The organism is Mesorhizobium sp. WSM2240, from assembly GCF_040438645.1.
GTDB lineage: Bacteria > Pseudomonadota > Alphaproteobacteria > Rhizobiales > Rhizobiaceae > Allomesorhizobium.
Genome location: NZ_CP159256.1, coordinates 1 through 55,096, shown reverse-complemented (window position 1 = coordinate 55,096; position 55,096 = coordinate 1). Strand labels below are relative to the sequence as shown.

Below are 55,096 nucleotides of genomic sequence, written 5' to 3'. Positions count from 1 at the left end.
TGTCCGGATTCTGGTTCTACGCCGGATCAACCCAGTTAGAATCGGATCCTGTATTGCTCACGCGGGATCTCGGCGTCGGCCTGCGAAGAACCGTTGTATTTCCATTTCCCCGCCGTTCGCCATTCCTCTGAGGGCAGCCCCATTTGGTACTGAATAGGGGCCGATTGCTGACTGTCGGGTTCTGGCGAACGCTAGGCGGTAAGCTGCCATTATGAAGCTGACGCATCAGGCAGAGTTTGCCAAACTATTCATCACCCCAACGCAGTCGTTGCAGTCCACTCAAAGCTCCCTCAGCCGATGACCTGTGCCTGGGGCCGGTCGCCAGTGCGAGAGAGTTCTGCGTGCCAGTGGCCAGTCGCGTCCTCCCAGACGATGCCCGTGGTCTCGCCCGGCCGCAACTGTTTGCAGGCCGCCCGCCGTGCCGCGCCGAAGGCCGCATCATGGCTTGGAAACGTTTCGGAATAGGTTCCATCGACCCGATAGGCCCAGCCGCCGTCATGTTCGACTATCCGATATTTCACATCATTCATTTCATCGCTCCTGGCGTTGGAAGGGTCCTACGAATTGCTCCCGCTCCGGAGGTCGCTGGAAAGGAAGATTTGCCGAGCGTGCGTGACCGGGGCCATCTTCCCATCACCGACGCAGCACGTCCTGCCATTCGGGATGGCGGCCGATCTGCGCCTTTGCGAACGGGCATAGCGGAATGATCTCGACGCGATCGCGCCGCGCATCGTCGATTGCCTGACGCACCAGCCGTTCGCCGACCTTGCGACCGCGCAGGGCCGCGGGCACCTCCGTGTGGTCGATGATGATCAGGCCATCGCTGGCGCGACTGTAGGTCATCTCGGCTTCAACGCCATCGACGACGAGACGGTAGCGCCCCTTGGATGGGCCATCTTCCCGCTCGACAGTCTCGTCGCCCACCGAAGGCGCGCTTGTTGTCAGCGCAGCGTCCGGCCTGCGCACCTGTCGCGGCTGTCCATGCGCGCATTCAAGCAGGGTGCGGTCCCACTCGCCCAGATCGGCCGCCGCCTCGTAGGTGGAGACGAGGAAACCCAACAGGGCTTCGTCGGGATCGGCCGCGGACTGGACGGCCTCGTAGGGGAGGACGAACTCCGACAGGCCCTCGTGCCAGAAGGCGGCATCAGGTTGCACGGACGCGGCGCGGTAGCCGCCGGGCGAGGGATAGGCGTAGGCGTAGAAGGCCGGATAGTCGATGTCGCCGCCGCCCGGCCAGAAACCTGCCGACGAGACCTCGCGGTCATAGGCCTCCTGCGCCACATCGTTGGGCAAGGACGGTACGCCGCCCGGGTGCAGCGGTGCCCGTCGTCCGGAAAAGCGCGTGAGGGCGAGGTCGAAGCTGCCCCAGAACAGATGAACGGGGCTGGACTTGCCGAGGAAGGAGGTGCGAAACCGGTTGAAGACCTTGTCGACCGCGATCAGGCCCTGATGGAAGCGCTGAACGGCTTCGCGGTCATAGGGACGGTCGCGATCATCCTCGGCGAACGGAACCGGGAACGGCACCTCATTCGGTTTGCCGTTGAAGGTCGGCGTGCCGCCGAGGTCCGAAATCAGTTGCACGAAGCTCGCGTGGAATGTCGCGACGGTCATCGGCCCGAGATCGAAAGTTTTCCTGTGACCATTGCCGCAGGTGCCCACGACCTTGTGTTCGCGCAGATCAAACAGGATCTCGATGCCCGGGCCGTCCGGGATGGGCGAGGACGCCAGGCCCTGGGGCGTGACATAGAAGGTCGCGTTCCACGAATGGTTGAGCCATGGCGTGTGCGCCAGCCGGTACTTGCCGGCAATCTGCAGATAGAGATGCAGCGCAGAGCACGTTTCACGCCAACTGAGGTAGTCGAGTTGGGGCCACTTGTTCATTGGACTTTCTCCACACTGGTTCCGGTCAATCCGGAAGGGGAATGTGTTCGTTGCGGTCATTGATGGGCAGGTCGAAGCGTCCCTGGCCCCAGTTCGCGGCGCGCCATTCGGCCTTGGCTAGTTCGATCCGCTCCTGCGACGAGGCGACGAAGTTCCACCAGACGTAGCGCGGTCCGTTGAAGGTGGCGCCGCCGAGAATCATCAGTCGCGCTCCGCGCTCGCCAGCGGCCACCGTTATCCGGTCGCCCGGCCTGAACACCATCATCTGCCCCGCCTCGAACTCCTGTCCGGTCACCGATATCGAACCTTCGACGATGTAGATGCCGCGGTCTTCGTGATCATCCGGCAGCGGCAACCGATTGCCCGGCTCAAGCTTCACGTCGGCATAGAACGCCTCGGAGAGCATTTTCGCGGGCGCAACCTGTCCGTAGGCGTTTCCGAGAATAAGCCGAATGGAGACCCCGCGGTCCTCTATGACGGGCAACGCCGCCTTGCCGTGATGCTCGAAGCTCGCGGCAACATCTTCATGGCTGTCAGGCAGGGCCAGCCAGGTCTGGATTCCGAACAGACTGTTCGGGCCGCTCCGTGCGGTCGCTGAGGTGCGTTCCGAATGGGTGACGCCGCGTCCGGCGACCATCCAGTTCAGCGCGCCGGGGTGGATGACCTGGTCGGCGCCGGTGCTGTCGCGGTGATGGAAATCACCTTGAAACAGGTAGGTCACCGTGCCGAGGCCGATATGCGGATGCGGACGTACATCGACGCCCTGACCTGTCAGGAACTCCGCGGGTCCGGCCTGATCGAAGAAGATGAACGGGCCGACCATCTGCCGCTTCGGCGCCGGCAACGCCCGCCGGACCTCAAAATCGCCCAGGTCGCGGGAGCGCGGCACGATAAGAGTTTCGATCGCGTCAGGACCGACCTCGTCGGGACAGCCCGGTTCAAGTGATGGATTCCAGCTCATGCATGCTATCCCTTCGCGATCGTGTCTGGTTCGACCTAAGCGTTGGCCGTACTTGCAGCTAGACCCGTGATCCGCCGAGCTGTGTAGCAGAAAGTGGAACGCCAACGCCGCCTCGCAAAAACCATCACCAGCGCTCGACGGCGGCGAGGCGTGGGTCTTTCTGAAGGCACTCGATCATCAACTCGGTCAGAACCCGCACCTTTCGCGACGGATGCTGCCCCGGCGGCCGGACGACATAGACACCCGCCGAAGGCAGTGGGTAGCGTGTCATGATAGGGACAAGTGCGCCCGAGGCGACATAGGCGTCGGTGACGCAATCGGGCAGCCATGCGACGCCCAGCCCTGCGGCAGCCGCTGCGGCGAGCGCTATGCCGTTGTCGGCCTTATAGCGTCCCTGCGGGTTGACCGTAATGACCTTGTCCCCATCCATGAACTGCCAGGCTTCGGTGCCCTGCATCAGGGCCTGGTGAAGGGTGATCTCCTCCGGCGCCTCCGGTGCACCATGCGCCTTTATGTAGTCGGGGCTGGCGAGGAATTTTCCATGGATTGCCCCGACGCGCCTTACGACAAGGTTTGAGTCCTGCAGATGGCCGACCCGGATCGCACAATCGAATCCCTCTCCGATGAGATCCACGAAGCGGTCGCTGTAGGACGAATGGATGTGAAGTCTCGGGTGGCGGCGCGCCAGTTGCGCCAGCACCGGCGCCAGATGCGTCGGGCCGAAGGTCAGCGGCATCGCGACACGTAGGCGGCCGGTCAGGTCACCGGTCGGCTGGATGGTTTCCCGCGCCGCATCGATTTCGGCGCCCACTCTTGCTGCATGGTCTCGGAACAAAGCCCCGGCTTCCGTCAAAGCCGCGCCTCGGGTGGTGCGGGCGAGAAGCTGGACACCAAGCTCTGCTTCAAGCCTGAAAAGTCGGCGGCTGACGATCGACTTGGACACGCCGAGCCGACGAGCGGCAGCAGAAACGCCCCCCGCATCGGCTACTTCCACAAATGTCCGCAGGTCGTCGATATCCATTCGGTGTTCCCCGTTTCGCGACACAGCGTGGCAGGAATGAGCTCTACTGTCTCGCCGAAAGAGATGTCACTTATCGTATGCGGACAGTTTGACGTCACGCATTCGCTTCAGTCGCACCGTCTCCAAGAACCCGAACCAACTCAAGTCCGGGCAGCGCGAAGGGGCAAAATGGAAGCAAGAACGGCACCGGGCGGGCAGATACTGCACCGCGGCGCGGTGGAGCGTCGATTAATTCTTTGTCGGACAGTCGTTCCGATCGCGTCTAGACCGGAGCGGCCTGGCCGCGCGCGCCAATCTATCGCGGTCCGCAAGGATCGACGAACATTCTGCGAGAACCCATCATGGAAATAGGCATCGACAGTTTCGCGGCAATCCTTCCCGACCCGGCGACTGGACGGCATCCCTCGGCGACCGATCGCATGGCCGACCTGCTTGATGAGGTTGAAACCGCTGACCGCGTCGGGCTCGACGTCTTCGGCATCGGCGAGCACCATCGCGCAGAATTCCTCGACTCCGCGCCAGCTATCATTCTTGCCGCCGCGGCGGCCCGGACCAGCAACATTCGCCTGACGAGCGCGGTGATGGTGTTGAGCGTCGCCGACCCGGTGCGGGTTTTCCAGGAATTCGCGACGCTCGATCTGATCTCCAATGGGCGCGCCGAGATCGTCGTCGGGCGAGGCTCTTTCGGAGAGGCCTTTCCGCTGTTTGGCCTGGATACCCGCGCCTATGACGACCTTTTCGCCGAAAAGCTCGACCTGTTCCTGAAACTCGGCGAAGAGACCAACATCTCCTGGTATGGGCGCTATCGTCCGCCACTTCACGGCGAAGGCGTCTACCCGCGTCCCCACCAGCCGCGACTACCGCTGTGGGTGGGCGTCGGCGGCACGCCGCGATCCTTTGAGCGCGCGGGCGAGCTCGGTCTTCCGCTGATGGTCGCCATCATCGGTGGCACGTTCGAGCGTTTCCGCCCGCTCGTCGATCTCTATCGGGAGGCCGGCACGCGAGCCGGTCACAGCCCGGAGAAACTGACCGTGGGCGTGCACGCGATGGCTTTCGTCGGCGAGACCGACACCGAGGCCAAGGATGCGTTCTTTCCCGGCTGGGCACATCTCACCGGAACAATCGGACGCGAGCGCGGGTGGTCGGCCCCGACGCGCCAGCAGTTCGAGGCAATGGCCAGCCCGGAAGGAGCGTTCCTGATCGGTGCACCGGCGACGGTAGCAGCCAAGATGCTGAAGGCCAGCGAGACGCTCGGCGGTATCTCGCGCATCACCTTCCAGATGAGCACAGCCTCGCTTGAAACGGCTGCCATGAAGCGCTCCATTGAGCTTCTTGGCACGGAAGTCGCACCAATTGTCCGGGCGGTTCACGAGACGCCGCGCCCGAACGTTACGAAATCGTGATCGGCTGGAACGGCGCGGCCCCGTTTGCGTAACTCCAAGACGATGGTGGCAGTTGCGCTCGGCCATGTATGCTCAACGCGCGTCCTGTCGAAACGATGAAACTGGGAGTTTGGGCCATGCCGAAAGGATCGGACCTTTTTGTCGCCGCGCTGGAGAACGAAGGCGTCGATCGCATCTTCGGCGTGCCAGGCGAGGAAAACCTCGACCTTCTGGAATCGCTGCGGACCTCCAGCATCAAGCTGATCCTGACCCGTCATGAGCAGGCCGCGGCCTTCATGGCGGCGACGCACGGTCGACTTACCGGCAAGCCCGGTGTCTGCCTGGCGACGCTCGGACCCGGGGCGCTCAATTTCTCGACCGGCGCGGCCTACGCCCATCTCGGCGCCATGCCGATGATCCTCATCACTGGCCAGAAGCCGGTGATGAGCGCCAAGCAGGCTCGTTTCCAGATCGTCGATATCGTCGCCTCGATGAAGCCGCTGACCAAGATGACGCGCCAGATCGTCAGTGCCGCCGCGATACCCTCCATGGTGCGCGACGCCTTTCGCGTCGCGATGGAGGAGCGACCTGGGCCGGTCCACCTGGAACTGCCGGAGGATGTTGCGGGGAAGGAGGTCGCCAACATCCCTGTCATTGCGCGCCATGCGGTGGACCGCCCCGTGGCGAGTGGCGCAGCACTCGACAGTGCAGCCGAGATGATCCGCGCTGCAAAGCGGCCGCTTGTGATGATCGGCGCGGCCGGTAACCGGCCGTCCTTGGTCGACCTGCTCTCGGCTTTCGTTTCACGGAGCCGCCTGCCATTTTGCAATACGCAGATGGGTAAAGGCGCGGTCACCGGAGGCTCGAACCTCTACATGGGGACCGCCGCACTCTCGGAGGGCGACTATGTGCACGAGGCTGTCGAGCGCGCCGACTTGATTATCGCCATCGGCCACGACACGATCGAAAAGCCGCCCTTCCTGATGAAGAGCGCGGGCGGACCAAAGGTTATTCATGTCGGCTACCAGTCCGCCACGGTCGAACAGGTCTACCATCCGGATTTCGAGTTGATCGGCGATATTGGAGCCGCGGTCGAGGGGCTTGCCGAGCGCCTCGAAGGAAAGCTGATGCTCGACGAGGGGATGCTCGAACTGCGTCAGCGAATCCTTGCTCGCATCAACGACCGCGCCGAGGAAGACCGCTTCCCGCCCACACCGCAGCGCATCGTCCATGATGTTCGCAAGGTGATGCCGGAAGACGGCATCGTCTGCCTCGACAACGGCATGTACAAGATCTGGTTCGCCCGCAACTACCGCACCCATGTCGCCAACACGCTGCTGCTCGACAATGCGCTTGCCACAATGGGCGCCGGCCTGCCCTCGGCGATGATGGCGGCGATGCTTCATCCGAACCGCCGCGTCTTGGCCGTCTGCGGCGACGGCGGCTTCATGATGAATTCGCAGGAGATGGAAACGGCGGTGCGGCTCGGGCTGAACCTCGTGGTGGTCATCCTGAACGACAGCGCCTACGGCATGATCCGCTGGAAGCAGGCGGTGGACGGCTTCCAGGATTTCGGCATGAGTTTCGGCAATCCCGATTTCGTGCGCTACGCTGAGGCTTATAGTGCCAAGGGCTCGCGGGTCAGTGCGGTCGAGGATCTGGTGCCCACGCTCGAAGCCGCCTTTGCGGGCGGCGGCGTTCATCTGGTCGACGTCCCGATCGACTATTCCGAGAACACCCGTGTCCTCGTCGACGAGTTGCGCAATCGCAGGCCCGACGTGGAACTCGCGTAATCCAACGAAGGGAGATCGGTAATGCTCACAATCATGCAGGCATTCGATCGCGCACCGATCGAGGAGATCGAGACAGACGATGCCGCCGCGCTGGAGCGCAAACTGCAGGCGGCGGAGCAGGTCTTCAGGGATCGCGACGGCTGGCTGATGCCGCATGAGCGCGTTGCCATTCTGCGCAGGTTGGCCAGGCTGATGGAAGGCAGGCGCGATCATCTCGCCATGCAGATCGCACGCGAGGGCGGCAAGCCCTTGCCTGATGCCATCGTCGAGACCAACCGCGCAATTGATGGCGTCCACAACGCCGCCGACGAATTGCGCAACTTTGCCGGACGTGAAATCCCGATGGGGCTGTCGGCGGCGGCTGAAAACCGCTGGGCCTTCACGACAAAGGAGCCCATCGGGATCGTCGCGGCGATTTCCGCCTTCAACCATCCGCTGAACCTGATCGTCCATCAGGTGGCACCCGCCATCGCAGTGGGCTGCCCTGTCATCGTCAAGCCGGCCGCCACGACGCCGCTGTCCTGTCTCGATTTCGGGGCGCTGGTCCACGATGCGGGCCTGCCCGAGCCGTGGTGCCAGACCTTTCTTACGGAAGACAACAGTCTCGCCGAAAAGCTGGCGACCGACGGCCGGATCGCCTTCCTCAGCTTCATCGGCTCGGCAAAGGTGGGCTGGTCATTGCATGGCAAGCTCGCCCCCGGCACGCGCTCGGCGCTGGAGCATGGCGGGGCGGCACCCGCCATTGTCGATCGTAGCGCGGATCTCGGCAAGGTGATCGAGCCGATCGTCAAGGGCGGCTACTATCATGCCGGACAGGTCTGCGTGTCGACACAGCGCATCTTCGTTCATGCCGACATCGCCGAAGACTTCACGCAAAGGCTGGTCGCCCGCGTCGAAAGACTGCGCACCGCCGACCCCACCCTGAACGACACCGAGGTCGGGCCTCTGATCCTGCCGCGCGAGGCGGATCGGGTCGGACAATGGATCGAAGAAGCGACCGAGGGTGGCGCCACGCTGGCAACCGGCGGCAAGCGCCTGTCCGAGACGACCTTGCAGCCGACTGTCCTGCTCGACCCGGCTGCGGATGCGAAGGTTTCAACGCTGGAGGTCTTCGGTCCCCTGGTCGCGGTCTATCGCTACCGCGATCTCGACGACGCGATCCGTCAGGCCAATGCGCTGCCGACTGCCTTTCAGGCCAGCGTTTTTGCGCAGGACATCGACATCGCGCTGCGCGCGGCCAATCGACTCGATGCCTCGGCCGTGATGATCAACGATCCCACCGCCTTCCGTACCGACTGGATGCCCTTCGCCGGCCGCAGGGAATCCGGATACGGAACCGGCGGTATCCCGTACACCATGCGCGACATGACGCAGGAGAAGATGATCCTGATGCGGAGGAATTGACGACGGAGGCAAGTGCGACCACCTGGTTTAGCGGCGTCCCGACAGCAAGCCTATTCAGACGATCATGCGTTCCGGTTGGTCGTTGACTGCTGCGACACCTTGGTCGGAACAAATAGGGTCTGCAACTCCGACACGGGCTTTCCCTCGATCGACCCGAGCAACGCCTTGGCCAAGCCTCGGCCCGTTTCCCGCACGTCCTCGTGAACTACGTAGAACTCGTCGCCGAATACGGGAAGATTTGCAAAGAGCTGCTTGGTGACTATATCGACATCGCGGCCGACGACAGCGCCAACATCTTTCAGGCCGGCCTGAATAGCCAGTATCGCGCCGCCCGTACCGCTTACCCCGCCCGAGCTGTTGATTAGCCCGTCCGGCGCGGGGCTTTGCAGCATCAGGTTTCTGACGGCAATCCTGATCTGCTCGATCGAGCTGTCGTTCGAGATGCCCGGGAACTGCACCTCCTCCAGCTTTTGCTCGGCCATCGCCGCCTCGAAACCTTGCCTCATGTGGTCGCGGAAGCTCAGGCCTGCGGGCGGGGCGAGCAGCGCCAGTCGCTTGCGCCCCAGGCTGGCGAGGCGTTCAACCGCGATCTTGGCGAAGGCATGGTTGTCGAAATCGACGAAAGGATGTTCGGCACCCATTTGCGTCCTGCCGTGAGTGGCGAAGGGCATCGCGTGCTCGACCATGAACTTTACCCGCATGTCCTCGGGCTCGATGCGCGAAATGATGATGCCGTCGACGGCCTCGGGACCGTGGGCGTCACGCGGCCTTCACGCCCACGGCCTGGTAGTGGGGGAGTTCAAAGTCGAGATCGGATGACGAGGGCGAGATCTAAGCACATCGTGCTCGGACCGACGCCGGCGATGAATACCTCGGCACCTCTGTCGAGTGCTGCTTTCGCGACGCCGAGGCCGATGCCCCGGCTACCGCCGAAAATAAGAACCTTCTTGCCCTTGAGCGACGTCATGACACTTCTCCGATCTATTGATCCTATTGTAGTTGAGGGATGAGCGACATCAGCCGCACGTCGCGTAGGCCGCCTCGAGATCGGCGATGACGATCTTCTTCATCTTGTACATCGCCTGCATCACACGATCGGCCTTCTCGCGGTCCGGATCCGAGAGCATCCTGAGCAGGGCAGTTGGCGTGACCTGCCAGTAGACGCCGTATTTGTCGGTGAGCCACCCGCAGGGCTGCTCTTTGCCGCCATCGGCGATCAGCGCATTCCAGTAGTAATCGGTCTCGGCCTGGTCCTCGGTCTCGACGAGGAAGGAGAAGGCCGCGCTGTAGCGCGCGGGCGAGTTGGCGTTGAGCGCGACGATCGGCAGCTTGGCCAGTTCGAAGCGGACGACGGAGATCTCGGGATCGGGAAGGTTCGTCGTTTTCAGGACCTTCGAGTCCTTGAATACGGACGTGTAAAATTCCATCGCCTCTTCGGCCTGGTTCTGGAACCAGAGGTGGGGGAAGATCTTTGGCATGGATCTGATCCTTGATGCTTGTTGAGGGAGGACTGGCTCTTCGAGGTGCGAGGCGCGGTTGAGCTACTGGCCGTCGACGATCCGGATGATCGTTCCATTCCAGTCGCGCTCGAAACCGAGATCGTGAAGGCGGCGGTCGCAAAAGCGGTCCAGGGTGCGCATCGTCCCGCGGTGCTGGATGCTGGCGCTCAGGTGGACGGCAAAGACGGTCGCGGCGTTGCGCAGGGTGTTGAATGCTTCCAGCGGCGAGCGGACGCGGGCCATTTCGGCGGGGTTGCAGGTGCTTCCCATTGCATGAAGAGTGCTCACAGTTCGTTCCTTTCACAGGTTTCGCCGGTGTTGGCAGCGGGTTGGAATGGCGGCAATCTGGGCAATTCTGTGCTGGACGACAAACGACTAATCGTCCATGATTTGTGATCAACGTTCACAAATGGCATGCCGCGAAAGCTCCCGCCTCTGACCACTCTCCCGGCCTTCGACGCCGCCGCTCGCCATCTCAGCTTCACCAATGCCGCGGCTGAGCTGAACCTGACGCATGGCGCGATTAGCCGTGCGATCCGCAACATGGAGGACAGGCTCGGCGTCCAGCTGTTCGAGCGGGGAACGCGGTCGGTGAAGCTCACACCCGCGGGCGCGATCTACGCTGCCGAAATCGGCGCGGCCCTCGACCGGATCGGCGCGGCGACGCTCGTCGCAACGGCGGCGCGCTCGGCAAATGTGCTGACGGTGAGCACGTCAGACGGGTTCGCTGGCCGCTGGCTGGTGCCGCGGCTCTATCGGTTCCACCGCGACAACCGCACCATCGACGTGCGGCTCGCCACGTCCGGCGTGCTTGCGGATTTCATCCGGGACGGCATCGACATCGCAATCCGCTACGGCCCGGGCGGCTATGAAGGCGTGGTGTCGGAACTGCTCGCAGAGGAAGACGTCTCGCCCGTCTGCAGCCCGGAGCTGATAAAGGGCGAGCATCCGCTGCGCTCGCTGAGCGACCTGAGACACCACACACTCATCCACGATAATTTTCGCATCGACTGGGCGACATGGCTGCAGCATGCGGGCGTCGACGGCATCAATCCGAGCAGCGGCGTGAAGTTCGATTCCGCTACCTACGCGGTCGAGGCGGCGGTTCATGGCGAAGGCGTGCTGCTGGGCCGGAGCGCGCTCGTCTCCGCCGACCTGGCGGCCGGGCGGCTGATGCGGCCCTTCGACCTCTCACTGAAATCGCCGTCGAAATATTACGTCGTCTATCCGGAAGGCGCGCTGCGGCAGAAGAAGGTTAAGGCATTCCGTGACTGGATCTTTGCCGAGATGCGGGCTGATCAGCCTGATGCACACAGGCGTTCTCCTGTGCCTGGTCGCCCCCCTCGTCCACGCGATCGCGGTTAATGTCATGCCGCATGTTACGCGAGCCTCGGTGTTGGTGCTGAACAGCCGTTAGTCTCGCTAATCGCAAAGCGTTCCGTCGGCACGTCAGCTTTCAGGTAGTGGGAGAGTTGAGCTAAGGGTCTGACATCGCGCGCGTTGCCGTCGAAGTGCGGCGGCTACCTGAACGGCCGCTATCCCAGCTTCGCCGCCCAGAAGCCGTCAGGCAGCAAACCACCCGATCGAGACCTATACGAATCCTTTGACCGTCCATCCCGGGAAGGATTCATTCTGGCAGGTCAGGGGCCGCCAGCGGACTGGCAGCTCCGGGCCGCAGATCCTTAATTGCGGACATTTAGGTCGGCGTGGGCATCGTCGTGACCTGACCCTAGGCAGACGCCTTGCCGCCGGCCGGCCAACGTCCGCTCTGGACGTGGAGGCTGACGTCGCCATGCGCCCCTGAGACATGAGGCGGGAGACCGCAACTTATTGCATCAAGCCGGCAGCGACTCGTGGAAACGGCACCAGCCATTTGGGCTGATTGCACCGGCAACAACCTCGCACCCGTTCGGCTTTTCGAAGTGAGTACATCCGGCGCAGCGTTCGCCGCGATTTGGGGTGCCCTGGTAAAGCGCCAGCGCCTTGGTTGTCTTTCCGGCTGCCATCGGTCGAGACATACAGGCTGCAAGGCCGCCGGCGCTGGCAATCGCCGCACCGGTCACGGAGACTTTTAGGAAATTGCGGCGAGACAGCACTCGGGATGGGGCTGCCGATCCGTGGTTCACATCAGCATCTTTGTTCATGGTCCTTCTCCGAGAGCAGCCGATATGAGGCTGCTCGGTTCCGGCGGCCAAATCGTCACTCGTCGCAACTGGCTCAGGTGCTTTTGAGCGTGCCGTTCATCCCTTCCGGATAGAAGCCGCCCTTGCTCACTCCGTCCTTGTCGGTGAGATAGACGATCCGGAGCACCTCCTGCGGTGTTCTGGTGAAGGCGATTGCGTCCGGCGTTGAAGGAACGATGTTGGCTTTTCCGTCCACCTGGATCCCCTGGTCCTTATCATCCGATCCGTCGATTTTGTCTCGGGCATCGGAGACGGCGTTGGCCGCCTTCCAGGCTTCCTCTCCCTTCCGGTAAAGCGTCGATCGCGCCATTCCCATGTGGTAGGCCTCGACCGCCAGGATGCCTGCGGCGGCTGCGAGAAAGTCTTTGTTTTTCAGAACTGTCGCAGCACCGGCATAGGCAGTGACGCCGACGTCCTCGAATAGCATCCCGCCGAGAACAAAGTTCGTTTCGTTGCCGAAGGGGTCGAAATCCGGCCCGAGGCCCGCTGCTTCCGCGACGGCTTTGAAGCCCGCATCGAAATCAATGGCCGGCCGGTCAACGGCGTCCGTTCCAAGCGTCTTGCGGTAGAAGCGGACGTGCGCGAGTTCGTTTTCCGCGACTTCCTGCATGAATTCGCCGATGGCCGGCGTCTCGAACGAGACTTGCTTTCCACCAACGACGTCGCCGGGTTTTGACCCGGCATCGGCTGCGTCGATGCCCATTCCGGTGGTGCCGCGGAGGTAGTATTCAGCCTCCATTTATTCGAGGTTGAGCGCAAAGCGGAAAATGTCCTCGTCCGATATGTCCTGTGCCAATACCGGAGAAGGCCGCGCGATTCCGCCGAGTGCCGCACCGGCACCGAGTACGACAAGTCCCTGAAGCGACTGACGCCGGGATAGGGGAATTAGGCGCTGCATGGCGGTCTCCTGTTTGTTGATTCAACACCGCTGTCAGCACCGCGGCGCCGAATGCATTTGCCTGACGATTAGATGGTCCGGGCCGCCAAAATATTCCCGCGTCCCGCTACAAGAGCCCCGCCGAAAGGAGCCGGCGCAATCTCGGCGTGGACGGTCTACGTGCGCTCAGTCGCCGCGTTCAATTGATGAGTATCAGGCGGATTGCGAGCCGATCGAGAACTGATTGCGCGAGGCGGTCACAACGGGCGCCAGCGAAGAGAAATGTATCCGTAAACACGGTGGCGAGCTTGTCCCGCAGCGCCTCGCGGAGCAGCCGGCGTGCGCGATAAAGACGGGTGCTCACTGTCTGAGGTCGCAATGCCAAAAGAAATGCCGTTTCCTCAATGCTCATTTCCTCGACGTCCCGCATGACAAAGACGATGCGAAATGGCTCTGGCAAGCTACCGACGGCCCGCTCCAGGAGGCTGCGGATTTCGGTGAGAGCGGCCGCCTCTTCGGGATCAGGCTTGTGGGCGCTGAACGGAGCGACCATGCCTTCGATGGCTTTCATGTCGACGGTGGGCCGCCTTTTCCGGCGGCGTCCCAGTGCCTCGTTCAGCGCGATCCGGGTGAGCCAGGTCGACAGCCGCGCCTCCGCGCGGAATTCGGCCAGATGGGTGAAGGCGTGTATATAGGTCTCCTGAAGTACGTCCTCCGCCTCAGTGTCGTCATTCAGGACGGCGCGGGCGACCCGGTGAAGCCGCTGATTGTGACGCTTGATGATTAACCAGAACGCGGCGGGATCGCGCTGTCGCGCGTGTTCAACCAGCCCCGCGTCGTCAAGATCTTCGATCCTCACTGCCCCGGTGGATCCGGTTGGCTTCATCATAGGCGCTCCAGATGCATCAGCTTACTACGGGATAAGCGTTTTCCGTGGTTTTCGGTCTGCAGCCCGGCGGAGACTTGGGACTCTAGCTGACCAGAGGTCTGCTCACCAAATAAATCGGACCTTGTTGCGGAGCAGTTCCATCTTCCGGTTTTGCCGCAACCACGACCTTCAGCGTGGTCGCTTGGGATGTCGGCTTTCGGGAAAGCGGCAGCGCTGAACTTACGGCCGAGATGGGGGCGCGTTGCTGCCCGGCAGCCTCGAGGGCCGTTTGGAGACTGGCAACTTCCGGGTTCACAACGGCGATTGCAGACGTTCAACCTGTTGGGGTTGAGGTCGCGAACGAGCCCATTTCAGACCGATCGAAGTGCCTCAGATTTGGTCTGCAATCGCTGCCTTGTCGATTATCGACCAGACCCTTGCAATCCTTCCATTGGCAAACTCGTAGAACACATTCTCGCAGAACTGGACGCGCTTACCGTTGACGGGCACACCGAACAAGATGCCCGTCGGAGTGCAGTCGAAATGCAGACGGCTGGCGATGCGCGGTGGGTCAGAAAGCAAAAGCTCAATGTTGAAGTAAAGATCAGGGATAGCCCGAAAATCGCCTTCCAACATCTCCCGATAACCCGCCAGCCCCACCCTCTTTTCGTTATGGTAAACTTCATCGTCGATGAACTGTCCGAGGTTCACCCAGTCTTGGTGGTTCAGGCAGTCGACATAGTCACGATAGACATCGGACAGTTGGTAGACCATCTGCATATCTCCAGAGCGGGTTTACCCCGCTACTGTAAACAAAAATAGTGCAACGCGGAATCACGGAGGTCAGTTTTCACTCCCGTGACGCCGTCTGTTCGTTCGCGCGGGACTTCCGCAAGCCTATTTTTCGATTGCACCAACTTGGGGCCGAAACCCGCCCGACGTTGTTGGGAACGAAGTTGCCAAAAGCAGCCGTTCCGTTGACGACCTCGTAGCGCCCAAAGGACGTGCCGCGCCGCCGGCGCCCAGACATCCGGTTGCATTCTTATATCGGCTTGGGCGGGAATCAGCCCTGCGACGGCCTCCAGTCAGCCGATGGAATGACGTTGACCATCCACGGGACGCCGAACCTGTCGATCAGAGAGCCGAAGCCGGGCGACCAGAAGGTCTCGCTGAACGGCATGACAGCCTTGCCGCCGTCGGACAGTCGATCGAACCAGCGTTGGCCTTCGGCCTTGTCCTCGGTATGGAGGGTAACGTCGAAGCCGTTCTTGGGCTTGCCGATATTGGGCGCCCATCCCGCGTCCATGTCGGCGCCCATCAGCGCCTGGTCGCCGACCTCGAGCCAGCAGTGCATCAGCCAGGTCTTGTACTTCTCATCGGTGATCGGCATGCCGGGGGGCGCATCGCCATAGGGCATGGCGGCGGTGATCTTTCCGCCCAGGACCTTGGCGTAGAACTCGAATGCCTCGCGGCACTGGCCCTGGAAACTCAGGCTGGTCACGATCTTCATGGTCGTCTCCCTTTTGATGGGTGCTTCGGCGCGCGTCACGGGTGATTGAGCTGCCAGGACTGCACTCCGCCTGCACGCGCCCTTCTGCCAGCACGTGACATCGACAACCTCGCCGTCGTCGAACAGCGAGACATGGAAGTTCATCGCCCTTCGGCATGGCCGCCCTGGAATGAGGAATGGCTGCACCGCGGGCATGGTCCGCTTCCTCCTGCGTTAGATCCTTGGGAAGCAGCCGTCGATTGCCTTCCCTCATTTATGTTGATATCAACGTAAGAAGTTCATGTATGTCAACCTTTCAGATGCACGCTCCTGCCAACCTTGCCTTCGAAACCACCCTCCTGGTACGTGACACCTGCCTGTGCCTGCATACGCAGAGGGCAGCGCGTGCGCTGGCACGTCGTTTCGATGTCGCATTAAAGCCCGCCGGCATAACCAGCGGGCAGTTCTCTCTCCTCATGTCGCTCAATCGACCGAAACCACCGAACCTCGGCAGCGTGGCGGCGCTGCTGGCGATGGACAGGACGACCTTGACTGCCAATCTCAAGCCGCTGGAGCGTAGTGGCGTCGTCGAGACGGCGCCCGATCCGACGGACAGGCGAGCCCGACTGCTGCGGCTGACGCCGGCCGGCTCGGCGGTTCTGGCCGAGGCGGTGCCGATCTGGCGCCATCTCCATGCGGCGATCGAAACGGCGCTGTCCGACCCGGATCATCTGCGCTCCGAATTGAACCTCCTTTCGAGATCTGACAGTCAGGATGGTGTCGCCGGGTAACGCCAGGAAGGGGCCGTTTGTTGCGCGTCCGGTTCTGGCCGAAAACCTGAGTAAGCCGCCGTTCGGCTGACGACCTCTCAGCAGACCTTCGCGGCTCGCCGGCAGTGGAGATAGGATGAAGGTCAGAGACTGCTAGTTCGCTGGCAGGCTGACTCCGCGGCCGCAGGCGACGAACTCTACTCGGTCATGTCGTCCTTCAGTCTCGGCGCCCGCCTCTTCACCATCCCCCGCCGCGGTGGCACAATGCCGCCGCGTTCGTTCCTTACGCCGGCTTCGCGGCCAGCCGTCTCAACGCCGCCAACCCGAGCACCGGCCCGGGCACCAGCAGCAGGAAAACATACTGCGGTCCGGCGGTTTCGATCAGCCAGGCAAGCAGCGCGATCGACACGATCGTGATCGAGAAGCCGATGCAATTGGCGATCGTCAGCGCCGAGCCGACGAGCCTCGGCGGGGCGAAACGGGCGTTGAGCGTGGAGAATTGCGGCGAGTCGCCGGCAACGACCACGCCCCAGAACAACAGGAAGGCGAGGAACACCGGCAAGGGCGCCAGGAACACCAGCGGCGAGACGAGGCAGCACAGGCCGGACGCCGACAACTGCATATAGGCAACGCGTGCGCTGCCGATCCCCCGCGAAAGGTAGCCGCCGGCCATGCAGCCGAGAAAGCCGGTGGCGATCGCCGCGAAGCTCCACATCGAAACCGTCGCGCCGTCGCTGCCGAGGCGCGCCGCCAGCAGCACCGGCAGGAACGCGTAGAACGCGTAGAGCTCCCACATATGGCCGAAATAGCCGAAGGCCGACGCCCGGAATTCGGCCGAGCGGAAGATCGTCGCGAATGCGGCCGGGTCGAATTTCGCGCCCGCTCTGAGATGCGGCCCGTCCGGCACGAGAAAGAGCATCGCCAGACCGCCGGCGATCGATACCGCTGAGACCGACAGGATCACGCCCTGCCAGGGCAGATCGCCGCCCATGCCGCGGATGAGATGGGGAAGTGCCGTTCCGAGCACCAGCGCCCCGACCAGCCAGCCGAGCGCGAGCCCGAGGTCGCGGTCGTACCAGCCCGACGCGATCTTCATGCCGACGGGATACATGCCGGCGAGAAAGAAGCCGGTTGCGAACCGCGCTGCCAGCAGGGGCAGCAACTCGCCGCCGCCCGCCAGCGTTGCGGCATTGGCCGCCGAGCCGGCGAGCGTGGAAAGGAAGAAGATGATGCGCGGCGAGTAGCGGTCGGCGATCGCCAGCCAGGCGAAGACCAGCGTGCCGGCGATGAAGCCGAGCTGCACGGCGATCGTGATGTCGCCGACGGCGGACGCCGGCAGGCCGGCGCTGCGCTGCAGGTCGGGCATCACCGCATTGCCGGCGAACCACAGCGATGTCGCGGCGAACTGCGAGATGACGATCGTCGGCAGGATGCGGGCAGGAACGGTGGGCAAGGCGCAATCCTCGTCATGATGTTTTGAATGGTTCCTAACACGCTTCGCTGCGCGGCAGCAGTGACAGGTCGCCGGCGGCTTGCCGGCCAGCCCTCCGCGACAGACAGCTCCCCGACTTGAACGCATGCGCATCGGCGACCGTAGCCACGAATGCACTCGCCAGCAGCGGGCCGACGCCTCCATCAACCTCCGGCCAAGATCAGTCTCTCGCGCACTCGCCCGGACCCGGCGATCGTTCTCGAGAATTTGCTCCTTCACGACCTTGAGCTGCGCCGCGAGCATGCGCAGGCATAGCCGTGCGTCAGCGGGTATCCTGGCGTCGTTCTCGTCATTGATGACCACGAGCAGTTGCTCAATTCCATTACGGCCGATCGGCGCCACGACCCCGAACTCGGAAAGGTGGGACCGCAACGCGTTCGATGCCTGAGTGCGCTGGCGGTTGAGCATCAACCGGACCCGGTGCAGCATCATCACGCTTTGCTGCTCGGGCGACTTCACCGGCACGAAGCGCATGGTCGGTCGGGTCACGGCCTCGCAGATCGCCTCTGCGTCTACAGCATCATTCTTCAGCCGCTTCAGATAGGGCTTCACATACTGTGCCGGCAGCAGCCGCACATCATGGCCACGTGCGATAAGCTCGCGAGCCCAATAATGCGACGAGCTGCACGCCTCGTTTGCGAAATCGAGTCGGGATAGTCGAAGGCCATGTCGAGTGCATCCTCGCCGGCGAGAACCGCTTGCGGGATCACGAAGGAGACTTTTTGAGGCGCGTCGCCGAAAAGCACGCACTCATGCACGCGAGCGCCGTTCACTGATATGAGCACCCTCTGAGTAATCTGCGGCGGGCGAACCATTGGGGTCATTTCCAGCGTGGCGGCCAGGTCGCCGGCGACTGCCGGGATTTTCACGCGGAGCCGCGAGGTCTCGCCCAGGGAATGCGTGCCGTCTCCGGTCGGCCCCGGTCCAGCCGCACACCTTCATGCCGTCAGCGCGCTTCATCCTGTCCCTCTGTTTTCCCAGATGCAGGAATGAAATCGTTTCGCCAAGGCTGTAGCTGCCTATGCGGTCGCGATTGAGGCACGTGGTCGTCTCGTCGATATAAAAGGCGCGGTAATCCGGATGGACCCGCGGATTGAGAGCAAGCCCGAGGATGACGACCTCGGTGCCGGCCAGCAGCGCCGCCAGCGCATAGAAGCCGAGAAAAACCGCGCGCTGCGGCGGCATCGGAAAGCTAGACCAAGGCAAGGTAGCCTCTCATCCAAGCGATCATGGTGAAATAGCAGGTGGCGGGCAGCAGGACCAAGGCCGCGTAGAAGATCGGCCTGGATGCCGCCAGAAGGGTCATGGCCAACAGGACCAGCGGCGCCAGCCCCACGACATACCTCACCATCGACGCCAGGTTCGTCAGCAGCGGCAGCACGATGCCCAGCGTGCAGAAAAGGGCCGCGCCATACTGCCTGCGAAACGCCAGCACCGCCGAGAGCGCCAGGCCGGCGACGCAGGCGAACGCGCTCCACTGCGGCGAGGTTGGCAGCCACCCTGTCGCCGGCGTGGCCGAGAACGCGTCCCACAGGAACTGGAGCGGATTGCCCGTCACCCTCCCGAAGGCACGCTGCACATGGACGAAGGCGAAGCCGTCCCCGACGGTGAGATGGAGGTACAGCATGTAGGCAAAGAGGCCGGCGGGCGAGATGAGGATAGCGACGATGAGATCCGGCCGCGAAAGTACAAGGCGCGGGAAGGACAGGACCGATCCGCCATGCCCGCGATGCTCCTGGCACATCCGGATCACTGTTGCGAACACGACGAAGACCCCAACGAGACGCGTGGCCGACAACAGCGCGGAAAAAACGCCTGCCGCCAGGTAGCGGGAGCGTTTTAGCGCCAGAAAGACGCATGACGTCAGGAGCACAAATAGAGGCTCCGAGAGGAAAGTGGTGAAATAGAAGGAGAACGGACCGCTGAGCAGGAAGGCGCAATAAAGTATGTAGGCGCGCATGTTCCTGTCGAGCAACTGCCACGATACTAGGCAAGAGGCGTAGCTCAGTGCGATGGACGTGGCGATTGCGACGATGGCGGTGGGAAACGGGAAAACAGCCCTGAGCCCCGCAATCAGCATCGGATAGAGCGGGAAAAAGCCCCAACGCCCGACATTGCTCTCGCCGGGGATCGGAAAGCCTTCGTAGCCTTTCTCGGAAATGCCCACATACCAGGAGCAATCCCACCTGCAGAGCGATTGAATGTAAGGCTGCAGGCTATGGTCCGGCCAGACCTCGGTGAATGCGGCGTAGCGGATGACAATTCCGCTGATGACGAAGAAAAGCGGGACCACCGCTATGGCCAGCGCCGTGAAGCGGCCGGTGTTCTCGCGCGCGACGTCGTCCAGCACCAAGTCAGCCTCTGCCCATTTTCGAGTTGCCGGCGCCGTTCATCGCCAGAATCAACAAGTTACGCTGGTGAGTTCAAAACGTTCCTTTTTCATCGCAAATTGCGCGCGCGGGCCAGCGACAGACCTCTGTCAGCCAACCGGTGACTCGGCGCGCCAACTCCACCTAAACCTAATTCAGGTCAGGGAGGCGTCGACCGCTGGGGAACCGCACCACCCGTCCGAAAGGGATGTCCGCTCCGAAGAACGACCCTGAATGTCGGGAAAGAGCAACCGCGACCTCCAGCGGCGTGTCGGCAATGTCTGTTTCCAGGAAGTGGCAAGGCTGGTCTCTACGGCTGACATGGGGCGCAATCTCGACATTCACACGCAGGGCCGCGCAGCCGTAGTAGGAAATGATTTCCCAACCAGCACATCTGACCCGTTCCAGACCTTCGCGAGCGGTGTCGCAAAGGGCTCGAACCGAGCTATTCGCGACATTCCCAGGGTTGAGCAACCTGACTTTTGACCTGTGTCAGCGCAATCCTCTCAGGCCGCCTCCCGGTTCAATCGGTGTAGAATGCTTTCATTCTCCGCACCAATGAGGCGGCAGGGTTCCGTCCCGAGCGGAATCCAATCTCACTCCTCAGCTTGCTAGCCTGCATGACATTGATGCCGTCGGATAACACATCCGGGCTTCGCCCCGCGCCCGCTCGGTGCTAATCTGCCTCGGACTACACGGAGAGTGTCGTGGACATTGCCGGGTGGCGCTCGAGCCTTGGGCTGGGCAAATATAGCAAGACCTTCGCCAGGAACGAGATCACGCCCAAAGTGCTCCCGCATCTCTCGGATGCGGACCTCAAGACGCTGGGGCTGCCGATGGGCCCAAGGAAGCTCGTGTTGGCCGCGATCGCGGAGCTTGGCAGGCGCAGTCTAGGGGATCCCACCCCAGCGAAATCCGTGTTATTGCGGATCTCGTCGATCGCGGTGTCGATCGAGTCCGCGGGAAACGGTATGAAGCCTTTGAGGTTCTTGCCGAAGATCGTCAGCGATTTCCCATTGAGGAAAATTTCGGCATCGGAGACCGCCTTTGCGTGTGGCGTAGAGCTGGTCGGGACGTTGAACCATCAGCTCGCCGAAACCGCTGAACTGCAGCTTCAGCGAGCCAAAGGTGACGACGTCGATATCCACGGCATAGTCAACGCTGAAGCTCCCAAGCTGGCCGAGATAGTCCGACAGGGTGGCAAGCACCTTGGCGGCGTCGGGCTCCACCTTCCCGTCCGAGCGAGCGGGCGCTTCCCCGTCGACTTCGGTCGAGGAGCCCAACGAAGCGGCAACTTCGCCGGGAACGTCGTGATCAATAGTTCCCGCTGTAGAAGCGCTCATCACAAGGGCAGTGCAAATCCTGCCATCTGCCGCCCGGTAGCGACAGGGCTGCTCGCCTCGACGCTGCGGCGTCGTCGCCGTTCCTACAGCCGCGCCGAGAAGCGCACCGCCAGCAGCACCTACGAGCGTGCTCTTCGTGTTGCAACCAATAGCCTGACGGCCTCCAGCAATGCTCCTGTGCCTGCACGTTGCTCCTGTTCGGTCGCAGCACAACCGGTGAGCGCCATGGTTGCGAGGACTGAGTCAACGGTCTTCCGAAGTTCCACGTTCGTCTCCTCCGTTGTGCGCCCCCAACTCCCAATCGGGCAGAAAAGCCACCGCGCTCCGCGTTTAATGTCAAACGTCAGGCGCGGCTCAAGCTGCCTCTCCACCTGAAGTCCTTGCGGCTTTCTCGCGGGCGAGCGAAATGGCGGAAGCAGCGGCGGCGGCGGCCGCCTGCCTCTCGTCTCCGCCCACTTGGACCGACGGCTTAGCAAACGCGACGCCGTTTTCCATGAACGCCTGCTGGATCATGGTGTAGGCCCGCCGCCTGACAACGGACTGCTGGCCGGGCTTCGTCATCACGGCGAAGCTCAACTCCATGCCAAACTCGTCGAACTGCTCCACGCCTTTCAACTTCACCGTTTCGATGATGTGAGGCGCCAATTCCGGATCGGCGAGCATCTCCGCTCCGATCCCTTTCAACAGCTTCTTGACCTTCTTGACATCGGTGTCGAACGCGACGCGGATCCTAAATTTATCGATCACCCAGTCGCGGCTCATATTCTGCACCGCGCCGAGTGCGCCGAAAGGAACCGTGAACACCGGGCCCCGGTGATGCCTGAGCCGCACCGAGCGGAGGCTGAAGGATTCGACGGTTCCCTTGTAGCTGCCGCTCTGGATGTATTCGCCAACCCGGAATGCGTCGTCCAGCATGAAAAAGACGCCGCTGAGCACGTCCTTGACCAACGTTTGCGAACCGAACCCTATGGCGACTCCGAATATGCCCGCGCCGGCGATCAAGGGTCCGATTTGCACTCCAAGTCCCGACAACGCCATGAGAACAGCTACAGTAGCAACCAGAACGGCAAACATGTTGCGGAAGATCGGAAGTAATGTCCGTAGCCGACTCCTGCGCGCCGCCTCAGCGGGGCTGACGGTGTCGTCGAGCGCAGCCATCTCGAGTTTCCGGTTGATGTAGGCCTTTGCAAGATGCCAGAGCAGATCGGCAACAAGCAGAATTATGATGCCCTGCAGTACGCCGCGCACGATCTGGTTTGCGGCGCTGTCATGCCCCAACAGTGTGAATGGGCTTACGCGCCATACCGTGACCAGCCAAAACGCAGCGAGCGCGAATACCAGTGCTCGCGCGCCACGAACAACAATTACGGTGCGGGCGGTAGGCGCCGAGATTGCATTCTCCGGCCCCGCAGTTAGTGCTTGCGCGGCCTGACCGGCGATGGTCAACGCCTTCGGCAGCAACAGGGCATAGATACCGAGCCACAGGACGCCGTTGAGGCCAGCGACCCAGAACCCCCAGAGAATGACCAGGTAAATGGTGAGGAGCCATTCCTTCGTTCGGATGCGCTGGGTCGCCGGCGTGCTGCCGGGGCGATGCCAGACCATTTCGATGGCGAGCATCAGAAGGCCGATCCCCAGGAGATAGGCGACCAAGCGCCTTCCGTCAGGCGAAAAGCCCAACGCCGGAAGGAGGCTGACCGTCGCCCAGCCGGCCATCAGGTAGGCGGTGAAGACGGCCACTCGCCGATACCAGAAGTTCGCTTCGGCATCGCTTGCCGAAATGAGCCTGAGCGACTTCTCCTGTTCCGCCGGAAGAGTGCCGCCATCCGGTGCAAGCAGAATCCTGCCGACGGCCATCACCAGCCGTACGACGATGAAGGCAGCCAGATATGTCAGGATGACGAAGTTCAACAATCTGGGCCATTCGAACGCCAGAAAAACGCCTGCGCTGACGAGGGAGAACACGACAGGTGGCGTCAACTCCGAAAGGAGCTTGGCGGCGCGGCTGCGTTCAGGCGAGCGCTCTGCGGTCGCCCGCCTGAATAGCCATTCCGCACCGAAGCCAAGCGCCAGCAAGGCCGCGAAGATGACAAGGATGGTGGCGAACCCGCGGTTGTTGATCTCCGCCTTCACGATCCGGACGGCGTTTGCGGCCTCTCCCGGAATGCGTGGAAACGCGTTGCCCAGAGCCACGAGATGGTTGCGGATCATGCTGTTCCAGGCTGCCATCTTGGAAGCGGCCGGCGCGCTTGCCGTATCCGCCGGCGGCACTGGTCTGCTTTCCAGCCATGCACGGACCTCCGGATCATCAAGCAGCTCGATGAATTCCTGGACTTTCTCGTTTGCGGAAGGTGTGGCTGTCTGCGCCAGGGAGGCGCTGCCCGTTATCACCAACCACGCGGATGACAATGCCGTGATCACGCATATCGCGAATAGTTGCGATTTCAGCCGGGAAATTCTGAGTGCTGTCACGTGGCCCCCATGCGAAAATTCAGTTCCTCAAGCCACATTCCAATCATGCTTTTCCACCAGCTTCCATTCAGACAGTTACGGGTCGCCGGGCCGCTGAAGATCTGTCGAAATTGGCGAAGCACGCTTCATGGGGCGGGCGGAAAAGGCTAAGAGTTCCTCCTAGCTAGGCGGGGCCGTTCAATGCCCCGTCAAGACCAAGGTCTGCACTGGAAGCAGCAGCGCCTGCATTCGTAGGATCGCGGCGTGTACGATTCCGACCGCGTCTACCATGTGCAGAAACAGCCATCGCGACGTGGTCAGGCTGTCCGATTCGAGTTCGTTATGGCTGTCGGTGTAGGCGTTGGCGATGCAACTGCCGCCCGGCGGAACGCCCTCGAGCCCACCCGCGTAGAGGGGCTCCAGGAATGCGGTGATGGTTCCGGGCCGTGCCGTCTGTGTCACGTCGATCAGTTGGTCGGTAGGCCGGAACTGGCCGGAAGCGATCGCGTCCTGGACCTGGGTCACCACCATCGGGATGATGACGAAGGGTTTGCCGATGCATGTGACCTCGGCAATCATGCCGGTCTTGATCACTTGAGCTTCGATCTGCCCGAAACCGGCGGCGAGGGCCTGCCGGCCCGCCTCGGCGGGGACCAGGATGCCGGCGGGCCGGAGCATCGGGTTGACCACATCGCCCGGCCGGAGCGTAAACTGCTGAACCGTTCCGGTAACGCCGGCGCGAACAAGTGTTTTGTCGATCTCGACTTGCGCCTGGGCAAGCGCCCCCTCGGCGCTCGCTTTCTGCGCCGGCAACAGTGAAGCGATCTTGGTCTGCAGTGCCTGCTTGTTCGCCAGTGCGGCTTCAGCCGCGCCCTGCTGACCTTCCGCTGCGTCCCGCAGCCGCTCGAGTTCCCGCAAGGGAACGGTATTCGGGTTGCGGCGGCGGAGTTCGGTCTTGGTCTCGAGTTCCGCGAGCGCATCACGATGGGCGCTCTTGGCCTGCCGGATCTGCCCGTCCGCCACCGCCAGCTCGCTCCGCGCCACCTCGGTTGCGGCGTCGACCTCGGCAATGGTTCGGCGGGCCGACTCGAGGACCGCCTCTTGCTGCGAGTTGTCGAGGCGGAACAGCGGCTGGCCGGCGTCGACCTTGTCGTTGATGCCCACATAGACCTCGGCGACCCGGCCGCCAGTCTCGGGGAGAATGGTGAGCGTCCGGAACACGGCCGTGACAGCCTTCGTGGCAGGATGGAAGTAGAAGATAAGGGTGATGAGGGAGACGGTGAGGATCAGGCAGGCGGTGATGCCCCACCTCAGCTCAAACCACACCGAGTAGAAGGTGATCTCCCGGCCGATCCGCTTGTCCTGGACGTAACGGCGGAAAAGATAGTCCGGGAAGATGGTGAGCAGGGAGCAAAGCAGCAATTCGAACATCGCTCAGCCTCGCGCTTCCAACTTGTCGGTCAAGGGTGTCGCCTCTGGGACCGCCTCTGGCTCCTCACGGGGGCGATCCTCGCCGTTGAGGGGCTTTACTAGAGACTGAGTCATTAGGACCGGGACCACTTTTACCTCCTCCTCACGGCGGCGGTCGTCGCCGCGGGCGAGCCTTTCGAGAGACTTGGCCATTGAAGCAATCGGGGTCGAGAAATCGGGCAACTGAACGAAGGCGAGAAGAAGGGCCGCGATCCAATACAAGTGATTGTGGGTAAAGAGTGCGAGCAGCGCCAGGATCGCAACAATCTCCAACTGCACTTTGTGGGTCCGGTGCGCCACGTGCTCGGGAAGCGCGTGGAGGCGCAGGTAAAGGTTGCCGATGATGAGGACTGCGCCGATGAGGAAGACGACCATCACGACGAACAGAACGTCAGTCTGACCGGGACCCGTAATGAACGGCGGCAAATGCCCCACCGCGCCTGGATGCGTCTCTTCCATCGCCCAGACCCTCCGCGCCGAATTACGGCGCTATAGTCAATCTAAACCTTTGGATCGATACTGTCACTCCCATTCAATTTCAGCTCACCTTTTTGACGGGCGGTATGGTCCACGTTCCGTTGATGATCGAGGGATCGCTCTCATTGGGCCAATAGAGCCGCATCATCAGCACGAACTTGCCCTTAGGCGCCGGCAGCCAATTGGATTCCTTGTCGGCGCCTGGGGATTCGTGCTGGATCAGGAGATCGATGGATCCGTCGGCATTGGCCTTGAGCGGCTGGCGGGCACTGATCGAATAACGATTGAGAGGATTATCCACGAAGAAGTAGCCCGCGTCGTACATCGTCAGCGACCAGAAGCCGGATACCGGGGGGGTCAGACCCTTCTTGAAGGTCAGAACGTACTTTTCCGAACCGTTGTAGGCTCTTTTGATCAGGCCGCCGTCAGCCTTCATGGAGGTCGGATAGATAGCGTCCTGCGGGCGGTTGGCACCAAGGCCGATGGCGGTGACCAGGGCGCGCTGGATATAGTTGGTGCCGTAGAGACCCGTCTTGGTCGTGAAGCCCCAGCCGTTTATGTCCTGCACGTCGCCATCACTGAACTTGAAGTGCAGCATGATGCGGGCGAAGGCGATCTCCGGAACGCGCTTGGCGAAAGCGGGATCGAACTTCGTCTTGTCGAAATCCTGACCCGGCACGATGCCGATTTCAGCAAGCTTCTCCACCATCGGCGCATCGGCCTCGGACGGCGGATTGGTCTTCAGAAGTTCGGCAAGCAGCGTAAAATACTCGACCGCGTCCATCTTGTTGACCTGCTCGCGAACCGCCGTCTTCATGTCGATCGAGGGGTCGACCTTGCCGGCAGGCGGCGTCCAGTCCTTGCCGTGAGCGCTGAGCGGATAGAGCTTCACCTCGTCCTGCAGCTTGTGCACTTCCGCATAATCCTCGGGCGTGCCCGTGCAGTAGATCCGGCCAAGCAGCCAGACGATGCTGGTCGGCGATTTATACTGCTTGACGCCCTCCGGCAGCGTGCCTTCCCAGCCCGGGCCGGTGACGGCAAAGGTCTGTGCGCCGGTGCCGGTGGTGCGCTTTCCCGGAACGTCGAAAACCGTCGTCCAGCCGTCGAGCATCGGGAAAAGGGCATAGCGGTCATTCAAATCCGGTAGGCTGACGACCCAAGGCTCCTTGCCGACATCGAGAAAAGCCGTTGTATAAAGCGTGTCCGCATTCGGCGCGGTCACGTCCCGGAACGCCGCATTCGGATATTCACGCAACTTGATCAGGTGGCCCATCGGACCTTTCGTCCCCTTGGGCTCGACGACATTCGTGATGACACGGCGGGTCATCTCCATGGTGACGAGAGGATAGCCATAGGTGTAGGCCTCGACGGCGAGGCCTAATTCGTCCGAACCTTCCATCAGGTCCGAAACAATGCCGTCGACGGCGCCTGCCGGTGAATTCATTGAAGTGGCGGCTAGCAGACCCAGCCCACCGATAGATACTGCACGACGCGAAATGTTCATGGGTTTGCCTCCCTGTAGGCGGGCTCGATGCGAAAACTGTTGGTCGTTTGGGATCACCGACCCGGGCGCGGTTTCACGACAACGTCCTTTTCCAGCAGCGCGGCTTCGACTTCCGCGACCAGCCGATCTATCAACTCCTGCCATTCGACCCTCCTTGCCTCACGCAGTGCCGGCGCAATCTTGTCGACATTCGACAGCGCCACCTCGACTTCCACGAGTTCCTCGCACATGTCGCGAAAGGCCTCGCTTCGGGCCATAAGCCTGCGGATCGCCAGTTCGAACTGCGGAAATCGGCGAAGTGCTGCCGAAAACGCTTCTCGCTTACCCGTTGGTCCGCTTTGCGGTGCCATTGCACGATCCGTTGATTTGATCAGAGTAGGCCGAGACTATTGCTGGCGCGAGTAGCAGTATGTAAGTTACGTGGGGCGACCATGTAATTTACATGGAAGAAGGCCAGACAAAGGGCCGCTTACTTAAGAACTTACTAAAGAACAATTGGGGGGTTCGGTGGTCCAGGCGGAAGCATCCGCAGGAAGGGAGTTCAATCTCCCTGCGGAGGACTGTCGTGCCCAGCTCCACCGGATCCTGAACAGCGCCGAGTTCGAGGCGACGGACCGCGAGCACCGCTTTCTCAGTCATGTGGTGGAAGAGACGCTGTCGGGGCGCGGCGGCCGGATCAAGGCTTACTCGATCGCCGTCGAAGTGTTCGGCCGCGACGCATCCTTCGACCCGCAATCGGATCCGATTGTACGCATCGAGGCCGGCCACCTTCGCCGCTCGCTTGAGCGATACTATTTCACGGCGGGACAATCCGACCCGGTTCTCATCACGATTCCGAAAGGCGGCTACGTCCCTGCTTTCTCTCTTCGATCACAACCGCCCGTTGCGGACCTGCCGGAAACCCCAGTTGCTTCGGTTGCCGCTGCAATCTCCGCATGGCCGAAGGCGGCCGGGCTGTGGATAGGTCTTCTGGTGGTGGTGGTTGCAGCAATGGCAGTGGCTGTCGGCGCATGGTGGTGGAGCCCGCCACAAACCAGCCCGGGCATGCCCGAAATCCCCCGCGTGCTGGTGGAGAAGTTTGACGACCTGACCGGCACGCAAGCCTCGGCGGCCATAACGAGTGGATTGGCGCAGGAAGTCGCCGGGCAGCTTTCTAAGTTCAGAGACATCGTCGTCCTCCAGTCGGTCGAAACCGCACCAGGCAAGGAGACCTTGCCGCCGCGCTTCGTTCTGTCCGGAAGCGTGAATCTGGAGCCCCACGCCTTCCGGCTTCAAGTCAGTTTTCGCAACCGGGCCGACGGCTCAATCCTTTGGGCAAACAGCTACAACGGACAGACGAAGGTCTCCGGTATCCTGGAGGCCCAGGCCGACATAGCCCGGAATGTGGCAACTAGCCTTGCCCAATCCTATGGGGTGATTTCCCAGGCGGACGCGTCGCTGAATGTTTCGAATCCTCCCGACGATTGGGCTGCCTATTCCTGCACGCTTTCCTATTACGCATACCGGGTGAGCCTCGACCCCAAGGCCCGTGCTGCAGTGCGCACTTGCCTCGAGAAGGCGGTCGAGCGGTTTCCGACCTACGCGACGGCCTGGGCCTTGCTCGCGCAGATCACCATCGATGAGGTTCGATTCAAGTTTCCGGCTGACCCTGCCACATCGCCCGAAGCAATCGGCCGTGCCCTGGCCCTGGCCCGACACGCGGTCCAACTGGACCCCCGCAGTATAAGTGCTCTGCACGCCGAAATGTCGGCGCTTTTCTTCAGCAAGGAATTTGATGCGGGACGGCGGGTGGGTGAGAAGGCCATGGCGATCAACCCCAACGACACCGAACTCATGGGCGGCTTCGGGATGCGCCTGGCCTTGTCAGGAAGCTGGGACGACGGCTGCCCGTTGGTGGAAGAAGCGCGTGACCGCAACCCGGGCCCGTTCGCATACTACGAGTCTACTTTGGCGCTCTGTTCCTATTTCAGCGGGGATTACGCAAAGGCCGCCATGTGGATCAAGAAGACAACGGCTCCGAAAAATCCTCTCTATCACGCGATTGCGGCCGCGATCTTCGGCGAAGGCGGATACGAAATCGATGCCGAGCGCGAACGTGCCTGGCTGGAAGAGAATGAGCCGGCCTTGGTCAAGAATATGAGGTTGGAGGTGTCGACGAGGTTTGCCCGTTCGGAAGACGCCGAGTTTTTCATCGGCTCGCTGAAGAAGGCCGGCCTCGACGTTGAGGAATGATCGCTCCCAGCTCAGCCCAATTCTGCCTGTAGCTTACAGTAAATTACCTCCCGCATCGGAGCCAAATGCGCCAACCTTCGCGTCAGAAGTCATGTGGAGGCGGTAATGAGATGTCATGTCGGCAAAGCTGGGGTTCTGATCGCCCTGTTCCTGGCCTCCCTTTCGGTCCAAAGGGCCTTCGCACAGGCAGAAATCGAGCCAGACGCCGCCAAGGTTCTGGGCGCGATGTCGGAGTATCTCGGCTCGCTCGAACGCTTTTCCGTGGATTATGCTGTGGAAACGGAGGTCGTGTCCTACGACGGGCAGAAGCTCCAGTTCGCCAGCTCGGGTGAGATAAAGGTGCAAAGGCCCGACAAGCTCCACGCCTCGCGCAAAGGAGCGATCGCCGATCTGGAACTGATCCTCGATGGCAGCGCGCTGACCCTCTACGGCAAAAAAGCGAATGCGTTCTTCCAGCTGCCCGCCGCGACCATCGACCAAGCTGTCGACGCCCTTCGCAATGATGTTGGTTTCGATGCGCCCGGAGCCGATCTTCTGTCCGAGAAGCCCTTGCAGCACGCTGAAACGGATACGACAAGCGGCACACATGTCGGGATGGCGTTCATCGACGGCGTACAGGTCCACCATCTCGCTTTCCGAGGCAAGGAGGTCGACTGGCAGCTTTGGGTGACCGACGGCGAGAAACCCTTGCCGCTCAAATATGTCATCACCAGCAAGTGGGTTGCAGCCTCTCCCGAATATTCGATCGAGTTCAGGAACTGGAACACCGCTCCGTCGATCGATGACTCCAGCTTCCTCTTCAAACCGTCAACGGATGCCAAGAGGCTCGAGATGCTTTCCGTCGACGAGATCGGCGAGATCGACCTGGCCAAGGAGTGACTGCAATGAAATTCACGCTTCACAAAGGCATGGTCCTATCCCTGTCGCTACTGACTTTCCTTCAGGTCGATCCCGCGGCAGTCGTGACGAACCATTCGTTGCTATCGGAAGCCAATGCAAGAATAGGACGCCCCGCCACTCCGGGCAGCGTGGCTGGTGTGGCTCGCCGCACCACCCGTCGAACGGTGCGTCGGTCAGCGATCTACATCAGCGCGCTGCCCGCCGGCTGCGCCCGCGTAACGGTTTATGGCACGTTGGTTTGGCGATGCGGCGGGACCTACTATCAGTCCTCCGGGTCGAGATACGTCGTCGTCTATGTGGACTAGCAGCCGCTCCCGAAGCTCTCTCGAGCGCGTTGGTTCGGCTTCCCTTGCTGGACGCGCTCGGGGCACTGTGGCGGCTGTTGCGCTACTCGCTCTTCTGGAGGGCTGCGCCAGCCGCCCGACGGGTGTCCTGTCGCCAGTAGCCGACACCTCGCCGTCCACCAGCAGGGTTGAAATGCTGGTTGCGACCACTCGCGGCCGGGCCTCCAAGCCCGGCGAGATGTTTGGCGGGGAACGCGGAATGACGCCGGCCTTCGCCGAGATCACCGTGTCGATCCCGCCGGACGAAGTCCGCAAAGTCGGCGAGGTCGCCTGGCCAAAGAAGCTGCCCTCGAATCCTGCAACCGATTTTGCGACCCTGCGGGCGGAGGAAGTCACACAGGACGCGGCCGAGAGCTGGCTCAAAAACTCCGTTGCAAAGAACTCGGATCGCAGCGTCCTTGTCTTCATCCACGGCTTCAACAACCGCTTTGAGGATTCGGTCTACCGTTTCGCCCAGATCGTTCACGATTCCGGGACGCGCGGCGTTCCCGTGCTGGTCACCTGGCCGTCGCGGGGCAGTTTGCTTGCCTACGGCTACGACCGCGAAAGCACCAACTATACGCGCAACGCATTGGAGAACCTGTTTCAGTATCTGGCGCGCGATCCCGGCGTTAAAGAAGTTTCCGTCCTGGCCCACTCGATGGGAAACTGGCTGGCGCTGGAGTCGCTTCGGCAGATGGCGATCCGCAATGGCCGTCTCCCGCCCAAATTCAAGAACGTCATGCTGGCCGCGCCCGACGTCGACGTTGACGTCTTCCGGTCGCAGATCGCCGACATGGGAGCCCCGCGCCCACAATTCACGCTGTTTGTCTCGCGTGACGATCGGGCCTTGGCGGTATCGCGGCGCGTCTGGGGCGATGTGGCCCGGCTGGGCTCGATCGATCCGGAACAGGAGCCATACAGGACCGAGCTCGCGGCCAACAACATAACCGTCATCGATCTTACCAAGATCCAAGCTGGCGATGACCTTCATCACAGCAAGTTCGCCGAATCTCCCGAGATCGTGCAACTTATCGGCACCCGCCTCTCAAGCGGACAGGCGTTGAGCGACAGTCGGCTGGGCCTTGGGGACCACATCGTCACCGCGACCGCGGGTGTGGCGCATGCAGCCGGCACCACCGCGGGATTGGTAATTGCTGCTCCTGTCGCGGTGATCGATCAGAACACACGGGACAACTTTGCCAACCACGTGGGAGCGCTGGGCGCAACTGTGCCCGGCGGGTCAGCAGATTGGAGCCCGGTCAGCCTTGATTGCGATTCCAGGAAAGCCGCCGCGACCAACGCATGTGACCGATAACAAGCTACAACTGGAGGGAATTATGAAATTTGGCATGGCTTCTACTCTCGCCTGCGTCGGCGGCTTCCTGCTTGCCGATGGCGCCAAAGCCGCCGACGTGTATTCGCCAGTGACACCGGAAGCCCAGCAAGTTGTGACCGAGCAGGGCTGGACGTTCTCGGTTGCCCCCTATCTCTGGGCGGCGGGCATATCCGGGGACGTCGGGCAGTTCGGGCTGCCGCCGGTCGAGGTCGATGCGAGTTTCGGTGACATCTTCGATCATCTGGACTTTGGGGCCATGGCGATCGGCGAGGCGCGCTACGACCGCTACAGCATCTTCGGCGACATCATGTACACCAAGATTTCCGGCTCCACCGGAACGCCGCGAGGCATTCTTGCTTCAAGCGTCGAGGTATCCACGGAAACATTCGCCGGTTTGATCGGGGCCGGCTATGCGCTCCTCGAAGACACTTCCGGACGTCTTGAAATCGTAGGAGGGGTCAGGGTGTGGTCGGTCGACACCGAGATCTCCTTCAGCGGCGGCATTCTCGACGGTGTATCGCGAAGCGACGGCGCGACCTGGGTGGATGCCATGGCCGGCCTTCGTGGAAGTTACGCGATCACACCGGAGATCTATTTGACCGGATGGGGCCTGGTGGGGGCAGGTGGAGCCGACATCGACTGGGACGTCGCCGGGGCAGTCGGTTACCGCTTCAACGACAAGATTTCGGCAGTCGCAGGCTACCGCGCCCTGGGCGTCGATTACAGCAACGACGACGGATTTACCTTCGATGTCGTCCAGCAGGGTCCGATTCTCGGAATGGTGGTGCGATTTTAAGGTGACGAAGAGTCAAATCGCTGTGACCCCGCGTTTGCCTTTCGGCCAAGGTTGGCCAGACCGCACTGCCAGACCCTCGGGCCTGCGATAGAGGCTGACCGCGCGAAGGAATGGTGATGCGGTCCCCGCCTGCCAATTCAAGGACCGCTTCGGGATAGAAAACGGCACCTTCGACAGGGCAAGCTGGAAGTTCCGCAAGTGGCGCCAGCGTGACCTCCAGATGGTTACCGGCAACGTCTGCTTCCAGGCGTCGCCAGCGCTGTTCTCTACGGCTGGAATGGGGCGCAATCCCGACATTCACACGTAGGGCCGCGCAGCCGTAGTAGGAAATGATTTTCCAACCATCGCATCTGACCCTAGTCGGACATTCCCGGCTCAAATTTGCTCCCGGAAGCGGACCTTCACCGGAACCAGCGGATTGACCGTAAGCTGACCGAAGTCAGCCGAGACGTGAGTGACCGCTTTGCGGAGCATCGCGGCCGTTGCGGACAGATTTGCCTCTGACTGAACGCGGAGATCGCCTACGACCCATCCGAGCGCCTGCCGATTTACTGCGGCGTATGCGTTCGAAATCCCGCTCTCTCCGCCATATCGTGTTGAATACTTCCATAATTTGGAATTTCTTACCGCTTACGCACAAAATTGCGGATAGCGATCGGACCGTTGATTTCCGAGACTTCCTGCGACACTCGGCAAATCCGTGGGACATTGGCGCGACATAGAGGGGGCGGAATTGATGGACGTGCCGCTAGAACTCACGCCAGGCGAAGAGGAAGCGTTGACGCGGGACCGTGCCCTTACCACAGACAGCAAAGGGCGGCTGACGCTTGTCGGCCTGACAGTGGAAGAATCGATCTGGTATGTCGAGCACAAGCGCCAGTGGCTCGCGGAGCGGATAGATGACACATTGCGTCGGAAAAGCAGAGAGGGCCGCAAGCGTTACTTGGAGCTTTACGAGCGGCACGAATTCGCGCGCCTTCAGGTGATTGGCGCGGAGCACGAGGTCCGCACAGAAAACCCCACGAAAAACTTTACGGGGCGGCCCGCTGGGCGGGCACGAACCCAACGGTGAGAACTGCAGCCATCAAGGGCTCGTGATTTCTATCGGCAACCTCCACTGCTACGCGGCGGGGGCTGTCGGTCTCGGGAATGCGTCCTTGGATGTAATCGGCTAGTGTGGCGAATGCCACGATGCGAGCGGCCGCAAGCCCTCCGTCCAGTTCCGTCCCTTGGTTGTCAGGATAGAATTGGTCGTTGTCGCGCATGTCGAAATAATAGACCGCCATGGCAGCACCTAGCTGCTCTCGGGATATTCCATCCCAGTTGGACCGTTAAAATCGAGCCCGAGTATGGAGGTGCGGGGGAACGGCCGCCCAGGCTCGATTTCACCCGTCCTGTGGAAACGGGTCACCTGAAAACGGGTAGAATGATTGCTGGTTCCGTACAATTCCCGACGACTCGTCTGCCTGCCATTGGCGAGCCCGCGCGGCCGAGGGGCTGACAGCACTGCGATCAATACGCGCAAATCTGCCATGATGGCGAGCATTTCGCCGCGTGTGCGACGCAACCCTGAGATCGTGTTTGTGTAGCCAGTGGCAATGATACCGTCCGCCGGCATGGCCTAAACCCGCCCATTTTCCGAGACCGTGTGGGGCTGGCGCTACGCAACCGGTTCCGGCGCGCGCCGCTGCGATGGGAAGAGATCGGAATGGCTATCCGCTGGTTATATGACTCCGAGGGGAAGCCCGCGTATTACCAGGAAGGCCAGCGTGTCTACGCACCCGAAACCGGGACATGCGAATTCTGCGAAAACGGCGGCTGGTGGTATCAAATGAAGAGCGGCGCAGCTGCCTATTACGTCGAAAATGGTCAGGTTTTCACACCGGACGGTAGGCCAGCTTTCTATTATGCATAAACATCGAAAGCCCGCCAGGGCAAGCCGAAGCTCGTCGTGATACGTTCCCTGCCATGGGCCGGATCATAGACGCCCTCGCTATACTCATCTCAGCCGCCGCAGCCGCCGTGGTCGTCGCCCTGTGGGTCGGCGTCGTCGCGCCGACGGTCGCGATCAAGTTGGTCGCAGCACTGGCCGTCGCGGCCGGCATCCTCATCGCCTTAGCCCTCATCCTCCACAGGGAAAAGTGAACCGGCGTCGCTTTGTGCCCGCCAGGGCGCGCGCTGCTCATCACTGAGCAGGCGCTGGTTCGGTAGTTGCAGGCGGCGCTGTGATTTCCGTGGGTGCCTCCGCGCCGGGCTGGAAAACGACGAAGTAGACGGCGATTAACAGAACAACTGCGACGGCAGCGATTATCCAGTTTCGCGTATTCATGGTGGCGCGCCCTCCTTCGTAACATCGATGCCCCCTCGTATGAGGATGTCATTCCCTTTTCCAGGAGAGGCAAGCTGAATCTCTATGCTTTACGGTTGTCGGTCAGACAAACGCCCGCCACCGAAGCAGCGGGCGCTATTGCCTGAGAAAAAGACGGGCCTTAGTGCACAGTAGGCGCTGCCGGCCGGGCTTCCTCGCCGTCCAGATTTGGACTCGGTAGTGGCTCGTCCCGAATTGCCTTCATGAGTTCGCGCCAGTTCTCATCCAGGATCGCGTTGCATTGCCGCACGCCGCGCCTGTCGCCGAGGAGAAAGCCTGTCGTGAAGGTGGTGGCAATCGCAGTGAGTATTAAGGCTGTGGTCATATGGTGAAGCTCCTTTCCGGCTCCGTCGTGCCACAAGGATCAGTGCAGGAGACGCACAGAATTCGGGTGTTAGGTGCACCGGAGCCTGCAGCGGTTATGAGGTTAATAGTCATTGATCGCGTCCATTCTCGGTGTTTCTGGCCTCGATCATGGCAGGCAAGGAATTCCGGATGACGGAAAACCCACAGCGTAATCGAGAAATTTCCAGCGATTGCGCCAGTTCATAACGATCGGTCCGCGTCGTGTTTGACAATTGTTATTCCAAATTCGGAATAAGCTTTGTCGATTTCTGCATGGCTGCGACGTTAGTAACGACGACGCCCAAGATGTTGGGAAAGTTGCCCAAGACCTTGGAAATAACACCCAAGCGCATTTCACGCTCTGACAACCAGTCAGCGAACCAAATGATCATATGCCTTCCCCTCCGTATCCGCGCCGCTTTTGAAAATCTCCGAAAAGCCTTCGAAGAAATCAGAAATATCGGGGCACACGCCTGAAGCGGACGCGACAGGGTACGGGCGGAAGGGTGGCGGAAGAAAAGGCCCGACCGAAAGGGGCGTTATCGGTCGGGCCTCCGAGGAATACCTTCGGGAGGAAGGTTGAGCCGATGTTAGGAGTTCCTCTGTGGGGCGTCTGTGGGATGCTTCACATACCGGCTAGCGGAATTGGTCGGACGCTTTTGACGGCCAGCACGCCCCGAGGCTTCACCGTCCCAGCCGGTGAGGTCTATGATTGGAATTGGGAATAGCGAGGGTACATTCTCCCCGCATTTTGAGGGGGTTTCGCCGTGCCATTCCACACATACGATCCGAATGCACCTGTCGATCCATGTCAGTCGCCTGGAACAGAAAATTCGGTTGCCGCACGTGATTGAGCACTATCAACAGCAGATAGGCTTGTTGGTCGATCCACGCACGGACCGGAGGCCAGTTGTTCTGGGGGCGCTTCAGCCGCCAACCATCGAAACTACCGCCTGCGCTTAATGGGTCCGGGCGGTGGACGGTTGTCATCGCCAATTAGGATGCCCGCCTCTTCGGCCGCATCGCGAAATGCCTTCCGGACGGCAGCGGCGTTGAGCCGACCCTCCAAAGCCTCCAGGCAAGCGTTGCGCGCAGCCCGGGCATTCGCGGTGTCGATTTTCATAGGCCATTCGTTGAGCAGCCATTCAGCTGCCTTGCGGGCGCTGCCTATGTGCTGAACGTGGCTCGCGCGTGCGCCGTGAACCTTCACCGCCTGGTCGAAAATCCCGTCGTCCAGCTTAACCATAGTCAGCACCAAAAACGCTGTGCATTAACGCTGCCTCCACTGGCGGGTTCCCAGCAACGAACTCGAATGGGAACCCTTGATCCAATTCGGCGCGTCAGGAATAATGTCCTAGTGCGGCGATTCTCAACCCATCGGAGGTCGCCATGTCCAGGCCTAAGCAACTCACCTACCTCATCATCACCGAGCTTGCGCGGAGCAAGACTTATGCCGACATCGCCCGGAACTCGAGCTTCAGGTACCGCGACCAACCGGTTGACGCCAGGCAGATCGGAGATGAACTCGGCGTCGACTACCCGACCCAGCGTGCTCGCATAGCGCGCGGGCTTTGGCAAAGCAGCGATGGGTGAGTTGGTCGATGAACTAGAGCGCCTCGGCTATGTCCGGCGCTCGCAGAATCGCTTACAAAGGCTTTGGGATGTCGTCAATCCTTATCCAAAGCGTCGAGATCGGCCGCGATCGGTGGTGCATCCTCGCCCTCCCCCGTCAGGAGAAATTTTGTTAATGCTGTCATCAAGGCTTGGGCGCTCCGTCGATCCAGTTGCAGTTCGATAGGCTCGCTATCGTTATCCGTCAGCTCCAAGGTCCCGACGAGCGGCGCTCTCGAGAGTATGGTGATATCGCCATCCTGATACTCTGCCGTCTTCGGCGGATCGTCATTCACTATAGTCCTCCCCCTGTTTGAGGAGCGCGGGGCTGATGATGCTCGCCCCGACCATATTCTTTCCGCTCCGCCCGTTCCAATTCTTGAAGTTTGCGCCGGTGTTCGGCAGACGCCCCTTTAGGCACTGCAAAGCTCGGGTGGGATTGGAGGTTGCCTAACTGCTGCCGGACCAATCGGGATGCCTTGGCGTGATACGATCGCCGTCTCATGCGCGTTCAATTTGCCACCTATTAATTGGTTCCACTCTTTTCACGGTCGAGGTTGCCATAATGTTCTCTTGAGGCGTCCAACCAAGGCCTGCACTCCGGCAAGGCGCACTGCTTATCGCGCTGGTCCGGTGGTTCGATAACTGGGATCGTCTAAAAAAACCAACGGCCTGACGGAAACCGATCTGATCCAACAGTCCGGAGTGGACCGGCTCGGGATCGTTAATTGTCACATTCACCTAAGCAGTCGTTCGTATGATCTCCACCGATGTCGGCTTGGGGGCAGATCACGTCGATGCTCCCTTGGGGCTGAAGGTCCGCCACTGATAATCCGAGCCTCGAAGCCGACAATCCGCAAGCGGCCCACTTCGGTCATTCCGCCCCGAAGGTTTCGATGACTGTTCCTGGCGTGTCCCACTGGTTCAAGCACCTGAGCTGCAGAACACCAGAAATGAGCGTCGAAGTACTGGCTGGGTGGTTTCCTGCCGTACGTCTCGTGACCGGAACGAGCAAAGAGCGCCACCGAAACTGCCGTTCGAATCGCTTCTCTAACGCTGTCGTTCCCCTGTGCCTTGAAGCGGCGGAAGGCAGACTGGATTGCCGTCGGCAGAAATCGTAAGGTCGGCTGGTCCAGCTGTTTCGACCGCTGTTCGCCCGGTTCATCTATTAGCGGTTGTTAGACGCATCGCCTCACATTCGCGGAAGCGCACGGATCCCTCATAGGACTCAAGCTGGGATGCGGTCATGCATACCGGCAAACCTGCTTTGCGGGCGCTTTCGGGAAGCAGTGATTCGTCAGCCAGCGGTCCGAGCAGCATGCTTTCAGCCGTCCATTGAGGGTTCATTTCGAGCGCGGCTGCCGCCGCCTCGGATGCCTCCCTTTCCTTGCCGAGTTGGGCTGCAATCATTGCGTAGCGGGCGGCGTCATTGGGCGAGTTGCCGGAAATAGCTTGAGCTGATCCGTAAGCTTTCTCGAAGAAGCGGTTTGGAAACCAGACAGCCACGAGAGCATTGTTCCACCAATGTGGATAAGACGGATTCAGGCGCAGCGCTCGATCCACCATCTCGATGGCGCGCTCCGGTTGACCTGATTGAGCCCAGTCCCAAGCGACAAGAATGAGCACGTCGCTATTGTTTGGACCGAGTTCAAGCGCGCGCTTGAAGTGTCGCTCCGCCCCGGCTACATCGCCCATCGCTCTTAGACGGGTACCCCATGCGTGGTGCGTGAGCGCATCGTATGGATCGAGCGTCAACGCCTTTGCGGCAAGCTTCCTGGAAATAGAGAGCGCAGCGGCTGGATTCTTCGCCGAACCAAGGACCTCGACCTCGATCGCGTAGACATAGCTCAGGTCACGGCTCAGCGGTGCAAAATCGGGGGCAAGCTTCAGCCCCTTTTCGAACAGCGACCGCGCCTCGATTTCGCTTTCAGGTGTCAGTTTCTGCTTAGCTTCGACTCCCAAAATCCAGTAGTCATAAGCGTTCAGGTCGGTGGAGTTCTTTCGCTTGGCCAACGCCCTCTCGGCAGCAGTCAATTGCCCTTGGTAGCCAGTCAGCGTTGAGACGATCTTCCCGGTTATCTCGTCCTGAACTTCGAAAAACTCCCCGGCATTGCGGTCATAGCGTTCCGACCACACATGCTCTCCAGTCCCGGTATTGGTCAACTGGGTGGCGACCCGCAACCGATGGCCGTCAATCTGTAAACTGCCCTCCAAAACGTATCTGACGTTCAGTGTCTTACCAATTTCGCGCACGTCGTGCGGCCCATCGCGATAGGTAGCGGTCGAGGCGCTCGCAATCACAGGAATTGCCCGGAAACGTGCAAGATCAGTTATGATGTCATCGGTTATAGCATCTGCGAAGCGTTCCCATTTCTCGTCACCGTTGACGCTCTCGAACGGCATCACAGCGATCGACGGCGGGTCCGTTCCGGATTTAGTTGGCAAGAGGTAGACGCCCGCCAACGTCGCCAATCCGGCCACGCAGGTCGCCAGTGCCGTCCAGCGCCGCCATTGCGGCCCGCGCGCGAATTCTGGTCGCGGCAGCTCGAGGATATAGCCGCGTTTGAGGACCGTCCTGACGATCTTGTGGTTCTCGTCACCAAGCGCCTTGCGGATTTCCTTTATGCATTGGACCAGGCTGTCGTCGGTCACCGCGATGGACCCCCAGACCGACTGGATGAGCTCGTCGTTGGAAATCAGCTTGCCCGGCCGCGTTGCGAGCAACTTCATAACCTTCCCCGCCTGCGGCCGCAGCGTCACCGTGTGCCCGCCGCCATCCGTGACGGCACCGCGCTGAAGATCGACCGTACGGCCGTTCAGGCGAAGCGGCGTCAGCGCCGGGCTGTCCATTGGGATATTCCCCTCGGGGGTAAAGGCCGTTCAGGGCTCTCTTTGCAGTCAATCTACCGCAAAGCCTGCCGCCATTCCAGCATTCCGCAATATTTCCGGCCGCGATCGGCAAGATTTCGTCTGATTTCGTCTGCCGATCGCGCCGTTCTCGTTACGAATGACGTTGCCAGGCTCATGCTCCTCGCCAAGCCGCGCCCCTCCGGCGGCACAAATCAGATGGAGACCGACATGATAGAACTGGTGATCGCAGCCTGTCTGGCGACGGGCGAATGCAAGGAAAGCCGCCTGATCTACGACGCCCGAGACGTGTCGCTGATGACCTGCATGATCGCCGGCCAGCCGCAGGTTGTCCGCTGGCAGCAAGAGCATCCCGCCTGGCAAATCAAACGCTGGCATTGCGGTGTCGCACGGCAACACGGCGAGATTCTGTAAATACAGCACAGAGAACGACTGCTCCATTCACGGGAGCTGTCTTTCGGTCAGTCCAACGCCAAGTTCGGGGTCGCATCAGGTCGTAGCGCGAACGGCAGGTTTGGAGAAGCGACAGGAAGGTCAGCAAATGGCCCGACCACGACCTCCAGCATTGTCACCGCGATGTCTGCTTCCGGGCGGACGCAAAGATTGCCTTTATGGCCGACATGCGGCGCGAAGCAGATGGCAGCGATCGCGTCATTGCTCCGCCGATTTCGTTTCCAGAACGGGGCCGTCCTCGTCTCGACGTAAAGCAATAGTTGCGTTCACGGCAGCAAGGTAGTTGCACTCGGAAATCCAGCAGTACGTCCAGCTCCGCTTCAGAATATCTCCCCAGCTCTTCCATCCAAGCTCTGTTAGCGCGACGATTGATCGCGCGGATACGGCAAACGCTCGACCGCAAGCAGCTTGGTGCAGGAGGCCGTGATGAAGCCGGCCTCGACGCCGTCAGAAGGGCGACGACCTTGCTTGCGGCGAGATGGAGCTCGTCCATTTCGACAGTTGCGGCGCGATCTTGGCCATTGCCTGACTGGCCTCGGGGACGATGATCGCGGCGCCCAGCGCGGTCATCGTCCCCGACACATTGATGATCGGCCGCAGGCCCAAGCGTTCGCGTATCGTCTCGTTGCGCTGGCATCGGTGAGATCTGAACCTTATCCATGACTTTTTTCTTCGGGGAGAATTTCGACGATGGCCTCGATCTCGACGGTGATGTTGTTGGGCAGCGACGCGACGCCGATCGACGTGCGCGCATGTATGCCCCGTCCCCCGAACACCTCGACCAAGAGGTCCGAGCAGCCATTGATGACACAGGGATGGTCGGCGAAGTCGTCGGCGGCGTTCACGAAACCCTGGAGCTTCACGAACTGCTTCACCCGGGCAAGGTCGCCGAGATGCGCGGACAGGACCGACAGGATGTTCAACCCGGTAAGCCGCGCGTGCTCGTAGGCCGCTTCGACGCTGACGTCGCGGCCGACCTTCCCCCTGTATAGGACGCCGTTGCGATCGAGCGGGCCCTGCCCCGATACGTAGAGGATATTGCCAACCTGCAGGACATTGCGGAATGTGCCGATCGGCGCCGGAACCGGCGGAAGCTCGAGGTCGAGCGCGGCGATCTGGTCATGGGAAGACATGATGGCGCTGATTTTCTCAATGTAAATGGCTGGTTCTGAAACGCGACAGGAAGGCGTCCAGCCGCTCGTTGGACCCCGCCTGCGCCATCAGCTCCTTGGGCGGACCCTCGGCAGACACCTTGCCGTCGTCCATGAAGACGATGCGGTTGCTGGCGTCGCGGGCGAACGCGATCTCATGGGTCACCATCAGCATGGTCATGCCTTCCTCGGCCAGCTGCCGCACGACATCGAGAACCTCGTTGACCAGTTCTGGGTCGAGCGCCGAGGTGATCTCGTCGAGCAGCAGGATCTTCGGCTCCATGGCGACGGCTCTTGCGATCCCGACCCGCTGTTGCTGGCCTCCCGAAAGTTCCGACGGCAGATTGTCGATGCGGTGGTCGAGGCCGACCCGCTTGAGCCAATGCTCGGCGATCTCACGGGCCTCCTGCTTCGATTTCTTGCGCACCTTGACCAGTCCCAGCATGACATTCTAGGCCGCGGTGAGGTGCGGAAACAGATTGAAGCTCTGGAACACCATGCCGGTTTCGGCGCGCATGCGGGCGAGGTCGGTTTCGCCGCGCCGCTGGCGGTTGTTGCTGTCGCGGAACCCGACTTCCTGGCCGGCGATCTGGATGGAGCCGTGCTCGTAGGTTTCGAGGAAGTTTACGCAGCGCAGCAGCGTCGTCTTGCCGCTGCCCGAAGGTCCGATGATCGAGACCACTTCTCCCTTGCGCACGGTCATGCTGATACCTTTGAGGACGTCGATTTGTCCGAATGACTTCTGCAGGCCCTCGATCTTGAGCAGCGGCCGTTCGTTTGCATCCATGGTCTCAGTCCCGAATGTATGCGTAGCGCCGTTCCACGTACCGGCTGGTCAGCGACAGCGAATAGTTGATCACGAAATAGATGAAGGCACCGAGCAGATAGAGCGGCATCGCCTCATAGGTCCGCCCGATCACCTCGTTGATCGACTGCATGAGATCGACGACGCCCAGCAGCGAGATCAGCGCGCTTCCCTTGACCGCATCGGTCACGCCGTTGATCCACGGCGGAAGGAAGCGCCGTATAGCCTGTGGGAAGATGACGGATTGCAGGCGCTGGACGAAGGTCAGGCCGATCGCCTTGCCGGCCTCCATCTGTCCCTTTGGGATCGACGAGATCGCGCCTCGGGCATATTCGATCACCTGGGCCGCCTTGAACAGGGTCAGGGCGACCACGCCGGCCCAGAACGAGTCGATGGCGATGCCCAGCGGCGGGAAGCCGTAATAGACGACGAATATCAGCACGAGGATCGGAATGCCGCGGATGCAGTCGCTGAAAAGTCGGACGAGCCATTGGACGGGACGCGGGCCATAGACCAGCCCCACCCCGAGGATCACGCCGATGACCAGCGAGAACACCACGACGAGGGCGGAGACCCAAAGGGTGATCAGGAGTCCCTGCAAAAGGAACGGAAGTGCATAGAGAACCGCTGCCATTGGCTCAGCGCTCCGCCCTGAAGCGGCGCTCCATCAGCCGCAGTCCGAACAGGACCCCATAGCCGGTGACCAGGTACATGACGGTCGTGACGATATAGACCTCGACGATCCGGAAAGTGTTGAAGTTGATCCATTGCGCGCCGTAGGTCAGCTCGGGCACCGAGATGACGGAGGCCACGGAGGTGTCCTTGAACAGCGAGATGAACGTGTTCGACAGGGCGGGAAGGGTTATTCGCGCCATAGTCGGCAGGCGCACGTGGAGGAGGCGCTGCAAGGGCGTCAGCCCGATCGCCTTGCCAGCGTCGATCTGTCCGCGCGGCACTGCCTCGAGCCCGGAGCGGAACACCTCGACGAGATAGGCGCCCGCATAAAGCGACAGCGTTCCCACGAACGACACCGTCGCGCTGTAGGCAAAGTCGACGACCGTGGGGATACCGTAGAAGACGATATAGACCAGAAGGATCAGTGGTACGTTGCGGATGAATTCGACATAGGCCGAAATCGCTCCCCGCACGATCCTGCCGGCGGAGACATACCAGATGGCGAGTACGAGCCCGATGAAAGCGCCGATCAGGATCGACAGCACGGCCAGTTCCAGGCTGAGGATCAGCCCCTGCCACAGCTTGTCGAAATGCCGCCAAATGAGATTGAAATTGAGGTGATAGTTCATTCAGACTTCGCTGGACTGTCGCATCGGCAGGAAGTGCGCCGCCCGGCCATTGTGGTGGCCGGGCGGTCGCAATCAGATGGTCGGGAAGCCTGGCTTGCGCTCCGGTGGCTGGACGCCGAAGTAATCCTTGAATGCCTTATCGTAGAGTTCGTTCTGGTGGCCGAACATCGCGATGCTGAAGGCGGTGTTGACGAATTGCAGCCAGTCCAAGTCGCCCTGCCGGACGCCGCCGCCATAGAGCATGCTGTTCCACTGCTTGCCTGCGTCGAAATATCGGTCCGGGTTCCTCGAGACCAGCCAGCGCACGTTGGAAAGGTCGACCGCGGAGGCGTCCGCACGGTTCGAATCAAGCGCTTGAAACACATTGGCTTGGGTATCGATCTGCATCACTTGCGCCTCGGGCAATGCCTTATGCACCGTCGTCTCGGCGTCGACATTCTGCAGGATGGCCACCCGGGCGTCGCTGCCTTTCGCCTTCAGCTCGTCATAGGTCTTCGCCGCCGCATCCGGCTTGGTCATCAGCGCGACGCCTTCGACATAGTAGGGCCGGGTGAAGTTGATGAGTTGCGCGCGCACGCCTGAGATCGTCATGAACTGCAAGGTGATGTCGACCTTGCCTGTGACAATGTTGGGAATGCGCTGCTGAGCATCCTGTTTGATGAATTCGATCTTGGTCGGGTCGTCGAACAGCGCCTGGGCGATAATACGGCCCATGGTGATGTCCATGCCTTCCAGTTCGCCGGTGTCGTTCTCGAAATGCCATGGGGCATTCGTGCTTCCAGTGCCGACGACGAGGTGACCCCGGTCGAGCACGGTCCGCAAGAGGCTGTCACTCGCTGCCTGTGCGGCTGCCGCTTTCGGGTTCAATACGACCGAGGTGACGGCCGCACCAAGCGCCATTCCTCCAAGTCCGAGTTTCAGAATATCGCGGCGTTCAGTTCCTGCTGTCATTGATGCCTCCACGTTGTTGATGTCGTTCAATTCTCTGGGTGGTCTTGCATAGTCTTATATACTGGACTATGTTCTTATATTTAAGACGATATAGCAGCGTGGATGTGCTGGCAACCGCGATAGCAAAGGATTGAGCACTGGTGGCGGAGCATGTTTCTAAAACCCGCACTGCACGGGGGCCGCGGGAACGCGGGGTCGACCGAGTACTGAAGCTGTTTTCCTATTTGCAGGAAAATGGCGCTCCTGTCCGGTTGGCCGAACTGCCGCTTGCGCTGGATGCCCCCAAATCGACCATCTACGACCTGGTGAGCATTCTGGCCGAAGCAGGACTGCTCGAACTCAGGGGTAAGGACAGTCAGGTCTATTTCGGCAAACTGATGCATCTTTACGGTGCGAGCTATCTTCGGGCCAACGACGTCATGGCCCGCGGCAGGGAGATGGTGAATGCGCTTGCAAAGGAAACCGGTGAGACGAGCGAACTCTGCATCCGCCTCCGCGGCAAGCAGGTCATAGTACATGCTTGTCCCGGTTCGCGGCCGCTGCGGATCAGTTCGGAGATCGGCTCTCAGATTCCAATCCCTTGGACCGCTTCCGGTCGGCTGATGCTGTCACACATGTCCTTGGCGGAGATCGAATCGATTCTGGGGGAGGAAGACCTCAGGATGCCTAATGGTGCGCCTATCGACATCGAAGCGTTCGCTGCCGAATGCCATGCATCCAGGAACCGCCCGCTTGCCATGACGGTCGGCATGATAAACAGTTTCACCCAATGTCTCGCGGCGCCAATCACAAATCACGATGGCCTGATCGAGGCGACGATATGCTTCGTTCTACCAATCGATGTTTCGGACGAAAAAAGGGGCGAGCTGGAATCACGATTGATAGAAGCATCAAGATCGATATCTCTGGCGGGCTCCAGAGGTGTCGCCGGTACCGGCGAACGCTCAACGATGTAACCCCTACTCCGCTGAGCGAGAAACCGCCATGGATGCGACGGAATCGTCGACGATGACGCACCTGTGCAAAAAGTCTCGAAACGGCTCGTCCGCGAATTTTCGACCACTACCTATGGTTCTGCGCACTAGCTCCTGACGATCCTTTCCGAAAGCCATCCCTTCGGCCGGGCCTGTTCGTGACGCCGACAGCCACCTCCGGCATGGAGTGGACGTGGCAACGCCATTTTGCTCGCGTCTCCGATCAGTTCAGGCGATATTTGATGCGACAACCCGCCGAGTGAGCGAATTTCGGGAATCAACTTGGGAGAGAAACCGACGTCGCAATCGGCAAACTGAGGCCTTTTCTCACGCCAAGCTCACTCTGAAATCCTCCAGAACCTGTGCCAATCCTGGCGCGCCGAGAAGCGTTACAATGCGCTTCGCCTGAAGTTTTCTTATCGAACGATCGTAGATGGCGAGATTGGTCGCGCCGTTGAGGCGAGATGGATAGATAATCCCGTCAAGCTGGGACGGGTGATCGTAAAGCGCCACCGACCACCGGCGAGCCAGGTTCTGGCGCTGCGCCCGGACGACATCCGTCGGCACACCCATTCGGACGGCATTGTCGCCTCTGAGATCGACAACTCGAAGCACCTCCGTGGTCGCGATCTCCGCATAGCGCCGTTCTGTCAGCTCTACCTCGTCTATGGGAAGATCGTGGACAAGCCCTTCGCGCCGGTCGCGGAGCACCGTCTCGAGGAAACACACCTTCAAGGAGTCGCCGAGGTAGAGAACGCCAAAACGGTTGGCAGCGGTACGACGCCGCGGATCGCTGAAGCGGCTCGGCGACTTTCCGTATCCCAGCGGATCGGGATAGGTGCTCCAGTAGATCCGACCGAATGTCCGCCCCGGTGGTATGGTCTCGATTTCGAGCTTTGCGCGCCCGAAATCGGGTGGAGGTGGAATGCCGGGCATTCAGTCGAAATCGCCCCGGGCCATCCCTTCCGCTGCAACCAACACCGAGGCCGTATCGCCCTGCTGAAGAGCCCGAAGGCCCGTTCGACCATCGAGCGCACCGTGGCGCGACACCAAAAATCGGTAGACCGCCCAAGCGCTATCGCCCAACATCGCATGGAGCGCCGGCAATGCCCCGAACGGCCGGCCGTCCTTGTCGAGTTGCCACACAGGAAAGCGGAAGCCGCGCTTGGCGCCATCAATCCCGAGCACCTGCCCGCTCTGCCGCTTGGCGTTGACCGTCACCCGCGACGTGCCGAGCAGTTTGGCAAAGGCTTCCGCACTCAGCATGTCCTCGCCGGCGACAATTTCGGCGACACGCTTGCGGCCGCGCTCCCGCGCTGCGGCAAGCGCCACTTTAAGTTCGGCATCTGGCTTTCCTGTATCTTCGACAGGAAACGCATTATCCGAAGCGATCGGCTGTTCCTCGACCGGCGTGATCGTCTGCGCGCCGGCAGTTGGATCGACCTCTACCCGGAACGATACGCGATGACCGATTTTGCGGCTGCGTGTGATCGCTTCCTGATAGCGTTCGAGCAACACCTTCTTGAAATCGGCCTGAGCAGGCAGCCTTGTGGTGAAGCTCAAGGCCGTGCCTCCCGCATGCGACGTGGTCTCGCTATGATTGATGCGCTTTGGAGCGGCCATGACGACAACCTCCTGTTTCCACCAATGTGGGCACAGATTGCAAGTTCGTCAAGTTCGATAATTTCGTAAAGTTGGCGGAAACCTACCTGACGACGGTCGATCACACAATTCCCCACGCGCGAAACCTTCCCCTCCCCGTCATCTCGCGCAGGCTGAGCTCGCCGACGAGGTTGAGCGCGCCCTGCTTCGAGACTTTTAGCCTGTCCTGGATCATGCCGGTGGAAACCAGGGGACGCGAGAGGACCAGTTCGACTAGGTCGGGCAGTTTCGAGCTGGCGCGGCGATGGCGCAGCCGCCTCTCCATCTGGGTTTTCGCCAGCACCAGCCGGTCATGCTCCTTCAGCCCGGCGTATGCCGCCTCGTGAATGGCATCGACAAAGGCCAACAATCGATCGCCGCGACTGCGTGCTCGCCTTCGCTCGCGCGGAATATTCTTGGCGCCGCGATGCAGGCAGGCGAGATGGTGCCCGGCAAGCCCCTCCTGCCTCAGCAGCGCGGCGCAAAACAGCGGCCCGAGCCAGGCGGCGTGCTGCAGCACCTCGATCTCGGTCCAGGCCTCGAGCAGGATCGCGGCACGCAGCACCGACGGCAGTTCGCGCGTCTCGGCAAGCACGGCCTGCCATTCGGCGAGCCGATCTTCTTCATTCCAGTCGAGATCGTAGACCAGGCCCGGCCGGTCACGTAGTGACGTCTCCTCTTTTCGTGCAGGCACCTCGGCGCCGCTCAAAATCTTCGATGACCGCGCCAACAGGTTATCGATCTCGGCGAATTCTTCAGCCAGCAGGTCCGGCTCGCCCGACTCAACCGGCTCATCAATATCCCTTTCCGGGGCAAAAACCCCCTCCCCTTCCCGGCTTTTCTGTCCCTCCACGTCCGACGCGCCGCGGCCGGTGAGGGCCAAAAACCCGTCGCGGCCGAGCGCCCAGTTCGACTTATTCGACAGAATTTTCCGGCGGGCGCGTAAGACGGCATGCGCCCGGGTGAGTTCGTGAGTCGGGGTGCGGATGTCCATGTGGGCGTCGTGCAACACGAGGTCCTCGACATGGACGAGTTCCCCCTCGAGCCACAGCGCGGCGGTCGCGTCGGCAAAGTGTTGGCGCTCGACAAAACCGTCACGGACGGGCGAGCGCGCCAGCCGCTCGTCGAGGCGGGGCCAAAACCTCGGTCGCCTTCGCGACGGGCGCGAAGAGCGTGCCGAGGGACAACAAATCGATGTCGTAAGCCATTGTTTTTCTTGTAGCTGATTCGCGTTAGTCCATCTAGCGCGCGCTTTAGTCGACTTGCAGGGGGCTTTCTCCGGGACAAAAGACACTAGTGATAAGTACCTCTTATCGATAGTGATGGATTTCGCGGCGCAAAACCGCTAGAATCGGCGCAAAGCACGGCCGCAGCGGCCGCAAAAACCGGCATGGAACACGCCTCGATGCCAAAAACACCCCCTGCCCGCGCCGTCGGCCGCCCGGACAGAGAACTGGTGGCGCGGCGGGCCGAAGCGCTCGACGCGCTCGATTCCGTGTTGCCCTTCGACCGCCGCGATTTTCTGGCCACGCTTCTGACCGACGACGACGTCGACACGCTGCGGCACCTGGCGAAAGAAGGCATCGGTGAGAATTCTCTGCGCGCGCTCGCCTCCGATCTCGGCTATCTCGAGGCCTGGTGCCGGGCGGCGACGGGAAACCCCCTGCCCTGGCCGGCGCCGGAAGCGCTGCTGATCAAATTCGTCGCGCACCATCTGTGGGATTCCGCAAAACGCGAAACCGATCCGACGCACGGCATGCCCGCCAATGTCGCGGCCGAGCTGAAGGCCGAAGGGCTGTTGCGCGTTGATGGCCCGCATGCCCCATCCACCGTGCGCCGACGGCTATCGAGCTGGTCGACCTTGACCAAATGGCGCGGTTTGCGCGGAAAGTTCAATGCGCCGGGCCTGCAGAGCGCGATAAAGCTGGCGGCGCGCGCCAGCGCCCGGCCGCGCGGCCGCAAGAGCAAAAAGGCAGTGACCGCCGATATTTTGTCCGCGCTGCTGAAAGCCTGTGCCGGCGAAAAACTGGTCGATGCCCGCGACCGCGCCCTGTTGCTCCTGGCCTTCGCCTCCGGCGGCCGGCGCCGCAGCGAGGTTTCGTCGCTGCGCCTCGAACAACTTACCCAGGAAGAACCCGTTCCCCTCGATCCGAAGGATCCGGACGGGCCAAAACTCTCCTGCCTGAGAATTCGACTCGGCCGCACCAAGACCACGCAGGCCGACACTGACGCGTATGTCGTGCTGGTCGGCCGGCCGGTGCTTGCCTTGAAGGACTGGCTAACCCGGTCGGGCATTTCGGAAGGCGCGGTATTTCGCGGCATCGACCGCTGGGGAAATCTGGAAAAACGCGCACTGACCCCGCAGGCGGTCAATCTGATCCTAAAACGCCGCGTCGCCGAGGCCGGGCTCGACCCGCAAGCCTTCTCACCCCACGGCCTGCGCTCCGGCTATCTCACCGAAACCGCCCGCCGCGGCATTCCGCTGCCGGAAGCCATGCAGCAGTCGCAGCACCGCTCGGTGCAGCAGGCCTCAAACTACTACAACGACGCCGAACGAACGCTCGGACGGGCGGCGCGGGTGATCGTCTGAGACTAAAGACAACTGCAACTGGGTGCGTGATAGGAATCGCTCTGGCCGGCCAAAGCGCGGCGACCGGAGGGGGACAGTGTCGCCCGCCTACTCATACCGTTCCGGCAAATGGTGCTCCTCCACCAGGTCGGAGAAGCGGGTGAATTCGCCCGTGAAGGCCAGCGAAACCGTGCACGAGCTGGTCCCGAGTGACTCCTTCGCTTGCAGGCAATGCCGCCTGCGATTCCGCTGCCGGAAGTCGCAGCACCGCTCGGTGCAGCAGGCCTCCTACTATTATAACGACGCCGAACGCACGCTCTGAAGGGCCGCGCGGCTGATCGTCCGAGCGCTTTTCAGTCGTTCGTTCAGCGCCAGGAAAGCTGATTGCGCGGCAGCCGTCCGCTCGGATCGATCACTTCGACCTGGTGTGGCAGGCTGCTGCTCCAATTCCAAAGCACCAGGTTTTGATCGGTTCCTTCCGCCCCGGGCGCAAAGCTTGGCACCAGGATCCCGGCCGTTCCTCGCCGGATAAGCCGCTCGTAGATAGCCCAGGACGGTGGCCGCTCGCCCTCGGCCAAAAAATCCATCCAGGCGCAGGCCATGTCGTCACCGCTAATCGCCGCCGCCTCCTGGCCTTCCGCTGTCCTCAGATCCACGATGTCTTCACAGTCGACGTCGTAGGAGCAGAGCACGCACGGATCGATGCGGTGGGCAAAACCCTGATTGGCCTCCTTCACCGCCGTCATGATGCTGAGCGCCAGATAAAGCGTGGGCACACCTTTTGGATTGAAGCGCGCTCCGCGAATGGCCGCGCCATCGCCTGAGATCGGCTTGAAGGACCAGCGCGGGTCGTGCGCGCGATAGCAGGTTCCTTCAAACCTCAAGCAAAGCCACCGAGGGCGAGATGGTCGAGATAGTCACGAACGGCACCGGCCTTGCCCTCCTTGACCAGCGCTTCCGCCGTCCTGCCGCCGAATGCCGGGATCGGCTGGGCTCGGTACCAGGCCATCGCCTGTTCCTTGCCGCCCGCCCATTCCGTCACCCGGCTGATGATTTCCAGCATTTCCTTGATGCGCGTCTGGGTCTTCGGCGTACGATTCCGCGCCGCCTTGTAAAGCGATTCCCGGGCGAGTCCGACGGTTTCGGCCAGTTGCGTCTTGGACATACCGAAGCTGTCGGCGACCCGCTCGGTCGCGATCGCGCCTGACTTGTCCATGAACGTCAGGATCAATGTCTCATCACCTGCCGTTGCGCTATGGGCTGATCTTGCCGACTTCTTCGCAAGCGTTACCATTGTCTCACCATCTGTCCCATCCGTAAGGCAGAATATAGGGCAAGCCTCGCTGTTTGCAAGCTTTCCGGCACAAAAGTCACCCTGCCCTCGCCTTTTCGGTGAGCGCCCGCAAATAGCCGCCGGCCGAGTTGATATGCGGCGCCCGCTGCACGATGCAGGCAGGACCGATGGAAAACTGCCCAGCCTTCGCCTTGTCGGTCAGACTGCGAAGATAGCCACCCGAACTTGAAATATGCTCGGCCCGTCGCGCCGACATGAGCATCGGTGCCACAAGCGATCGAAAGGCCGCATTCTCACGCTTAGGCGCCAATCGATAAACTGCGCAATTGGCGATCGTCATCCCGCCATCCTTGCTGTCGCGCCATTGGCCTTGAGCGCCGCCATCAGCATCGGCCCGACCGAAAACTCCCCTCCCCGCGCCTTCTCCGTCAGCGCCCGCAGGTACCCGCCGGCCGAATTGATGTGCTGCGCCCGCTGTAGAATGCAGGCGATCACGATTGCTGCGATTTCCTGTCCCATAACATGGCAGGCGTCCTCATATGCGGACGGCGACACGCCGAGATAACCGCGCACCTGAGCCGCCGTCGCCATGAAATCGCGCCAATTGCCAATTCCCTCGACCGCGTAATCCGCAATTTCGGGGCAGGCCTTCAGCACCAGCCCCAGCGGATAGCCTTTCGGTTTCTCGGCCTCCCGAGTTCTTGGCTCGACCGTCGCCCCGCTTTTTTCCAAAGCAGGTTCAAATTCAAAAGTGGAGTCGGTGTTTGAATTAGAATGCTGCCGCTCTGTTTGGGACTCATTGCCGCTTAGATTCGTAGAATTTAAATGAATTTCCAGCAGCTTATCCACCTCCTCGTGGATCGCGACCAGGTTGCCTACAATCGGCTCCATGTCGGCAACAGTTGCTCTTCGGGGTATTGCCTCCACAACGGCCCTGAAGCGTTCCCAGACGGCCTGCCAGTTGCCGGGCACGTCTTCCTCGACGGCGGCCTCGATCAGCTTCTGGATATCCCTGCGATGCAACGTAATCCGCTCGCGCATAAGTCTCAGCGCCCGGTTGTCGCCACGCACACGCTCGGCGGCTTGCGCGAACTCATGTGCACGCGCCAGGAGTGGAGCCAGGGAGAAGCCGAATGCTTCCTCAATCTCCCCTCCCCTATGCTTGCGCGCGTATCGCTTGCCGTTCGGACTGTCCCGACGGGTGATGAGTCCGCAATCAATCAACGCCGCCAAGTGCCGCCGGAGGGTCGCGTCGGCCATCCCGTGCGCCCTGAGGGACAGCTGGGCATTGGAAGGGAACACGATCAACCCGTTCTCTCCGCTCAGTTCACTGTCGGGGTAAAAGGACAACAATGCATTCAGAACTGCCAGAGCGCGGTCGCCAACGCCAATTATGCGCTTGCCCTCGCACAGGTCGCGGTAGACCTGCCATTTGTCGGCGACCGTGCCCTCCGGGATATCTTTCGCATCGTTTTGAGCAGCCAACATGGCGAGCGTCATTGACCGCCGCCCAAAGGGCGTCGTTGAGGTATGCGTTTCCATCGTTTCGTCTGCCTTCGATTAGGCAAAAGAAATCCGGTCGCCGAAAAATGACGCTTATGACTCTTGACAGTGATTCGCGGAAATGGGATTCTCAGGGTGCGAAACTTGAGAAGGGCTTCCGCGGCGGCAACGTTCGGGGGCCTTTTTCTTTTGCTGGTTAGTCTCCTGGTTCGTTTCTGGGTGTACCGGCCTTGAATTCGTCGTAGAGCCCTTGCAGGCGCTGACGCACGAACGGCCCAAACTCCGGTTCAACGATTTTGTCGAAGACGATCGAGACCTTTTCTTCGGTCTCGACGATCCTGACTGGACGGGTACCATCTGAAGCCTTCCAAGCCTCAGTCTGCGGCTTTTGCCGCTGCACCTTCAGCAGGTCATAGACTGCCTGGAACCGAGCATCGCTCTTTTGGGTGGAGAAATCCTGGTCGCCGATGAGCTTGAGGGCCTTGGCCCGCTTGCCTTTCTCGTCGAGCAGATCAGCCAGTTCGGCCCAGCGCTGGCGCCCAAATGCCGGCGATGGGCCCACCGCCTCGATGAGCTCTGGCGGCAATCGCCTTATCAGCGCGATCATTCGCGACAAGGCAGCCTTGTCGACGCCCAAGGATGCCATGATGGTATCGCGGGAGAAGCCCTTATCCTCAAGGCGGGCAGCAAAGAACGACCGCTCGATGAATGACAGATCGGTGCGGGCGTTGTTTTCCTGCCCCTGCGACACGATGAGTTGTTCGTCGGTCAGGTTGCGGACGACTGCTCTTACCTTACGACCGAGTTCCTTGGCGGCGGCCAGGCGTCGGTGGCCGTAGGCGACCTGATAGCGGCCTTCCAGTTCGGGATTGGGCCGCACCAGAATTGGCACTTGCTGGCCGTGTTCGCGGATCTGAGCAACGAGGCTGGAAGCATCATCGGGATCGACCTCGAGGCGGTCGGGAACGAAGGAGCCGTCCACCAGATCGGGTTCGAGTTCCACGATGGTATGGCCTTCGGCAAGCTTCCGCTCGATTTCTTCGGCGCGGTGCGCGCGAGAATTGATGTTTTCCAGAGATTGAGAGATTGCGCCAACAGGGCTGGCGGGCCTTAACGGCCTTTCAAGGCCCAATAGCGGCCGGGCTAGGGGCGCACGAGCTGGTTCGACGCCGGCGGCCCCTGCCCGCTCTGGTGAAACCTCAAAGACATTCTTGCGGGCCATGAACCTACTTTCGTCCCCATGTTCCGCGGATAAGGCCCTCGATTTCTCCATTCACAAGGGTCAGAGATTCGAGCGCCCGCTCATAGGTGCCCCGCGTGAACGCGCTCTTTTCGACTTCATAAAGAGTTTGCTTGGTGAGGCCGGCATCCGAGACAGCGGTCGATTTCAACATAGAATTTTCGAGCACCCGTTGACCGAAGATTGAGCGCATGAACCCCGCCATCTGACTTTGCGGGCCATCATTCGGCTCGTACCGGGTCACGAGATAGCGCATCCAGTCATATTCGGTGCTGCCACCCGCATTCTCCACGACCGCAAGGAGATCCGACGTCATGTGGAGGAACTGGCTCATCGACATGACGTCAAGCATCTGCGGATGAACGGTTATGAGCACGGCTGTTGCGGCGCAGAGTGCTGAGAGCGTGAGAAAGCCCAGTTGCGGTGGGCAATCGATGATCACCACGTCATAAGCGCTTTCAATGTCAGAGAGACATTCCGCGATCCGCGAAAAGAACATGGTGTCGCTTTGTTTGCGATCGGCGAGCGCCCTTGGGGTGGTGTGCTCAAACTCCATAAGTTCGAGATTTCCAGGCACGACGTGCAGGCCCGGTGTATAGGTGGCGCGAACGATCTCAGAAATGTGGCGGCGGCTCTCATCGTAGCGGATCGCTCCATAAAGCGTCTCCCCTTCCCCGACATCGAGTTCCGGTTGATGCCCAAACAAGGCAGAGAGGCTGGCTTGCGGATCCAGATCGAGAGCCAGGACGCGGTATCCCCGCAAGGCGAGGTACTGCGCCAGATGCGCGGATGTGGTTGTCTTTCCAGATCCGCCCTTAAAATTCATCACGCTGATGATTTGCAGTTTCTCGCCGTTACGGCGATGCCGGACATATTTCGGAGTGCCCTTCCCGCCCTCGTCGAGAACTCGGCGCAAATGTTCGATATCGTCCACCGAATAGAGCCGGCGACCGTTGGGCAACGGCGCGGGGCCATGCCCCTCGGCGACGATTTGCCGTAGATATCCTTCGTGGATTCCGATGAAGTCCGCAGCCTCGGCTGGTGAGAAAAGTCGGATCGTCTTGTTCGAGGTCGGAGGAAATATGCGAAGCTGGTGCGCCTGCAATTGGCGCGAAAGTTCGTCGGCATCCGACATAATCAGATCGCGCAGCGTCAATGGGACGTCCCTTTTTTCTGACAGGTTCGGCGTAGCCAA

At 61.1% G+C, this 55,096-nt stretch carries 58 protein-coding genes and 5 pseudogenes (1 of these 63 cut by a window edge); 19 read left to right on the top strand and 44 right to left on the bottom strand.

Annotation, left to right across the window (positions count from 1 at the left end; translation table 11 throughout):
* On the top strand, window positions 1-39 hold the final stretch of the coding sequence (locus ABVK50_RS29855; protein ID WP_353646568.1) for a DUF3168 domain-containing protein. The gene continues 366 nt to the left of window position 1, outside the view; the window shows 39 of its 405 coding nt (coding positions 367-405); its start codon lies off the left edge, out of view; it ends in the stop codon at window positions 37-39.
* A gap of 251 nt (window positions 40-290) precedes the next feature.
* Here the strand turns inward: ABVK50_RS29855 and ABVK50_RS29850 are convergent, their stop codons facing one another.
* From ABVK50_RS29850 to ABVK50_RS29835, 4 genes are all read right to left on the bottom strand, one after another.
* Window positions 291-530 (bottom strand): DUF2188 domain-containing protein, encoded by a 240-nt coding sequence (locus ABVK50_RS29850; protein ID WP_353646567.1) that lies wholly within the window; start codon window positions 528-530, stop codon window positions 291-293.
* A gap of 103 nt (window positions 531-633) precedes the next feature.
* On the bottom strand, window positions 634-1,881 hold the full coding sequence (locus ABVK50_RS29845; protein WP_353646566.1) for a DUF5996 family protein: 1,248 nt from the start codon (window positions 1,879-1,881) through the stop codon (window positions 634-636).
* 25 nt (window positions 1,882-1,906) lie between these two features.
* A complete protein-coding gene (locus tag ABVK50_RS29840; RefSeq protein WP_353646565.1) occupies window positions 1,907-2,842 on the bottom strand; it encodes a pirin family protein in 936 nt (311 codons plus the stop codon).
* Between the two features lie 124 nt (window positions 2,843-2,966).
* Window positions 2,967-3,863 (bottom strand): LysR family transcriptional regulator, encoded by an 897-nt coding sequence (locus tag ABVK50_RS29835; RefSeq protein WP_353646564.1) that lies wholly within the window; start codon window positions 3,861-3,863, stop codon window positions 2,967-2,969.
* 341 nt (window positions 3,864-4,204) lie between these two features.
* On the opposite strand from ABVK50_RS29835, the gene ABVK50_RS29830 reads away from it, so the two are divergent.
* The 3 genes from ABVK50_RS29830 (at window position 4,205) to ABVK50_RS29820 (ending at window position 8,442) form a co-directional block, all read left to right on the top strand.
* The gene (locus ABVK50_RS29830; RefSeq protein ID WP_353646563.1) at window positions 4,205-5,266 is read left to right on the top strand and encodes an Atu2307/SP_0267 family LLM class monooxygenase; all 1,062 of its coding nucleotides are present in this window, start codon (window positions 4,205-4,207) and stop codon (window positions 5,264-5,266) included.
* A gap of 116 nt (window positions 5,267-5,382) precedes the next feature.
* Window positions 5,383-7,038, top strand: coding sequence for an acetolactate synthase large subunit (locus tag ABVK50_RS29825; protein WP_353646562.1), 1,656 nt, complete (start codon window positions 5,383-5,385; stop codon window positions 7,036-7,038).
* Window positions 7,039-7,059: 21 nt separating this feature from the next.
* Entirely contained in the window at window positions 7,060-8,442 is a 1,383-nt protein-coding gene (locus ABVK50_RS29820) for an aldehyde dehydrogenase family protein (protein ID WP_353646561.1), read from the top strand.
* 62 nt (window positions 8,443-8,504) lie between these two features.
* Here ABVK50_RS29820 and ABVK50_RS29815 read toward each other — a convergent pair whose 3' ends face one another.
* The 4 genes from ABVK50_RS29815 to ABVK50_RS29800 form a co-directional block, all read right to left on the bottom strand.
* The gene (locus tag ABVK50_RS29815; RefSeq protein WP_353647075.1) at window positions 8,505-9,143 is read right to left on the bottom strand and encodes a substrate-binding domain-containing protein; all 639 of its coding nucleotides are present in this window, start codon (window positions 9,141-9,143) and stop codon (window positions 8,505-8,507) included.
* A 98-nt stretch (window positions 9,144-9,241) separates the two neighbouring features.
* Window positions 9,242-9,409 (bottom strand): hypothetical protein, encoded by a 168-nt coding sequence (locus tag ABVK50_RS29810; protein ID WP_353646560.1) that lies wholly within the window; start codon window positions 9,407-9,409, stop codon window positions 9,242-9,244.
* Window positions 9,410-9,458: 49 nt separating this feature from the next.
* Window positions 9,459-9,920, bottom strand: a complete 462-nt coding sequence (locus ABVK50_RS29805) for a VOC family protein (RefSeq protein ID WP_353646559.1) — start codon at window positions 9,918-9,920, stop codon at window positions 9,459-9,461.
* A gap of 63 nt (window positions 9,921-9,983) precedes the next feature.
* Window positions 9,984-10,229, bottom strand: a complete 246-nt coding sequence (locus ABVK50_RS29800) for a hypothetical protein (protein ID WP_353646558.1) — start codon at window positions 10,227-10,229, stop codon at window positions 9,984-9,986.
* A 126-nt stretch (window positions 10,230-10,355) separates the two neighbouring features.
* On the opposite strand from ABVK50_RS29800, the gene ABVK50_RS29795 reads away from it, so the two are divergent.
* Window positions 10,356-11,306: a transcriptional regulator GcvA gene (locus ABVK50_RS29795; protein ID WP_353646557.1), complete on the top strand. Its 951-nt coding sequence runs from the start codon at window positions 10,356-10,358 to the stop codon at window positions 11,304-11,306.
* 470 nt (window positions 11,307-11,776) lie between these two features.
* Here ABVK50_RS29795 and ABVK50_RS29790 read toward each other — a convergent pair whose 3' ends face one another.
* The 6 genes and pseudogenes from ABVK50_RS29790 to ABVK50_RS29765 form a co-directional block, all read right to left on the bottom strand.
* Entirely contained in the window at window positions 11,777-12,085 is a 309-nt protein-coding gene (locus tag ABVK50_RS29790) for a twin-arginine translocation signal domain-containing protein (protein ID WP_353646556.1), read from the bottom strand.
* Between the two features lie 73 nt (window positions 12,086-12,158).
* Complete coding sequence (locus ABVK50_RS29785; protein WP_353646555.1) at window positions 12,159-12,863, bottom strand: ferritin-like domain-containing protein; 705 nt, start codon at window positions 12,861-12,863, stop codon at window positions 12,159-12,161.
* Window positions 12,864-13,022 carry a hypothetical protein gene (locus ABVK50_RS29780; protein WP_353644616.1) on the bottom strand — a complete coding sequence of 53 codons (159 nt, stop codon included), beginning with the start codon at window positions 13,020-13,022 and terminating at the stop codon, window positions 12,864-12,866.
* A gap of 155 nt (window positions 13,023-13,177) precedes the next feature.
* Window positions 13,178-13,890 (bottom strand): annotated as a pseudogene (locus tag ABVK50_RS29775) (RNA polymerase sigma factor).
* 369 nt (window positions 13,891-14,259) lie between these two features.
* A complete protein-coding gene (locus ABVK50_RS29770) occupies window positions 14,260-14,643 on the bottom strand; it encodes an ester cyclase (protein ID WP_353646554.1) in 384 nt (127 codons plus the stop codon).
* Between the two features lie 289 nt (window positions 14,644-14,932).
* Window positions 14,933-15,379 (bottom strand): VOC family protein, encoded by a 447-nt coding sequence (locus ABVK50_RS29765; RefSeq protein ID WP_353646553.1) that lies wholly within the window; start codon window positions 15,377-15,379, stop codon window positions 14,933-14,935.
* 284 nt (window positions 15,380-15,663) lie between these two features.
* On the opposite strand from ABVK50_RS29765, the gene ABVK50_RS29760 reads away from it, so the two are divergent.
* Window positions 15,664-16,149 (top strand): MarR family winged helix-turn-helix transcriptional regulator, encoded by a 486-nt coding sequence (locus tag ABVK50_RS29760; RefSeq protein ID WP_353646552.1) that lies wholly within the window; start codon window positions 15,664-15,666, stop codon window positions 16,147-16,149.
* Window positions 16,150-16,411: 262 nt separating this feature from the next.
* On the opposite strand, the gene ABVK50_RS29755 is transcribed toward ABVK50_RS29760, so the two are convergent.
* The 4 genes and pseudogenes from ABVK50_RS29755 to ABVK50_RS29740 form a co-directional block, all read right to left on the bottom strand.
* The gene (locus tag ABVK50_RS29755; protein ID WP_353646926.1) at window positions 16,412-17,707 is read right to left on the bottom strand and encodes an MFS transporter; all 1,296 of its coding nucleotides are present in this window, start codon (window positions 17,705-17,707) and stop codon (window positions 16,412-16,414) included.
* A 249-nt stretch (window positions 17,708-17,956) separates the two neighbouring features.
* A pseudogene (locus ABVK50_RS29750) lies at window positions 17,957-18,259 on the bottom strand (transposase); the annotation flags it as partial.
* A gap of 111 nt (window positions 18,260-18,370) precedes the next feature.
* Window positions 18,371-18,826, bottom strand: coding sequence for a hypothetical protein (locus ABVK50_RS29745; RefSeq protein WP_353646551.1), 456 nt, complete (start codon window positions 18,824-18,826; stop codon window positions 18,371-18,373).
* Complete coding sequence (locus ABVK50_RS29740; protein WP_353646550.1) at window positions 18,813-19,970, bottom strand: hypothetical protein; 1,158 nt, start codon at window positions 19,968-19,970, stop codon at window positions 18,813-18,815. Before ABVK50_RS29740 ends, ABVK50_RS29745 begins: the two co-directional genes overlap by 14 nt.
* 253 nt (window positions 19,971-20,223) lie before the next feature.
* Between ABVK50_RS29740 and ABVK50_RS29735 the strand changes: the two genes are divergently transcribed.
* The gene (locus ABVK50_RS29735; protein ID WP_353646549.1) at window positions 20,224-20,475 is read left to right on the top strand and encodes a hypothetical protein; all 252 of its coding nucleotides are present in this window, start codon (window positions 20,224-20,226) and stop codon (window positions 20,473-20,475) included.
* A 221-nt stretch (window positions 20,476-20,696) separates the two neighbouring features.
* Window positions 20,697-20,807 (top strand): annotated as a pseudogene (locus ABVK50_RS29730) (SAM domain-containing protein); the annotation flags it as partial.
* Window positions 20,808-20,909: 102 nt separating this feature from the next.
* On the opposite strand, the gene ABVK50_RS29725 reads toward ABVK50_RS29730, so the two are convergent.
* The 7 genes and pseudogenes from ABVK50_RS29725 to ABVK50_RS29695 all read right to left on the bottom strand — a co-directional run bounded on the left by ABVK50_RS29725 (window position 20,910) and on the right by ABVK50_RS29695 (window position 27,584).
* Window positions 20,910-21,332, bottom strand: a complete 423-nt coding sequence (locus ABVK50_RS29725) for a DUF2092 domain-containing protein (protein WP_353646925.1) — start codon at window positions 21,330-21,332, stop codon at window positions 20,910-20,912.
* Window positions 21,304-21,559, bottom strand: a pseudogene (locus tag ABVK50_RS29720) (hypothetical protein). The gene ABVK50_RS29725 and the pseudogene ABVK50_RS29720 overlap by 29 nt, the downstream one beginning before the upstream one ends.
* Before the next feature lie 127 nt (window positions 21,560-21,686).
* Window positions 21,687-23,804: a mechanosensitive ion channel family protein gene (locus ABVK50_RS29715; RefSeq protein WP_353646548.1), complete on the bottom strand. Its 2,118-nt coding sequence runs from the start codon at window positions 23,802-23,804 to the stop codon at window positions 21,687-21,689.
* Between the two features lie 177 nt (window positions 23,805-23,981).
* A complete protein-coding gene (locus ABVK50_RS29710; protein ID WP_353646547.1) occupies window positions 23,982-25,214 on the bottom strand; it encodes a biotin/lipoyl-binding protein in 1,233 nt (410 codons plus the stop codon).
* A 3-nt stretch (window positions 25,215-25,217) separates the two neighbouring features.
* On the bottom strand, window positions 25,218-25,712 hold the full coding sequence (locus ABVK50_RS29705) for a hypothetical protein (RefSeq protein ID WP_353646546.1): 495 nt from the start codon (window positions 25,710-25,712) through the stop codon (window positions 25,218-25,220).
* Window positions 25,713-25,791: 79 nt separating this feature from the next.
* Window positions 25,792-27,234 carry a DUF1254 domain-containing protein gene (locus ABVK50_RS29700; RefSeq protein WP_353646545.1) on the bottom strand — a complete coding sequence of 481 codons (1,443 nt, stop codon included), beginning with the start codon at window positions 27,232-27,234 and terminating at the stop codon, window positions 25,792-25,794.
* A gap of 53 nt (window positions 27,235-27,287) precedes the next feature.
* Window positions 27,288-27,584 carry a hypothetical protein gene (locus ABVK50_RS29695; RefSeq protein WP_353646544.1) on the bottom strand — a complete coding sequence of 99 codons (297 nt, stop codon included), beginning with the start codon at window positions 27,582-27,584 and terminating at the stop codon, window positions 27,288-27,290.
* A gap of 157 nt (window positions 27,585-27,741) precedes the next feature.
* Here ABVK50_RS29695 and ABVK50_RS29690 point away from each other — a divergent pair, with 157 nt between their 5' ends.
* From ABVK50_RS29690 to ABVK50_RS29660, 7 genes are all read left to right on the top strand, one after another.
* On the top strand, window positions 27,742-29,466 hold the full coding sequence (locus ABVK50_RS29690) for a hypothetical protein (protein WP_353646543.1): 1,725 nt from the start codon (window positions 27,742-27,744) through the stop codon (window positions 29,464-29,466).
* A 105-nt stretch (window positions 29,467-29,571) separates the two neighbouring features.
* Window positions 29,572-30,345 (top strand): DUF2092 domain-containing protein, encoded by a 774-nt coding sequence (locus tag ABVK50_RS29685; protein ID WP_353646542.1) that lies wholly within the window; start codon window positions 29,572-29,574, stop codon window positions 30,343-30,345.
* Window positions 30,346-30,350: 5 nt separating this feature from the next.
* On the top strand, window positions 30,351-30,671 hold the full coding sequence (locus ABVK50_RS29680; protein ID WP_353646541.1) for a hypothetical protein: 321 nt from the start codon (window positions 30,351-30,353) through the stop codon (window positions 30,669-30,671).
* A gap of 67 nt (window positions 30,672-30,738) precedes the next feature.
* Window positions 30,739-32,007: an alpha/beta hydrolase gene (locus ABVK50_RS29675; protein WP_353646540.1), complete on the top strand. Its 1,269-nt coding sequence runs from the start codon at window positions 30,739-30,741 to the stop codon at window positions 32,005-32,007.
* Between the two features lie 34 nt (window positions 32,008-32,041).
* On the top strand, window positions 32,042-32,824 hold the full coding sequence (locus ABVK50_RS29670) for a hypothetical protein (RefSeq protein WP_353646539.1): 783 nt from the start codon (window positions 32,042-32,044) through the stop codon (window positions 32,822-32,824).
* A gap of 736 nt (window positions 32,825-33,560) precedes the next feature.
* Window positions 33,561-33,896, top strand: coding sequence for a hypothetical protein (locus ABVK50_RS29665; protein ID WP_353646538.1), 336 nt, complete (start codon window positions 33,561-33,563; stop codon window positions 33,894-33,896).
* Window positions 33,897-34,792: 896 nt separating this feature from the next.
* The gene (locus ABVK50_RS29660) at window positions 34,793-34,969 is read left to right on the top strand and encodes a hypothetical protein (RefSeq protein WP_353646537.1); all 177 of its coding nucleotides are present in this window, start codon (window positions 34,793-34,795) and stop codon (window positions 34,967-34,969) included.
* Between the two features lie 344 nt (window positions 34,970-35,313).
* Here the strand turns inward: ABVK50_RS29660 and ABVK50_RS29655 are convergent, their stop codons facing one another.
* Window positions 35,314-35,517: a hypothetical protein gene (locus ABVK50_RS29655; RefSeq protein ID WP_353646536.1), complete on the bottom strand. Its 204-nt coding sequence runs from the start codon at window positions 35,515-35,517 to the stop codon at window positions 35,314-35,316.
* A gap of 966 nt (window positions 35,518-36,483) precedes the next feature.
* Entirely contained in the window at window positions 36,484-36,783 is a 300-nt protein-coding gene (locus tag ABVK50_RS29650) for a DUF982 domain-containing protein (protein WP_353646535.1), read from the bottom strand.
* Between the two features lie 143 nt (window positions 36,784-36,926).
* On the opposite strand from ABVK50_RS29650, the gene ABVK50_RS29645 reads away from it, so the two are divergent.
* Window positions 36,927-37,130: a hypothetical protein gene (locus ABVK50_RS29645; RefSeq protein WP_353646534.1), complete on the top strand. Its 204-nt coding sequence runs from the start codon at window positions 36,927-36,929 to the stop codon at window positions 37,128-37,130.
* Between the two features lie 74 nt (window positions 37,131-37,204).
* Here ABVK50_RS29645 and ABVK50_RS29640 read toward each other — a convergent pair whose 3' ends face one another.
* Both ABVK50_RS29640 and ABVK50_RS29635 read right to left on the bottom strand, forming a co-directional pair.
* Window positions 37,205-37,444: a hypothetical protein gene (locus ABVK50_RS29640; RefSeq protein ID WP_353646533.1), complete on the bottom strand. Its 240-nt coding sequence runs from the start codon at window positions 37,442-37,444 to the stop codon at window positions 37,205-37,207.
* A gap of 865 nt (window positions 37,445-38,309) precedes the next feature.
* Window positions 38,310-39,998, bottom strand: a complete 1,689-nt coding sequence (locus tag ABVK50_RS29635) for a winged helix-turn-helix domain-containing protein (RefSeq protein WP_353646532.1) — start codon at window positions 39,996-39,998, stop codon at window positions 38,310-38,312.
* 228 nt (window positions 39,999-40,226) lie between these two features.
* Here ABVK50_RS29635 and ABVK50_RS29630 point away from each other — a divergent pair, with 228 nt between their 5' ends.
* Window positions 40,227-40,430 carry a hypothetical protein gene (locus ABVK50_RS29630; protein ID WP_353646531.1) on the top strand — a complete coding sequence of 68 codons (204 nt, stop codon included), beginning with the start codon at window positions 40,227-40,229 and terminating at the stop codon, window positions 40,428-40,430.
* Window positions 40,431-40,916: 486 nt separating this feature from the next.
* Here the strand turns inward: ABVK50_RS29630 and ABVK50_RS29625 are convergent, their stop codons facing one another.
* The 6 genes and pseudogenes from ABVK50_RS29625 to ABVK50_RS29600 form a co-directional block, all read right to left on the bottom strand.
* Window positions 40,917-41,075: a hypothetical protein gene (locus ABVK50_RS29625; protein ID WP_353646942.1), complete on the bottom strand. Its 159-nt coding sequence runs from the start codon at window positions 41,073-41,075 to the stop codon at window positions 40,917-40,919.
* Window positions 41,076-41,122: 47 nt separating this feature from the next.
* The gene (locus ABVK50_RS29620; protein ID WP_353646530.1) at window positions 41,123-41,602 is read right to left on the bottom strand and encodes a RidA family protein; all 480 of its coding nucleotides are present in this window, start codon (window positions 41,600-41,602) and stop codon (window positions 41,123-41,125) included.
* Between the two features lie 16 nt (window positions 41,603-41,618).
* Window positions 41,619-42,407, bottom strand: a pseudogene (locus ABVK50_RS29615) (amino acid ABC transporter ATP-binding protein).
* Between the two features lie 4 nt (window positions 42,408-42,411).
* A complete protein-coding gene (locus ABVK50_RS29610; RefSeq protein WP_353646529.1) occupies window positions 42,412-43,059 on the bottom strand; it encodes an amino acid ABC transporter permease in 648 nt (215 codons plus the stop codon).
* 4 nt (window positions 43,060-43,063) lie between these two features.
* The gene (locus tag ABVK50_RS29605) at window positions 43,064-43,729 is read right to left on the bottom strand and encodes an amino acid ABC transporter permease (protein ID WP_353646528.1); all 666 of its coding nucleotides are present in this window, start codon (window positions 43,727-43,729) and stop codon (window positions 43,064-43,066) included.
* 72 nt (window positions 43,730-43,801) lie between these two features.
* Window positions 43,802-44,629 (bottom strand): transporter substrate-binding domain-containing protein, encoded by an 828-nt coding sequence (locus ABVK50_RS29600; RefSeq protein ID WP_353646924.1) that lies wholly within the window; start codon window positions 44,627-44,629, stop codon window positions 43,802-43,804.
* 191 nt (window positions 44,630-44,820) lie between these two features.
* Between ABVK50_RS29600 and ABVK50_RS29595 the strand changes: the two genes are divergently transcribed.
* The gene (locus ABVK50_RS29595) at window positions 44,821-45,636 is read left to right on the top strand and encodes an IclR family transcriptional regulator (protein ID WP_353646527.1); all 816 of its coding nucleotides are present in this window, start codon (window positions 44,821-44,823) and stop codon (window positions 45,634-45,636) included.
* Between the two features lie 345 nt (window positions 45,637-45,981).
* On the opposite strand, the gene ABVK50_RS29590 is transcribed toward ABVK50_RS29595, so the two are convergent.
* From ABVK50_RS29590 to ABVK50_RS29580, 3 genes are all read right to left on the bottom strand, one after another.
* A complete protein-coding gene (locus ABVK50_RS29590; protein WP_353646526.1) occupies window positions 45,982-46,590 on the bottom strand; it encodes an RES family NAD+ phosphorylase in 609 nt (202 codons plus the stop codon).
* On the bottom strand, window positions 46,591-47,277 hold the full coding sequence (locus ABVK50_RS29585) for an XRE family transcriptional regulator (protein WP_353646525.1): 687 nt from the start codon (window positions 47,275-47,277) through the stop codon (window positions 46,591-46,593). It lies immediately after the preceding gene.
* Window positions 47,278-47,377: 100 nt separating this feature from the next.
* Window positions 47,378-48,412: an RHE_PE00001 family protein gene (locus tag ABVK50_RS29580; RefSeq protein WP_353646923.1), complete on the bottom strand. Its 1,035-nt coding sequence runs from the start codon at window positions 48,410-48,412 to the stop codon at window positions 47,378-47,380.
* A 288-nt stretch (window positions 48,413-48,700) separates the two neighbouring features.
* Between ABVK50_RS29580 and ABVK50_RS29575 the strand changes: the two genes are divergently transcribed.
* On the top strand, window positions 48,701-49,885 hold the full coding sequence (locus ABVK50_RS29575; protein WP_353646524.1) for a site-specific integrase: 1,185 nt from the start codon (window positions 48,701-48,703) through the stop codon (window positions 49,883-49,885).
* A 344-nt stretch (window positions 49,886-50,229) separates the two neighbouring features.
* Here the strand turns inward: ABVK50_RS29575 and ABVK50_RS29570 are convergent, their stop codons facing one another.
* The 6 genes from ABVK50_RS29570 to repA all read right to left on the bottom strand — a co-directional run bounded on the left by ABVK50_RS29570 (window position 50,230) and on the right by repA (window position 55,036).
* Complete coding sequence (locus tag ABVK50_RS29570; protein WP_353646523.1) at window positions 50,230-50,748, bottom strand: RES family NAD+ phosphorylase; 519 nt, start codon at window positions 50,746-50,748, stop codon at window positions 50,230-50,232.
* Window positions 50,745-51,080: an antitoxin Xre/MbcA/ParS toxin-binding domain-containing protein gene (locus ABVK50_RS29565; protein ID WP_353646922.1), complete on the bottom strand. Its 336-nt coding sequence runs from the start codon at window positions 51,078-51,080 to the stop codon at window positions 50,745-50,747. The genes ABVK50_RS29570 and ABVK50_RS29565 overlap by 4 nt, the downstream gene beginning before the upstream one ends.
* Window positions 51,081-51,234: 154 nt before the next feature.
* Window positions 51,235-51,420, bottom strand: coding sequence for a replication initiation protein RepC (gene repC, locus ABVK50_RS29560; RefSeq protein WP_353647084.1), 186 nt, complete (start codon window positions 51,418-51,420; stop codon window positions 51,235-51,237).
* A gap of 74 nt (window positions 51,421-51,494) precedes the next feature.
* Complete coding sequence (repC, locus tag ABVK50_RS29555; protein WP_353646521.1) at window positions 51,495-52,700, bottom strand: plasmid replication protein RepC; 1,206 nt, start codon at window positions 52,698-52,700, stop codon at window positions 51,495-51,497.
* Between the two features lie 157 nt (window positions 52,701-52,857).
* On the bottom strand, window positions 52,858-53,883 hold the full coding sequence (repB, locus tag ABVK50_RS29550) for a plasmid partitioning protein RepB (protein ID WP_353646520.1): 1,026 nt from the start codon (window positions 53,881-53,883) through the stop codon (window positions 52,858-52,860).
* Window positions 53,884-53,887: 4 nt separating this feature from the next.
* On the bottom strand, window positions 53,888-55,036 hold the full coding sequence (gene repA, locus ABVK50_RS29545; RefSeq protein ID WP_353646921.1) for a plasmid partitioning protein RepA: 1,149 nt from the start codon (window positions 55,034-55,036) through the stop codon (window positions 53,888-53,890).
* Between the last annotated feature and the right edge of the window lie 60 nt (window positions 55,037-55,096).

Excerpts from the sequence above, each read along its gene's own strand:
- ABVK50_RS29585 (WP_353646525.1), bottom strand. The coding sequence starts at position 47,277 with ATGGCCGCTCCAAAGCGCATCAATCATAGCGAGACCACGTCGCATGCG.
- ABVK50_RS29810 (WP_353646560.1), bottom strand. The coding sequence starts at position 9,409 with ATGACGTCGCTCAAGGGCAAGAAGGTTCTTATTTTCGGCGGTAGCCGG.
- repC (WP_353646521.1), bottom strand. The coding sequence starts at position 52,700 with ATGGAAACGCATACCTCAACGACGCCCTTTGGGCGGCGGTCAATGACG.
- ABVK50_RS29830 (WP_353646563.1), top strand. The coding sequence starts at position 4,205 with ATGGAAATAGGCATCGACAGTTTCGCGGCAATCCTTCCCGACCCGGCG.
- repA (WP_353646921.1), bottom strand. The coding sequence starts at position 55,036 with ATGTCGGATGCCGACGAACTTTCGCGCCAATTGCAGGCGCACCAGCTT.
- ABVK50_RS29815 (WP_353647075.1), bottom strand. The coding sequence starts at position 9,143 with ATGCGGGTAAAGTTCATGGTCGAGCACGCGATGCCCTTCGCCACTCAC.
- ABVK50_RS29685 (WP_353646542.1), top strand. The coding sequence starts at position 29,572 with ATGAGATGTCATGTCGGCAAAGCTGGGGTTCTGATCGCCCTGTTCCTG.
- ABVK50_RS29660 (WP_353646537.1), top strand. The coding sequence starts at position 34,793 with ATGGGCCGGATCATAGACGCCCTCGCTATACTCATCTCAGCCGCCGCA.
- ABVK50_RS29785 (WP_353646555.1), bottom strand. The coding sequence starts at position 12,863 with ATGGAGGCTGAATACTACCTCCGCGGCACCACCGGAATGGGCATCGAC.
- ABVK50_RS29840 (WP_353646565.1), bottom strand. The coding sequence starts at position 2,842 with ATGAGCTGGAATCCATCACTTGAACCGGGCTGTCCCGACGAGGTCGGT.
- ABVK50_RS29795 (WP_353646557.1), top strand. The coding sequence starts at position 10,356 with ATGCCGCGAAAGCTCCCGCCTCTGACCACTCTCCCGGCCTTCGACGCC.
- ABVK50_RS29630 (WP_353646531.1), top strand. The coding sequence starts at position 40,227 with ATGATAGAACTGGTGATCGCAGCCTGTCTGGCGACGGGCGAATGCAAG.
- ABVK50_RS29665 (WP_353646538.1), top strand. The coding sequence starts at position 33,561 with ATGGACGTGCCGCTAGAACTCACGCCAGGCGAAGAGGAAGCGTTGACG.
- ABVK50_RS29600 (WP_353646924.1), bottom strand. The coding sequence starts at position 44,629 with ATGGCGCTTGGTGCGGCCGTCACCTCGGTCGTATTGAACCCGAAAGCG.
- ABVK50_RS29605 (WP_353646528.1), bottom strand. The coding sequence starts at position 43,729 with ATGAACTATCACCTCAATTTCAATCTCATTTGGCGGCATTTCGACAAG.
- ABVK50_RS29700 (WP_353646545.1), bottom strand. The coding sequence starts at position 27,234 with ATGAACATTTCGCGTCGTGCAGTATCTATCGGTGGGCTGGGTCTGCTA.
- ABVK50_RS29670 (WP_353646539.1), top strand. The coding sequence starts at position 32,042 with ATGGCTTCTACTCTCGCCTGCGTCGGCGGCTTCCTGCTTGCCGATGGC.
- ABVK50_RS29680 (WP_353646541.1), top strand. The coding sequence starts at position 30,351 with ATGAAATTCACGCTTCACAAAGGCATGGTCCTATCCCTGTCGCTACTG.
- ABVK50_RS29805 (WP_353646559.1), bottom strand. The coding sequence starts at position 9,920 with ATGCCAAAGATCTTCCCCCACCTCTGGTTCCAGAACCAGGCCGAAGAG.
- ABVK50_RS29835 (WP_353646564.1), bottom strand. The coding sequence starts at position 3,863 with ATGGATATCGACGACCTGCGGACATTTGTGGAAGTAGCCGATGCGGGG.
- ABVK50_RS29850 (WP_353646567.1), bottom strand. The coding sequence starts at position 530 with ATGAATGATGTGAAATATCGGATAGTCGAACATGACGGCGGCTGGGCC.
- ABVK50_RS29820 (WP_353646561.1), top strand. The coding sequence starts at position 7,060 with ATGCTCACAATCATGCAGGCATTCGATCGCGCACCGATCGAGGAGATC.
- ABVK50_RS29565 (WP_353646922.1), bottom strand. The coding sequence starts at position 51,080 with ATGGACAAGTCAGGCGCGATCGCGACCGAGCGGGTCGCCGACAGCTTC.
- repC (WP_353647084.1), bottom strand. The coding sequence starts at position 51,420 with ATGCTCATGTCGGCGCGACGGGCCGAGCATATTTCAAGTTCGGGTGGC.
- ABVK50_RS29590 (WP_353646526.1), bottom strand. The coding sequence starts at position 46,590 with ATGCCCGGCATTCCACCTCCACCCGATTTCGGGCGCGCAAAGCTCGAA.
- ABVK50_RS29825 (WP_353646562.1), top strand. The coding sequence starts at position 5,383 with ATGCCGAAAGGATCGGACCTTTTTGTCGCCGCGCTGGAGAACGAAGGC.
- ABVK50_RS29765 (WP_353646553.1), bottom strand. The coding sequence starts at position 15,379 with ATGAAGATCGTGACCAGCCTGAGTTTCCAGGGCCAGTGCCGCGAGGCA.
- ABVK50_RS29780 (WP_353644616.1), bottom strand. The coding sequence starts at position 13,022 with ATGCAGCGCCTAATTCCCCTATCCCGGCGTCAGTCGCTTCAGGGACTT.
- ABVK50_RS29610 (WP_353646529.1), bottom strand. The coding sequence starts at position 43,059 with ATGGCAGCGGTTCTCTATGCACTTCCGTTCCTTTTGCAGGGACTCCTG.
- ABVK50_RS29695 (WP_353646544.1), bottom strand. The coding sequence starts at position 27,584 with ATGGCACCGCAAAGCGGACCAACGGGTAAGCGAGAAGCGTTTTCGGCA.
- ABVK50_RS29655 (WP_353646536.1), bottom strand. The coding sequence starts at position 35,517 with ATGACCACAGCCTTAATACTCACTGCGATTGCCACCACCTTCACGACA.
- ABVK50_RS29645 (WP_353646534.1), top strand. The coding sequence starts at position 36,927 with ATGTCCAGGCCTAAGCAACTCACCTACCTCATCATCACCGAGCTTGCG.
- ABVK50_RS29705 (WP_353646546.1), bottom strand. The coding sequence starts at position 25,712 with ATGGAAGAGACGCATCCAGGCGCGGTGGGGCATTTGCCGCCGTTCATT.
- ABVK50_RS29620 (WP_353646530.1), bottom strand. The coding sequence starts at position 41,602 with ATGTCTTCCCATGACCAGATCGCCGCGCTCGACCTCGAGCTTCCGCCG.
- ABVK50_RS29575 (WP_353646524.1), top strand. The coding sequence starts at position 48,701 with ATGCCAAAAACACCCCCTGCCCGCGCCGTCGGCCGCCCGGACAGAGAA.
- ABVK50_RS29755 (WP_353646926.1), bottom strand. The coding sequence starts at position 17,707 with ATGCGTTCAAGTCGGGGAGCTGTCTGTCGCGGAGGGCTGGCCGGCAAG.
- ABVK50_RS29760 (WP_353646552.1), top strand. The coding sequence starts at position 15,664 with ATGTCAACCTTTCAGATGCACGCTCCTGCCAACCTTGCCTTCGAAACC.
- ABVK50_RS29710 (WP_353646547.1), bottom strand. The coding sequence starts at position 25,214 with ATGTTCGAATTGCTGCTTTGCTCCCTGCTCACCATCTTCCCGGACTAT.
- ABVK50_RS29790 (WP_353646556.1), bottom strand. The coding sequence starts at position 12,085 with ATGAACAAAGATGCTGATGTGAACCACGGATCGGCAGCCCCATCCCGA.
- ABVK50_RS29845 (WP_353646566.1), bottom strand. The coding sequence starts at position 1,881 with ATGAACAAGTGGCCCCAACTCGACTACCTCAGTTGGCGTGAAACGTGC.
- ABVK50_RS29770 (WP_353646554.1), bottom strand. The coding sequence starts at position 14,643 with ATGGTCTACCAACTGTCCGATGTCTATCGTGACTATGTCGACTGCCTG.
- ABVK50_RS29725 (WP_353646925.1), bottom strand. The coding sequence starts at position 21,332 with ATGAGCGCTTCTACAGCGGGAACTATTGATCACGACGTTCCCGGCGAA.
- ABVK50_RS29735 (WP_353646549.1), top strand. The coding sequence starts at position 20,224 with ATGTCGGGAAAGAGCAACCGCGACCTCCAGCGGCGTGTCGGCAATGTC.
- ABVK50_RS29635 (WP_353646532.1), bottom strand. The coding sequence starts at position 39,998 with ATGGACAGCCCGGCGCTGACGCCGCTTCGCCTGAACGGCCGTACGGTC.
- ABVK50_RS29650 (WP_353646535.1), bottom strand. The coding sequence starts at position 36,783 with ATGGTTAAGCTGGACGACGGGATTTTCGACCAGGCGGTGAAGGTTCAC.
- repB (WP_353646520.1), bottom strand. The coding sequence starts at position 53,883 with ATGGCCCGCAAGAATGTCTTTGAGGTTTCACCAGAGCGGGCAGGGGCC.